Genomic DNA, 57,671 nt, shown 5'->3' on the forward strand with positions numbered 1-57,671 from the left:
CCAATTGCGCAATCCAACTCGCCTGCTTGGCGACGAATGCATCCAGGCTCAGACGTCCCGCTTCGATTTCGTCCAGAGCCTGCTCCCAAATCGCGGTCATGCCCGGATCTGCGATGGCCGCGGGTACCGCCTCAATCAGGGTATGGGCCGCGGCGGAGGCCATTAAGGCGCGTTTTTTCTTCAGCAAATAACCGCGATCGATCAAGCCCTTGATGATGCCGGCACGCGTGGCTTCGGTGCCGATGCCGGTGGTGTCCCGAAGCTTCTGTTTCAGACGCGGGTCGTTGACCAGCTTGGCCACGTTTTTCATCGCCTTGATCAGATCGCCCTCGGTCAGCGGTTTGGGAGCTGTGGTGCGCATAGACTTGAGTTCGACGTCGTTTACTGCGCACTGCGTACCCTGTTGCAAGACGGGTAAGACTTGGAATTTTTGACTGGGCTCATCGTCCTCGGTGTTGTCGTAGAGCAAGCCTTTCCAGCTTTGGACCAGGATCTGTTTGCCAACCGCGGTCAATCGTTCTTTGCCACACTCCAGTTCGACCTGGGTTCGATCAAATTCATGGTGCGGCAGAAATTGCGCGAGGTAGTGGTTACGAATCTGTTCGTAGACTTGGCGTTCTTGCTCGGACATCCGCGCCAGGTTTGCCGGCTCGGTGGTGGGGATGATGCCGTGGTGCGCGGTGGCCTTGGCATCGTTCCAGGCGCGGGAACGTAATGACCGATCAAGTTTTTCAAATGCGGGCTGTAGTGCGGAATCCGTTTTGAGCAGGGCATCGAATACCGTGGGTACCTCGTCGAACATACTCGCTGGCAAATAGCGGCAATCGCTGCGCGGGTAGGTGGTGGCTTTGTGGGTTTCATACAGGGCTTGGGCGATGTTCAGGGTTTCCTGGACCCCTAGCCCCAATTTGCGCGAGCAGACTTCTTGCAGTGTGCTCAGGTCGAAGGGCAGAGGCGGCGGTTCTCGGAAATGCTCAGTCTGCAACGAGAGTACTGTGGCGGTCTTACCGTCAGTGATTGTTTGGCCAGCATGACGGGCAAGCGCCTGCTGCAGGCAACGACAGGCCTCATCTCGTCCTGAACTGGGTGGTAACCACGACGCGATGAATGATTGCCCCATGAAGGACAGGTGCACCTCCACGTCCCAGTAGGGCACCGAGACGAAGCTGGCAATCGCACGATCCCGATCGACCACCAGACGTAAGGTGGGTGTCTGGACGCGTCCCACTGACAGCACACCGTCGTAGCCCGCTCGTCGACCGAGCAGGGTAAACAAACGACTGAGGTTCATGCCGATCAGCCAGTCGGCCCGGCTGCGGGCGAGGGCTGAGTGGTAGAGCGGGAAGGTCTCCTGACCAGACTTCAGCGAGGACAGCGCTTTGAGAATCGACACCTCGTTGAGTGCGGACAACCAGAGGCGCTCAACGGGACCTCGATAGTTGCAAAGTTCCAGTAACTCGCGGGCAATCATCTCACCTTCGCGATCGGCGTCGGTCGCGATGACGACAGCAGAGGCTTCACTGAGCAGGCGCTTGATGACTTTGAACTGTGCCGCAGTTTTGTGTTTGACCTCGACCTTCCACTGCGCGGGAATGATCGGTAGATGATCCAACGACCAGTTCTTGTACTGAATGCCATAGGCTTCAGGCGGTGCTGTCTCCAGTAGGTGGCCGATACACCAGGTGACGGTTGTCTCTGTGCCGATCAGGCAACCATCACCACGCCGAGTGGCCCCGAGTACCGTGGCGATGTCCCGACCCTGGGAAGGTTTTTCGCAGAGGAAGAGGCGCATAGAACTGCTCCTGATTGAATTCGGAGCAGCGTTGTTGGAAACAGCAGTGGCGAGATATGAGAAACCTGAATGGCAGGTCCCTCATATTAGTCGGTGAGGGCAGGCTTGAATGGGCCGAGGCTGCTAACCCGTTGCGACGGCAGTGTGGATCTTCACGAGCAGCGCGAAGTAACACGCCAGCAACTTCGCGCAAAGGCGCAATTTTTATGCCTGAAAGTCTGTCAGTCCGTAGGTGGCTGCCCTCTGCGCTTTCTGGGTTTCGACGCAGGTGAACTGGCCTGTTCTGTACTTTTCTCGACGTGTGTCGCAGATGCCGCGGGTTCACTGGATCGTTCCCGCATGACCACGCTGTGCACCCGGTGAGGAAGGATGCCGACTCGACGGGCCTCGATCTTGAAGGTGACCCGCGCATTGTCTTCGCTGTCCTCCCACTCATCGCGTACGGTGCGGCCTTCGACCAGCACACGCATGCCTTTCTGGTACAGCGTGCTCCAGTGTTCAGCCTCGCGGTGCCAGAGCTCAACCGGCGCCCAATAGCCGCCTCGATCTTCATAGCCGCCCTCGCGTGGCACGGGGTTGTCGAAGTACACATTCAGCCGTAGCAAACGCCGTGGCTCGTCATTGCCTGAGGCGAATTCCTGGAACTCTGGCGCACTGCCGATGTTGCCTTCGCCGACGAAAAAAGTACTCATCGTGATACCTCCACTGCGGTTGTGAACTGGCGCAGCAGCCGTTCGGCACTGTCCATTTTGATCGCGCAGGTCGTGGCCTGGCGGTAGAGCGAATGCACCACACTCATCTGTAGGTTCAGTGCGATGCGATTGCATTCGAAACGGCGCAATCCCTCGCGCACGACCTGCGGCAAGGCTTTGTTGCAGACCTGGCGTTCCCAGACCGAGACTCCCATACGGGCAAAGTCACGGGTGCGCCAACGCAAAAAGGTGCTGCCAGCGCTGGTGTTCTGCAGCACCAATCGGATATCCAGCAGTGAGTAAGGGGGCTGTCCGGCTTGCTGTACAACAGCCTCCATCAAGTCACATAACTGCGCCTCGATTTCCCTCGCCATCTGCGCCAGTTGCACCAACTCCCCCTTACCCTTAAAAGGTTTTAAAAGGCCTTTTAGGGAGGCTGCGTGTTCGAGCTGCCGATAGGCATCCTGTTTCAACGCTTCGAAGGGCATTGGTTGAGCTGAGGTCAGGGGATTCATGCTTCGTCCTCCGGCTCATCCACTGTCGCAGATGGCTCTCCCGCTTCCTCTGCCAACGCGTCAGCGTCATCCTCTGCCACAGCACCACGACGAATGATTGGCGGTGCAAACTGGGAGCGGCGATGACCCTCAAGAATGTCCATCGGGGGAACACCCATTTTCTCAATGGCCGCAATGGCACGGGCGTTGTTCGCCGCCATGTCATCACGCGTGACGCCGGCATGCCGATAGCGCTGCGCCTGGCCGAACAGGCTGCGCAGCAGATGGGCACCGTCGTCGATCCAGGCTTCCATGTCGATACGGCCGATCAGGGCGGTGTGATGGGCCAATAGGGTCCGACGTACCAGGGTGTCGTAGTCGGTCAGCAAGTAGACCGCAAGAAAACCCAGCTGGCTGCCGATGTACAACGGCAAGGTGACGGGGTGGATGTTGAGGTTGTCGCCCATGTCGATCTGGGTCGGCAGGTCCTGTCTGATCCGATCCAGTTGTTGGGTCAGTTCCAGCATTCCGGTCTTGGCTTGCGTCAGTTTTTCTTCGAGTTGCACGATGGCCCAGTCGGCATAGGGATCGTCCTGGGCCGCGGTTTGTTTGATCAGGTTGGTGACACTGATGTAGCCGGCCATGCCCATGATCGAGTGGACGCCTTCGCGTGCGGTTCGACCTTGCCAGATACGGGCGGCATGGTGGGTGTGCAGGGTCAGGGTGATGCTGCTGCGCAATGAACCCAGATTGAGTTGATAGTGATCGGCCACGGTGGTGTCCTCGCATCGGCTTGGACGGGAACGTTGCGACAGATGAGGGGTAAGGGCAGCCAAAAAGCTGAATGCGGCCTGTTCGGTTTGGTTTAAGAGGGCAAACTACGTAGACGGGTGCCCCTGCTTTTCCCTAAAAGTTTCATAGTTTGGTCCGATGTGTTCGTAGAGTGGAACTCCATGGATTTGATGCCACTGGCATCAAATCTACTGACGTCCACCGCTTTTGCCACGCAGTTGGCGTAGATCATTCAGGCACGCTTGGGCGAGGGCGGATGCGGGTTCACCCTGTTTTCGAATGGGGTGCGAGGGGGTTGGTGCAGACGGTTTTGCAATGGGTGACGGTTCGGCCTGACCTGCCCAAGGACGAAAGTCACCTTTCAGCGCACGCTGGATCAGACCCATCAGATACGCCACTGGCTTGCGGATTCCACCAGCCGCACAGCGTGCCCCCGCTTCGTTGAGCACCGCCTGCCGATCCGCGGGTTTGAGCTTGTTCAGCGCCACGGCGACGGCCTGACGCTCGCTTGGGCTCAGATGCAGCGCAACGGGCCAGTGCAGGTTATCCACCGCTGGGTTCGCGCGCGGTACTGTACAAATACTTTCTTTTAATACGGTACAAGTGGCGTTCGGATTCCGAACGGTGCCGGAAACACTGGCGTTCAGACTCGGTTCGGAATCCGAACGAGGGGCTGCACGATTCCGAACGAGGGTAGCTTCCCCCCGTTCGGAATCGTGCAGAGTGGCATCTGTTGCCGGATCCAATCCTTGCTGCGCCCAAAGTTCGCCCCAACTGTCGAGCCGCGTTGGTAACCGATCCCGATCGATATTCGTGTCTTGGCGGATTTCTTCCACAATGTGCTGCGCGACAATGCGCACAGCCTTGGTAGCATGGCCGAGCGCATGTCCGACTAGCGCCAAGTAATCCTGATCGAGTTCCATGGCTTCGGCGGGGGTTAACGGCTCATCGTGCAGAACGTACAGCGAACCTTGATGACGTCCGCTGAGTTGATCGCGGCCGCGACTCACCAAGCTGAGCCAGCGCGTCAACCTGAGCATCGTCAACACCCGAGCAATGGTTTCACGGGAGGCTGACGCACCGTAGGGCACGCTTGACAGGTAAGGCTGCAAATCCTCATAGCGCGGTGTGACCAAGCCTTGACCGTGCAGCATGAGTCGAAACACCTGCCAGGCATTACGCTCCAACGGCGTCAACCGACTATCCAACAGCAGCCGACGTGGCACGACTTCGTGAGATTGGCCACTGAACAGAAAGCCACCTTGCAGGGCCGGGTTGGAGGGATGTTCAGTGGTGGGGCGTGCGGGCCAGCGTTCACTCAGCTGCTGGGTGCATTGCTGCAGGACACGCTGCCAGCGACTGGACGGGGCAGTGTTCATGTGTCGTTGCTGTACTGGTCAATCTGCTGCCACACGATGGTCAAGCTGATCTGTTGCTCTTCGGCCAGCATCATCATGGCGTCGAGCTGATCCTCGGTACCGTCTTGGGCGCGTAGCTGGCACCAACGCTGCCAGAGCGCGTGTTCCTGCGCTTCACTCAAATGCTGAGGGCGGCCCTTACGGGTTTCTATCTTGAGCAGACGTCGACGCAGGGCGGTTTCAGAATGTGCCAAGCCAAAGCACTGGTACATGATGGTGCTGCTGGCACCGAGCTTGAGCGCTCGGTTGATCAACCGTTCGTTCTGCTCGTCACGTTCGGCTCGCTCGATCAACCGGTGCAGCACCGGCGAGTCAATCTTGACCTCAACCCAGGGTACAGTGGCATGGGCCAGGCGTGACAGCGTAGTGGGTGGTAAGGATTGCAACAGGTAGATGTCGTCCTCACCCAGTCCGAGTGCTTTGCAGCGCTGCAGGTTTCCCTGGCGCAACTCGTGTAGCACTTGGGTCAGCATGGCTTGGTTGAGCACATTGAAGGACAGATTCATAGCAGCTCCTTCGGTGAGTTGCCTTCCTGGTTAAGCGTTAAGTCGATCAGGCGGCGGGCCAGGCGGATCAGGCGATACAGTTTGATCAGCAGACTGTCGGGCAATCGCTCCAGTCCCACGTCCACGGCGGGAAGATTTGTTAGCGGGAGTTGATAGATCCCTAGCAACAATTGGCCGAACAGCGCTGACGGCAGTTGCTTACGATCTTCCCAGTTGACTTCGTCTTGGGCGCGCAACAGGGCCAGGAGCAGCAGGTGAACGCCGGCCGCGCGAGGCGTGGCAAGATCAACCCGTTCGATGTCTAGAGCGAAGCCCAAGCCAAGCGGCTGAGCGATGATGCTCTTGGGATGTCCAGCATAGGCAGCCATTTCCCGCGCCAGTGTGGCAATGGCGGATCGCAGTTGTTCGGGGCTATCCAGTGATGGTGCAATGGACCAGATGTCGTCGAACGCATAGATGTCGACCGAAGATGCTGCGTCAGGGGCGGTCTCGCGGTCGATCTGTTCACGAATCTGTTGAACGCGAGACGGAGGGCTGACTGCTGATACGGCATTCGTTTGGGGCGGTGTGAGCAGCTCCTCTCGCGCAGTTTCGGTCTGGAACTTGGTCTCAGTCGATTTGGGATGAGGATCGGAGGAGAGAGGTTCTGCCGCGGCTTCGTTAACGTTCGGCAGATGGCTGTTCTCTGAGGGTGTGGTCACGACGATGCCCGGCGTCGAGATGACTCGCTGAGTGTCGCTCAATTCCAAGGCCAACATACGGTAGGACTGTCCGAGCAAGTGGCTCATGCGTTCGAGCAGTTCATCCTGGAGCTGCTCAAGATCGAAGGACTCGGGTTCGGCATCGAAGTAACCCAGTGTATTGAGCCAAAAATCGGCGAACGCGATGGGAGCGGTTGGATAGCGGTTCCAGGTTCGTTCTGCCTGGCTGCGTAGGCCGATTAGGCGTTCGATCTGGGGCTTACCCAATCCGGCATACAGGGTTTGTGGAATGGCGGGCAGTAGGTGTTCAAGGGTGTCGAGCATCCGGCTGATGTGCGACTGCGAAATCGGATAGCCTCCAGCGACAAGACGTCGAACGAGCTCACGTTGTGAGAGCACAGCTCCCTCTGCTTCGAGCATGGTTTTGAGTTTGGCTACCGCCAGAGCCCGTTCGATGAAAGTGAGTTGGCCGTGCAGATCGCTTTCGGCCAGATGGCCGAGTAGGGCGGTGACTTCATTGCTCCAAGGTCGGAACAGGCAATGAATGCGAAAGAAGCGCTCGTCGCGGGTTTCCTGCCACAGTTCGCCGAGAATCGCCAAGCGCGTATTACCGCCGTTGCGGATGATGAAATAGGTTTCACCCGGACGGCGGGTAATCGGCGGCGGTTGGTCCAGCCCGCGTTCACGGATCGAGGCCTTGATATCCTCATAAAGCGGATTACGGATGAAGCGCGGGTTGTGTTCGTAGGGTCGCAACTGCTCCAGCGTGACCAACATAGGCGTATCAGTGAGTGGATCGGACAGCCGCTCTAGTTCCGGCCCCCGAGGGAAATGGTCCTGGTGCAGCTTGTCGGTGATCTGCTCCTGACTGAGCTTCTTCATTGGAACAACCTCAGTTAACGCCGGTTGCGCAAATGGTCACCGACCTCGAACTTGACGATCTCGGCAGTGCCCGAACCTTCGAAATGTTGAGACAGTTCTGCGAGGAACCACCCCATGGCCGAGCGCCCGCCCTGCAGGCGAAAGACCACGGTGCAGTACTCCTCGCAAGGTGAGTGGTGGGGTCGAATGGACGGTGGAACGATGATGGGCAGTTGATCCAACATCAGAAGACTCCTTGCCAAACACGGTTGGCCTCAAGGTCGAACAAACCCAATGACTGGGTGAGAAATGCCGGCTCGGCGATTTGTCTCATTGAGCCTCCGAGCACCTGCTCACCCTAGAGATCGCTTCGCGCCATTCCGGAAACAATTCAATGGCCAACGCCTGCATGGTTTCCAGCGCTGAGGGCGAGCGTTGTTGACGGGATCGGCGCGTTTCGATTCGGTGGACGGGGAGTCCAAGTGAGGCAGCATTGAGATAAGCCACTCGGTCTGGAACTACGGTATCTAGAACCGAAATGTTGGTGGACTCGGCGAAAGCCTCGCGCAGGCCACGGATGATCATCCGTGCGTCCACCCGAATTGCGTTCACTTGGTTCAGTAGCAGACGCAAGGGGGGCGGTGGAATGCTCAGGTGGCGGAATGGTTCGAGTTCACTCAGCAGCTTCAAAGTGCCGCGGCGCAGTTCGCGGGCGGCGAGCATTTCCGGTGTAATGGGGGAGAGGGCGATATCGCAGGCGAGGATGGCCATCTCCAGCAGCACGCTACGTGCCCCTTGGGTGTCGATCAACAGCAGGTCATAACGGGGGCGGAAATCGTCGAGCAAATTGCGCAGCCGTAATCGCCCATCAGGGGCGTGCAGTAGCAAAGTGCTCAGTTTGCCTTGGTCATCGTTGGAAAGGATCAGGTCGAGACCGACGACCTCCGTCGTGGAAATTATCTGCGCAGGATCTGTCTGGTTGAGCGCAATAAGCTCGTACGCACCAGCAACAGCTTTCTGGCTCAACGCGTAATAGCTGGAGAGGGTGGGTTGGCTATCCAGATCGAGCAGCAGGACGCGTAGGCCCGCATCCGCCAACAGACCGCCGAGATTGGCCGCTACTGGGGTTTTGCCTACCCCACCTTTGGTGGAAACCACCGATACCACACGCATGACATCAGTCCTGCTGGCCTAAGCGCTCAACAACCCACTGCTCGATTTCCAGCGAGTCCCAGCCGACCGCGCGCAGTCCAATGCGTTTGGCTTGCGGGAATTTCCCTTCCTTCATCAGGTTGTAGATGTGCGCACGCTTGAAGCCGGTTTTCCGCTCTACCTCTTCACGACGCATGATGTGACGTTCGGCCGGTGGTTGAGGGCTGTCAGCGCGCGAGACGGATGAGCTGGACATGCTGGTCACTCCTGGCGCCGCTTGGCGCGTGGTGGGAAGTGACTTGAATTGAACAGCAGAAAAGCCATGGAGTCATTGCATTGCAATCGTTGGGATTGCATTGCAATTCTTAACCTTGTTTGCTTTTCTTGATGCTGCGATTTGCAGCAGCGAATTTTTCATCCAGTGTTCGTTTGCTCAGACCCGGAATATCGCAATAGCGTGCGATAACAGCATCGACGATCGCAGACTGGCTCTTGAACACGGATAGAGGTTTGCCAGCAGGCGATTGGTCCAGAAAAAGGCTGAGCAAAGCACCGATGATGTTCTGATAGGTGAGTTCGCTACGTTCGCTGAGTTGTCCATGCGTTTTGACCATTGCTTTGAGTTTATCTCGTTCAAGTCCGATGGCCTGGAGATCTGCCATAATATCTTTGAGGTGATACTGTAACGTGTTCAATTCCCGTAAGAGAGTATCCCGATCCGCTTGTAGAGCAAGGAAGTTCCCTAGGCTGACTTTTTCATAAGCTTCTCCGCCTGATTCAAACAAAAAGCCAGGCTTCTGATCTGAATAATAAATCTCCATCCAGTGGCGTAAATCGGAGTGGCGTATCGTTAGCTGACATGGCTCCACGTAACTTCCAATGGGAACCGAAATACCAAGGCAGCCGTAAGGTAGTTCTCCGTTACGTATCGCGTCGTAGATTTTTTCTATAGCAGCATGCAAGAATGGCCATTGTGGAAATAGGTAGGCAAGCTCCTCGGGACGAGACCATGCAGCTTCGACTATTTGTGCCTCGTAACGAATGAGGTTACACCAACGCAGCGCTGCGTCGATTGGACGATAGAAGGTTTTGGCTTGTGGATTAAAACATGGAAAAGACATAATAACGACGGACCTCCATTCCTATTGGGTAGGCCTCTCGCTAAATACCTTTATACGAGCCTAACTAATGATAGTGGCTCTTTGCTCATGTTTTTAGCTCAATGAGGTCATTCCATTTTTGACTATTACTCGAAGTCATTGCTCTGATTTTGAATGAACCTCCCTCTATGCTGAGGATTCTTTTTTTAATTCGTCAGCTAGAGTCTTCCTCGACGTGCGAGAGCAGTTGTCGTGACGATAATAAATTTTATGGGTAGATGAGGCGTCACTCAGCGAGGCTTGTACAAACCTTCCCGGCCGGCATATTTGCGAGGATAACTTCTCTAAGCTCTTGAGAGTCAAGCATTCCGGAATAAATTTTATTGCCGATAGCTATGCTAGGGACAGCACGAATATCAATTCTAGAAGCGTATTTTAGCTCGTTATCGTGACGTAGTGAGTGGAGAGGGGATTTCGGGATTTCTTCCAAAGGCTCGATTGGCAGTCCGACTGAAGCCGCGACATCTTTGATTACTGTAAGGTCACCTATATCACGGTCTTGCTGAAAAAACGCTCGCAGCATTGCGTCAGCATATTCATTCCCAACGCCTTGGTCTTTAGCATATTGAAGAACTAAAAATGCGTCACGGGTATAAGGTTGGGGTGACACGCTTGGAAGCTTGATAGCGATATCCAACTTCTCTGCCGCAGGATACACACCATGTTTCCAGACAGATGGGAGATATTCATCTTCTGGTCGTAAGGTGGGTGCTGGATAAGCGCGGAGTTCAAAGGGCATCATCTCTATATTGACATCCAGTCCGCTTGCTGCCTCTTCCAAGACCTTTTTTCCGAGCAGGCAATAAGGACATACAAAGTCGATCCAGACTTTTATTTTGAGGGTTTCATTTTTGCGCAGAGTGTCATCAATTAGCTTCATATATCACCTGTATGAAATTCGCCGTCAAGACGCTAGAATATCGATAATCGAGGCATATTTATTGGGAGTGAAGACAACGGCACGCACGACGTATACGTGCCGCTGGTCTGCCTGGTTGGGTAATAACTTAGCCAAACTCACTGTCTTTGATGTCAGCAACCGGACCAAGGATCGAGGGATCAAACTCAACCAAGGAATCACCATTCGCAAAGCGATTTGGGAAGTCTGGGTTCGCTAGGGCGCCTTTGCCCAATGCGATGATATTTGCCCCGTCGTTAATTACATCTTGTATGTGATCTACTTGATGCAAACTGCCGTTGGTGATGATCACTTGGTTAGGGGCATAGCGACGAGCCAGCTTTACAAAGCTATCGCTACCTTGCGCAAAAGCAGGTTTCCATGCTTCAAACTCAGTAACGTGGATGAAGTCCACGCCGGCATCTGCCAGAGACCCGAATACCATTTCCGCCCCGGCTTCGCCTTCGGCCCACTTGTGGAAGAAGTCGTTCACCTTACCCTGAGAAATACGAACACCGACGGTAGCGTTACCAGCCGCTTTCCGTACTGCGCTATAAACCTCCAGGATGAGACGAATACGGTTCTTCACCTCACCGCCCCATTTGTCAGTCCTTTGATTGGAGACATCGGTAAGGAACTGGTCAAGTAAGTAACCGTTGGCACCGTGGATCTCAATACCATCAAAGCCAGAAATTTCGACAGCGCGTAGGGCTGATTTTGCAAAGCCATCGATTGCATCAGCGATATCTTCCTCGGTCATTGCCGAGGGTGTGGGGTATTGGCCGGTGCCGTAGTAGAAGCCCATTTGCTCACCCCTGGGGCGTACAGCTGATGGACCAGCGGTGATTTGCGAAAATCGGTTGCCCTGACTGAGAGCGCCGGCGTGCATCAACTGCGCGAAAATCTTGCCGTCATGCTTGTGAACAGCGCTCGTCACGGCTCGCCATGCCTCAGCCTGCTCTAGATCAGTAATCCCCGGCTGGAACAAGTAACCTTGCGAGAACTTTTGATCGGTGTAGATACCCTCGGTCACAGTGAGACCGAAACCACCTTTAGCAAAGCGCTCGTAGTAGTCAACTTGGCGCTGGGAGGCTAGGCCTTTTTCGCTCGCACTGATGCGAGTCATAGGTGCTACCGCAAATCGGTTCTTCAGGCTCACCTGGCCAATATCGAAAGGAGTTAAAATCTGGTCGCTGCTGATAGTCATCTCATGTTCCCGTCAGTTAGGATAGAAAGCTGGGTTGCTGACGAAGGTATCCTCCTTGCGGGGCTAGCAGAAGCCGTGCCGTCCGATAAGGCGGCTTATCGTTATAGGATATGAAGATGCAAGTCGCCGAAGTGGAAGCATTTGTCGCCATCGCGGCCAGTGACAGCTTGTCGGGAGCGGCACGTAGACTTAGCGTCCTGCCGATGACGATCTCTAGACGGCTCGCGTCGCTGGAAGAACAATTGGGAGTAAGGCTCGTCCACAGAACAACCAGGTCTGTGTCACTGACTCCCGAGGGGGAGTTATACCTGCCCTATGCGAAGGCTATGCTCGAAGCAGATGAAGCCGCGAGGGCTGCGATACTCACATTTGCTGGGGCCGCCAGTGGCGTCCTAAAAGTAACGGCTCCAACTGTGTTCGGCCAGACGGTTATCTTGCCTATGATTCCGGCCCTCCTTGAAGAAAACCCGTCTCTAAAAGTAGATCTGATCCTGTCGGACAGCATCATAGATATCGTCGGATTGGGTATCGACGTGGCCATCCGAATTGCCACACTCCGAGACTCCGCTTTGATCGCTCGCCACCTAGCTCCTAACCCTCGCGTCATCTGTGCAAGCCCTTCCTATCTGCGGCGTAGAGGAGTACCAAATACCCTGGAAAAACTCAGGATGCATGATTGCATCGGCCTGCATTCAATGCCGTACTGGCCACTCATAAAAGGTGGTGAGCGATTTTCAGTCAAGGCCGACGCACCGTTTAGCGCCAACAGCGTGGAAGCAGTAAGGGCGGCTGGAAAGTTGGGCTTAGGTGTGGTGATGCTCTCTTACTGGGATGTTCGGTCAGACCTAGCCGACGGAAGCCTGCAGGAGATCAAGCTAACTGACGCATTGCCTGAACACCTCACCATTACTGCCTTGCTCCCAACGCGACAACAGGTGCCATACCGAGTTAAAGCGTTCCTCGATAAGCTAGGCCAGATTTTAATTGCACCAGAGGGTGGCTGCGCAGTTGAATTAGATCCAGGTCATGCACCTTGAGACCGGCCTGCTTTCAGAAAAGCGGCCCATTTGCGCACAAGGTAATTGTGCTCATCCATCACAGAGTTCCAGACGCTGATGTGACTTACTCGCTCAGCATATGAACCTCCTTCCCTAATTTCGCCGGGTTCGATGAGTGGCTCCCCATCACTGCCTAGAAGTCGTTCCGAGGCGGGTTGACCCTCGTACCAATAATTCCATTCCGCAACTGATAGATGATCACGGGCACGGAGTGGGTTGGAAATGTAAAAACCCTGGCGCGCCATCATCGCTCCGGGCCAGCCTGCCAGCCACCAGTTGAGATAAGCGTAGGCTGCGTCTTTGACGGCTCCGTCCACAGCTCGTGACAGGGATAGTCCTCCGAACCAGCCCCTATACCCTTCTTTGGGGACTGCTTGCCGATACTGAATCCCTTCACGATGAAGCTGCATGAGTGCCGGCGACCAGACGCTCTCAATGTATACATCAGGGCCCAGCATGAGTTTGCCTGCCTCACGATCATCAGACCAAAACGCAGCAAAGTGCCCTTGTCGCTGGAGTTTAACGAGGACATTGGCCAGATCATCGATCTCATCCAACCTCAAATTTCCAATGACATCGAAACAAGCGAGCCCCTTGGCTTGAACTGCTAGGGCTGCATCGAGCGCGCCGATGGCAGCGTCATTTTGCAACGCAACATGACCACACCAATGAGGATCTACAAGCCATGACCAGCTTTCATTTTCCGCCGAAAAACCAGGTGGCAGCAGGTCTGGCCGGTAAGCAAAACTGTCTGCGTTATGCGTTAAGGGCAACATACTGATCAGATGAGTTGGACGGTTGGCCAAGCTACCATCGTGCTGAACGTAGAGTCGGTCACAAGGCAGGCTACCTCCAGACAGTGGATGGTCAGGATGGAGTCTGCCTCGCTTGGGCAGATCATTTATTTCATCCCAAAGCGCAATACGGCGTACATCGATGGGCTGAATCGCGCCAGCAGGCCACACGAAATCCATGCTATGAAACCACTGATCATAAAGGTCATAGCTTTCAGGATTCATTAGGGCAATGCGCTGCACTGTCTGCACGTCGTGAACCTGGTATTCGATCCGAATGCCTAGTTCCTGCTCGGCTCGCAATCGAATTGACTCAAGCAGCGTTACCGAAGTCCCGAGCACGCGCAATGTTACCGGGCCACTCATGCTGCACGCCCCAGACTGTGCAAGAACGTGTCAAAAGATCTGCGTAATATCCGAATATCAAGGTCACGCACAATGATCACCAATCGTGAACGTCGCTGTCCATTTGGCCAGCTAGTGAGGTGTACCGGTGGGTGAAGGCAGTGCTGGACGCCATGAATGACTATTGGTTGCTCTGTATCGATCACATTCAAAATCCCTTTGACTCGGAGAATGCGCTCGCCATGGCATCTTAGCAGCATCGATAGCCAAATCCCGAAGGCCAACCAGTCGAGCGGTTTTTCGTACTCAAGCGCGCACACTTGCGCATTACCGTGTTGAGGTTGTTTCGTGGGGGCAAAGAGCTGCCACCCAGCGACTTCTTCATCCGGCACCATGCTCCTTAGTCCTTCCCCCAAAAGCTGCTCATCACCCTCCAGCACAGAGCTGGTGAGCGCCACTGACGCTGTTGGGTTGAGCGTTTTCAAATGGGCAAATACTTTGTCAAGTGACTCAGGAGTAACAAGATCCGCCTTACTCACTAGAAGGCGATCGGCTGCGGTGACCTGCCCGATCCATTCAGGATGAAGGCGCTCTTGTAGCGAAGCATGCTGAGCGTCAACGACTGTTACGAGCAGGCCAAGATGGTAACGACCCCGAAGCTGTGGATCACGCTGCAAGGTAGACAGGATCGGGGCCGGATCCGCCAAGCCGGTGGTTTCCAGGAGCACTCGACGGAACGCCGGAATTTCGCCACGATTACGCTTTCCATGCAGATCAATGAGAGCCTGTTTCAAGTCCCCGCGCACCGAGCAGCAGACACATCCACTTGGCAGCAATATGGTGTTGGGGGCAATTTCCTGTACAAGCAGATTATCGATACCTACTTCACCGAATTCGTTGATCAGTAGGGCCGTCTGCCCCATGTCTTCATTTGCCAGAACCCGTTGTAGGAGGGTGGTCTTGCCACTCCCCAGAAAACCGGTCAAGACATTGATCTGCAAGCTCATAGCATTTCCTCAAGATGATCTAGAATCCTAGGGTCCAGAGGATCGAGCTTATGGCTCACGAGCTCTTCAGCCACCTGCCAAAGCTGATCAAGTCCTGAAGCTAATCCCTGTTTCCCTGTAGCCCCTTGGATGAGATAAGAGGAGCCTTGAAAATCGCTGACCTTGAGCCTGAGCGGAGCAATCACCCGATTGATCGAAGCTATTCTACGCAAACGTTCACGTCGGCCGGGGATGCTTTTCTCTAATGGATCGCTCCAGTGAGCATCCTCTCCTATCAGGCCACAAAGTCCACACATGTTTCACCTCAAGGCATTACGTCGCCTGAATTGGGATTAAGGGTCTGACCTACAAACAGGTTACCACCGGGCTCTGAGGCTAGTAACACCACGATGGGCGCTACCTCTTCAGCTCTGCCAAATCTACCGAGGGGAAGCTCTTTGGCTTTCGCTGCTTTCCACTCTTGGCTGATACCTTCTACAAGTGGTGTTTCAATGGGCCCAGGGGCGACTGAGTTGACCAGAACATTATCTTTGCTTACCTCCAGCGCAAGGGACTTTGTGAACCCGATGACGCCGGCTTTAGCGGCGGCATAGTGAGTGAGCTGAGCGCCTCCCTTGATACCCAGCTGTGACGAGACGTTGATGATGCGCCCCCACTTCTGATCCACCATGTGTGGCAACGCGCGCTGGCTGGCAACAAAAACACTGGTCAGATCAACGCGGAGCATGTCGTCCCACATTTCCTGGGTGATGTCCACGCAAGGAGCCTGCGTCAGCATGCCTGCATTGTTTACTAGGATATCGATGCCACCAAGCGCGTTTACGCAAGCATCGACACCTGCTTGAGCTCCCTCTCTGCTGCCCACATCGGCGATGCATTCGATCACCAAAGCGCCTTGATCGCGGCACTTGTTCGACACAAGAGACAGGCGCTCTGCATCGCGGTCACATAACACGAGCTTCGCGCCGGCGTCTGCATACGCATAAGCAATGGCGGCGCCGATACCACTTCCAGCACCTGTGATAACAGCTCGGCGGTTTTGCAATGGCTTCATTTTTGTTGTCCTCAATGCCGCACCCCAGGACATGCGGCACATTTAATTTTATTCAGGCCAACGCACAGTCAGACCACCGTCGATGATGATGCTTTGCCCGGTGATGTAGCTGGAGTCAGGGCCTGTCAAATAGCACACTAAATCCGCAACTTCGCTTGCACGGCCTACCCGGCCCAGTGGAATGCTTTTACCTGCTTTCGCCAGCCCATCTGCTCCCAGAGAGTTTTTCGCATCAAGCGACTGAGGGGTTTCAATCAAACCAGGAATGACCGCGTTGCAACGAATCCCCTTGGCGGCAAGTTCTACTGCCAGCGAGCGACAAAGCCCAGGTACACCCGCCTTCGCAGCTGCGTAATGCGAGTGGTCTTGCCACCCATATACACCACCGGCAATTGACGAGATTGCGACCAATGCACCGCCTTCACCGATATAGCGGCTCGCGCTACGGAAGGTACGCATCACGCCTGTGAGGTCGACATCGAGCATCTCATTCCATTGTTCATCCGACATCTCTAGTAGTGACGCTTTACGCAGGAGACCCGCGTTTGCCACGGCATAGTCGAGTCGCCCGAAGCGCTCCACAGCGGCGGCGGCGATGGCGTCCAGTGAGGCGCTGTCAGTGACATCCATAGGGATCATCAAGCACTCACTGCCTGCCTCTTCGACGAGTCGCTGAGTATGAAGTGGATCATGAGGAGCACTTGCTAAGTATCCACCTACCACACGTACGCCCTTCTTCGCATACGCAAGGGCAACGGCTTCGCCAATGCCGCTGGCGGCTCCCGTGATCAAAGCTACAGGTTTAGACATGATTCCAGCTCCTTCTTATTTTACGGAATGAGGTTCTACGTGTCGGGCTGCCAGCATCACTAAGCCGGACAAGAAACAGGGCAGCGCGCCGAACCAAAGCGCTGCGCTATGCCACTGACCACCTGTCGTTAACACGCTGGTAATCCCTAGGCCGGCGACGATGGCGCCAATTGGGCCCATGGCATGAACAATTGCTCCGCCTGTTGCGCGGATGCTGGTGGGGAAGCTTTCGCCCATAAAGAACAACATTGCTGAATAGGGGCCAGTGAGGAAGAACAGTCCCAGGCTGTACAACGCAACAACGGTCGTCAGCTCACTAGGTGCCTGGAGCATGGCGTAAAACGCCAGCCCTCCACACATCCACCCAAATGCAACAGTGTTTCGGCGACCAAATCGGTCACCCAGCCAACCGTGAAACAGATAGCCGATGAAACCAACTAGGTTGGACAGAACCAGGATCCACAATGAATTCTGGAACGAAAGCTGGTGGACGCTCACGATTACTGATGTCCCCAAAACGCTGAAGACTTGAATGGCAGACCAGTTGAGAAGAATCGCCAGGCTCAACACCAGCGTTGGACGGAGTGCTGCACCCCGGAAGGCTGCCGCAACTCCGGCTTTGGAGTGCTCGTCATAATCGACGTGGTATTCCAGAGCCAAGCTGCGCGCCCCAGATTCATCTCCAGCTTTACGCAGTTGGTGAATGCGCTGATGAACCTGGAACTGTGGGCTTTCTTTCAGCTTGCGAGCGAGGATCGCTACCACGAGTGCGGGTATTGCTGCAAAGATGAAGCAACCTTGCCAACCAATATGCGGAAGCAGCAGAGCGGTCAGGCCCGCAGCAATGAGTGCACCAACCGGCCAGCCACTCTGCACCAGGCTGTACACAAAACCCCGGCGCTTGATTATCTTCGGATCAGTAGACGCGGCATAAACCTCGGTAAGGTACGTCGCGTTGACCCCTTCCTCGGCGTAGCCCAGACCGGCAACTGAACGAACTGCAATCAGCGGCGCTTTGCCCATACCCGCACAGACCGCAGTCAGCGCCGAGCAAATTGCGGTGCCGCCAATGGTCAAGATGATTCCCCCGCGGCGTCCGATTCGGTCTACCAGCGGGCCAACGATAAAAGCGATGACTGCACCGCCTACAGCTACATAAGTGGCGATTTGCGCCTGCTCAGCCTCACTCCATGTGAAATGACCACCCATGACTGGCAGCAGCGTGCCAAACAAGATGAAGTCATAGACAGCAAATACCCACGCGAAGAATGCGATCCATGTGGCGTAAGTAACATCCTTGGATTCAAGCTGTACGGGCTTCCAAGCACCGGACTCATTTACTTGCGTCGTTGATATTGTCTGTGTAGTGGTCATATTGGCATTTCTCTTGTTTTTGTAGAACTCGTGATGGAGGAGTTACCCGCAGCAAAACACTCAGCCGTTTCGAGGCTGACGACGAATAAAGTCATCGGCTATTTCGTCCATCGTGACGAACTTCACGCCTTCATGACTTTTCATGTGCTCAATGAGTCGCTCGAGCATCAGCAACACTTGAGGGCGACCCGAAACGTCCGGGTGAATGGTGATTGGAAACACCGCGTAGTCGTGTTCGCGGTATACCCAGTCAAACTGATCACGCCACATCTCTTCTAAATGGCGTGGATTTACGAAGCCGTGGCTATTAGGCGACTTCTTGATGAACATCATCGGAGGTAGATCGTCGAGGTACCAGTTGGCCGGAATTTCAACCAAATCGGTCTCTTCACCGCGCACCAGCGGCTTCATCCAGGTATCTGGGTGTTGGCTATAGTCAATCTTGTTCCAGCTGTCCTTCACACGAACGTAGTAAGGGTGAAAATCGTTGTGCATCAAACTGTGGTCGTACTTGATACCTTTCTTCAGAAGAAGTTCGTTTGTAACGTTGCTGAATTCCCACCATGGCGCCACGTAGCCAGTGGGTCGCTTGCCAGCCAGCTTGGTGATAATTTCAATCGATTTATCCAGAACTATTTCTTCTTGTTCTGGAGTCATCGCAATAGGGTTCTCATGGCTATATCCGTGCACCCCGATTTCGTGACCGGCCTGAACAACCGCCCTCATCTGCTTGGGAAAGGTTTCTACGGAATGTCCTGGAATGAACCAAGTAGTACGCAGGTCGTACTTTTCGAACAGTTTTAAAAGCCTTGGTGAACCCACTTCACCAGCGAAAAGACCACGGGAAATATCGTCAGGGGAGTCCTCGCCACCATACGAGCCCAGCCACCCTGCGACCGCATCTACGTCAACGCCGATTGATACAAATATTTCCTTCGCCATGATTCATACCTCTTTGTTATTCAATTGAATGCAGGTGTAAGAGCCCCGCATCCCATGCGTATTTATTCAGTGACTCGAATGTATGACTCGACGGTTAAAGCGGCTCGGAGCAGCTCTTCGTCATTTCCGCTGAAGCTCGAAAGAAGCAGGCTGGTAGGCATCCCGGCATCACCGATCCCGCTGGGCAGCGCAACGCCAGGCATGTCCAACATGCTTCCCGGCATCGTTAGCCGTAGCGTCGCCAGGTTGGTGGCAGCAAAGATGCTGGCATCTTCTTCAAGAGGCGTAAGTAGGGGGGCAACATGCGCGACGGTAGGAGTGATCAAGAAGGCGCCGTCCAATTCGCTCGTAATTTGCTTTTTCAGCGCCTCAGCGGCCTGGTACAAGCGCACCTGCTTGCTGGCAGGAAATGTTCGGGCGGTCTCAAGCCTCTTTCGAACCCTTGGATCAAGTTGCTCTGCCGCTGGGCTATCTAGGAGCTCTTGATGGAGTGCGAAGGCCTCAGCACTTCCAAGCCACCCCACCTGCTCTATGAGTTCCAGCGCTTGATGGAACGCGAGAACCGGCGTTTCTTCGATTACTGCTCCTGCCAGAGCCAGCTTCTCAACTGCGGTAAGAAGGTTAGATTTCACTGCTGGCTGAATACGTGTGTCATTGAGCACCTTGATGTCCACACGGAGCCTAAGCCCTGCTACTGGAAGGCCTGTAGTCTCGAAGGACAGCCCTCGTCGATCGCCCAGCAAAAGGTTATCGACCGCAATAGCGTCGCGAACGCTGTGAGTGATAGGCCCCAATGAGTCAAGCGTGCGTGCAAGGGGCATGACCCCAGCAAACGAGTAACGGCGCGAGCTGCTTCGATAGCCAACCAAGCCATTGAAAGCTGCCGGCACTCGTATTGATCCCGCTGTATCGGTGCTCATGGCGATAGGTACGATGCCTCGCGCCACAGCGATAGCAGATCCTGATGAGGATCCACCAGGTACGCGCACTTCATCTTTCGACGCGGCATTGACCGGCGTGCCAAAGTGGGGATTGAGTCCCAGGCCTGAGTATGCCAATTCGCTCAGGTTGGTTTTCCCTATGCTCACAAGACCTGCGCGGCTAAGTGCCACAGCCAGCGCGCAGTCGTGTGAAGCAGGGGGGGTATGTAAAAGTACTTTCGCGCCTGCGGTAGTCACATATCCGGCCAGGTCGTATAGATCTTTCCAAGCTACCGGGACGCCGTCGAATCGAGACAAGGGCTGCCCGGCTTTCCAGCGTGCCTGTGCAGCTGCAGCTTCACGCTGCGCTCGATCCTCACAAAATGTGATGAATGCAGCAGGCGCGTCTGCGCTGAGTTTCAACGCATCTTTAAGGGCCGTGACAGGGTCGGACGTTCCGTCGGCAAATTTCTGAGCCAAGGAAAAGGCATCGGCAAGCATGGTAGACCTCTAAAATGTATATTTTATTAATACATACATTACCAAAAGCATCGACCGTGCCAAGTCGCGTATTCGCTCAACACATAATGCGGCAGATGGCTCAGCGCCGGGAGGTTGGTAGAGGGACACAGCATCCTGTCAGGCCATGGCTTGAAAATTGTATTTTTAATAAAATGATCCATTTTGGGGTTTTTGGTAACACGCTCGCCCTAAAACTGATCAATGAGGTGTTACCGATCGCGATCACATCTCGCTTATCGTGTGAGAAACTCACCCACCCCCCGTTTCTTGAGAACAGTCTTGATGCCTGCAGCACTACCGACCGAAGATCGACCGGCCTCACGCTACGAAACCATCCGCAACGCGCTGCGTGAAGCGATTCTTAGCGGGCAAGCGACTGCTGGACTTGTATTGGTAGAAGCACCTCTAGCCGAACTCTTCGGTACTAGCCGCGTACCGGTGCGCCAGGCACTCAATCTCTTGCATGAGGAGGGCTTGATCCGTCGCTTTGAAGGCCGTGGATTTCTCATTGATCCTGATGGTCGGAGCAAAGCCCCAATACGCGTCCCGCTGACACGTGAGTTGCTCGGACTAGAACCTCAGGAAGATTTGATCGATTATCGACCTCTAGGTGAGCGCATTTACGATCACTTGGCGGAAACGGTTATTCGCTTTATGGTCTTTGGGCACTACCGAATAGATGAGCAAAGCGCATCTGAAGAATTGAACGTCAGCAGAAACGTGGTCAGGGAAGCTCTGATGCGTCTCAGGGATAAAGGCTTGGTAGAAAAGGAGCCTTACTCTCAATGGTTGGCAGGGCCGTTAACTGCAGAGGCAGTCAAACAGGACTATGAGCTGCGCATGCTTCTTGAGCCTGATGCACTTCGCCAAGGTGTAGAGCATGTCCCACGCGGCGACCTTGAAAATATGTTGGGGCGAATAATCAGGGCGCAAGAAGCTGGGCGAGGTGTCCAACGAGTAGACATAGAACAGCTCGAACAGGATCTGCACGTCACTTGCCTAGCAGGGTTGAGTAACGCTCGAATGGCTGCAGTCATTCGCCAGTGTCAGATTCCGTTGAATGTCGGACGTGTTCTGCACGAGTCTCTGAACACAAGCAACGATGAGGCCATGCTGGTAGAGCACAGGCTAGTTTTTGAGGCACTGCTTTACGGAACAGTTGACTCAGCCTGCTCCTGCCTTCGAGACCACATATCCAAAGCCCGCGAGCGAACCTTGCAGCGCCTGAAGGTGCTATCCGTACTTCCGGAGCCTGAAGTGCCTCGCTACTTGGAAAGACTTGCTTGAAGGGCGCCTTTATCATCGGATGCAACTCGCCAATTTTCAGTTAACTGCATTTTTTCAATCCCTGATATGACCGTTTATGAGGTCAAGCCGGTGGATTACTTTTACGTATCTTTCAGCGTCGTGCGGAATGCTGTTGGGGTGCCAAAAATGCATCGTGGAAATAATTTCGAAATGCGTGCATCGCCGGGCTGAATTCACGTTCGCGATGCCACGCCAGTCCGACGCTCATCGGTGTCACCTGTTCGGTGATGGTCAGTGTTTCTATGCGTTTGCCTTCCAGTGACCAGGGACGGTGCACTAGATCAGAGAGGATCGCTACGCCGCTGCCATTGGCGACCATGCTGCGCACCGCCTCGACGGAACTGGTGCGCACCTTGACGTTCGGTTGTTGATGTGCGTGTTCCCAGTAACGCATCGCACTTTGTTCGGCCTCGTCGACTGTCAGCAGGATGTAGGGCTCTTTCACCACGTCAGCGAGGCTTACGGCTGAGCGTTCGCACAGGGGGTGGTGGCTGGGCAGCCACAACCGCCGCTCGGAGCTGAAGAGAGTTTCCGAAACGATGTCCGGGAGCGTGAGGTTTGCGGTCAGCACCACTGCCATGTCGAAGCGACCTTCGAGCAGACCTTCTTCGATGGCCGTCCGTTCTTGTTCGTGGACTTCGATGGTCACATCCGGATGCCAATGCTCCAGCCGCTGCAAATGGTGCGGCAGGAAGTAACCAATCACCGTGTAGCTCGCCGCCAACCGCAACACGCCGCTAGCGCGGATGTCCGGCAACGGGCTGTTCAACGCGTCATCGACGCTGCGCAAAATCACATAGGCCCGATTCAGAAAGTGCCGCCCGGCGTCTGTCAGGCTCATGCCCTGGGCCGAGCGTTGGAACAGCAGCGCGCCAATGATGCCTTCCAGTTCCTTGATCGCCGTAGTCACGGCCGACTGGGAAATATTCAGATGAATCGCAGCTTGAGAGATTTGCCCGACTTCGGCCGTGGCGACGAAATAGCGGATCTGGCGCAGGGTTAGGGACATGAGCACTCCGGGCGATTAGGTATCTGTTTTTCAGAAGATGGCCTATCTGATAATAGATCTTCCCAAGGGGTTCGCGGTAATCTAGCTTGACCTGCATGAAGTCACAAGCGTCGGGAGCAAGCGTCATGCAGGCAGTAGATTTTAACTCGGACATGGGTGAAGGCTTTGGCCCATGGACCATCGGTGATGGCGTTGACAATGAACTGATGAGTTTTATCAGCTCGGCCAATATCGCCACCGGTTTCCATGCCGGCGATCCCGGCACTATGCGTCGCACGGTCGAGCAGGCCAAGCGCCTGGGCGTCGCCATCGGCGCCCATCCGGGATTCCGCGACCTGGTCGGTTTCGGCCGCCGGCACATCAATGCACCGGCGCAGGAGTTGGTGGACGACATGCTTTATCAACTCGGCGCCTTGCGTGAACTCGCCAGGGTCCAGGGCGTGGCCTTGCAACACATCAAACCCCACGGCGCGCTCTATATGCACCTGGCTCGGGACGAAGAAGCGGCGCGCTTGCTGGTGGAAAACCTGCAGCGCCTGGAGCCTGAGCTGCTGCTGTATTGCATGCCTGATTCGGTAATTTGGCGGGTTGCTACGGAACTCGGCCAACCAGTGATCCGCGAGTTTTACGCCGACCGCGAATACGACCTCAGCGGCTCCATCGTCTTTACCCGCAACGTGCGTGCCTACGATCCAGCGCAGGTCGCGGCGCGGGTCCTGCGGGCCTGTCAGGAAGGCGTGGTGCGCACCGTCGAGGGCGAAGACCTGGCGATCGCATTCGATTCCATCTGTTTGCACAGCGACACACCGGGCGCGCTGGCGTTGGTCGAAGCCACCCGCAATGCGCTCGATGGCGCCGGAATCAAGGTTCGCGCGCCGCGCTGATATTAGACGAAAACGCCTGGCACGCAGACGCCAGGTTTGCACACCGATTCATTTTTGCCTGCCTTTCTACAACTATTCCAAGAGGAACAGACATGGCCGAACACACTGTAATCACCCCGTTGCCGGGGACCTTCTACCGCAAAGCCACCCCTGAATCGGCGAACTTCGTCGAGGTCGGCGCGCAGGTCAGCGCCGACACGGTGATTGGCTTGATCGAGGTTATGAAGCAGTTTTCCGAACTGACCGCCGGGACGGCCGGTCGCCTCAGCGCATTCCTGGCGGAAGACGGTGATCCGGTGGAACCGGGTCAAGTCGTCGCAACACTCGACGACGAGTGAGGGCGCGATCATGACGCAAGCCATTCAAAAATTGCTGGTCGCCAACCGTGGCGAGATCGCTGTGCGGATTATCCGTGCTGCCAAAGCACTGGGGATTCCCACGGTTGCCGCGTGCAGCGAAGCGGACGTCGATTCCCGGGCGGCGCGCATGGCCGACGAGGTGCACCTTCTCGGTCCGGCCCGCGCTGACAAGAGTTACCTGAACGTCGAGGCATTGCTCGGCGCCCTGAAAGCCACGGGCGCCAACGCGGTCCATCCGGGTTATGGCTTTCTCTCGGAAAACGCCGACTTCGCCGAGGCGGTGCTGGCGGCCGGGGCCATTTTCGTCGGCCCGAGCCCGGAGACGATCCGGCGCATGGGCGACAAGGCCGAAGCCCGGCGCACCGCGCAGGAAGCGGGCGTGCCCGTGGTGCCCGGTTCGCCCGGTGAACTGTTCGATGTCGAATCGGCGCTCAAGGCCGCCGAAGCCGTTGGCTTTCCACTGTTGATCAAAGCCTCGGCCGGCGGTGGCGGGCGGGGTATTCGCCTGGCGGAAAACGCCGAACAACTGGCTGAAGAGTTCCCCCGATCCCAGCGCGAAGCCCAGGCTGCGTTCGGCAACGGCGCGGTGTACCTGGAGCGCTTCATCAGCCGCGCACGGCACATCGAAGTTCAAGTGTTGGGCGACGGTCAGCACGCGGTGCACTTGTTTGAGCGTGAGTGTTCGTTGCAACGTCGTCGGCAGAAGATTTTCGAGGAAGCGCCATCGCCGGCCCTCAACCCGCAGCAACGCGAGACGCTCTGCACCAGCGCCGTGCGCCTCACCGAGTCCCTGGGCTACAAGGGCGCCGGCACACTGGAATACCTATATGATGACGTGACCGGCGAGTTCTTTTTTATCGAGATGAACACGCGGATTCAGGTCGAGCATCCGGTCAGTGAACTGATAACCGGCATCGACCTAGTTCAGGCGATGTTGCGCATTGCCGGTGGCGAGCCGCTGGGCTTCAAGCAAAGCGACATCCAGCTCAATGGTGCCGCCCTGCAAATGCGCCTGAACGCCGAAGACCCGGAGCGGGATTTCTTCCCCAGCCCCGGTCTGGTCGAATCGTTGATCTGGCCGCAAGGCGAGGGCGTTCGGGTCGACACCCATCTCTATCAAGGCTACCGCGTGCCGCCGTACTATGACTCGCTGCTGGCCAAGCTGATTGTCCATGGTCGTGATCGTGCCGAGGCCTTGACTCGCGCACGGCTGGCAGTGAAGCACACCACGCTCTCCGGCATGGCCACCACCTTGTCGCTGCACGGCGAATTGCTGGAACAACCGTGGTTGCACAGCGCCGACTTCCACACCGGCACCCTGGAAACCTGGTTGGCCGAGCGTGGCCGTGGAGGTCAAGCATGAGCACTCCAATCCGCTACAGCTTCGGCGCCGATGAACATTTGTTTGCCGAAGTCAGCGACAGCATGTCCCTTGAAGCCTTCTTCAAAGGCATGGCGGTTACCCGCGCAGTCGAACGTCTGGCGCTCGATGGTGTGCTCGATGTGTGTTTGGCCAACGCGTCATTTCAGATCCGTTTTGACCCGGATCGCATCGCCCCACACAGCTTGCTCGAAGCGGTAAAAATCGCCGAGGCCGGGGCCGTCGCCGAGCGCACGTTGCAGACGCGGATCATCGAGATTCCGGTGCTCTATAACGACCCCTGGACCCACGAAATCTTGATGCGTTTTCGCGACCGTCATCAAGACCCGAGCGCCACGGACCTGGAATACGCCGCGCGAATTAACGGCCTGGCAGACGTCGATGCGTTCATCGCCGCCCACAGTGGTGCGCCGTGGTTTGTCTCTATGGTCGGCTTCGTCGCGGGTCTGCCGTTCATGTTCCAGATGGTCGAGCGCGAGCGTCAGTTGCAGGTGCCCAAATACCTGCGACCGCGCACCGACACGCCGAAGTTGACCCTGGGGCATGGCGGTTGCTTCGGCTGCATCTACTCGGTGCGCGGTGCCGGCGGCTACCAGATGTTCGGCGTCACGCCGGCACCGATCTACGACCCGCAGCAGAACCTGGCGTACCTCAAGGAGCACATGGTGTTTTTCCGTCCGGGCGACATCGTGCAATTCAAACCGATGGACCGTGAGGCCTATGACCAGGCGGTGGCCGACGTGGAAGCCGGGCGCTTCGATCTGCGGATCCGGCCGGTAGAATTTTCCCTGGATGCCTTTCTGGCCGATCCCGTCGGCTATCCCAAGTCGCTACAGGAGGTGTTGGCATGATCAAGATCCTCAAACCCGGCCTCGCGACTTCGGTGCAGGACCTGGGCCGCGAAGGTTATTACCACTTGGGCATTCCACCTTCCGGTGCGCTCGATCAATACGCCTTGAGCGCGGCCAATCAACTGGTTGGTAACCCGGCTGGTTCGGCGGCGCTGGAATGCACGTTGCTTGGACCGGAGCTGGAGTTTCAGCAGGATGCACTGGTGGCGGTCTGCGGCGCGCTCATGTCGGCACGGGTCGATGGCGTGGAAATGCACCACGACACCGCGTTCGCGGTGAAGGCCGGGCAAGTGTTGCGCTTTGACTTTCCGAAGGCCGGTGCCCGAGCTTATTTGGCGGTGGCCGGTGGCATTGATGTGCCGATCGTACTTGGCAGTCGCTCGACCTATGCGCTCGGCGCGCTGGGCGGTTTTCAGGGGCGTCGGTTGATCGCGGGCGACGAATTGCCGATCGGTATCGCCAGGGGCAAGAGCCGCGCAGGGGCCAGTTTGCCCATGGCATTGCGCCAGGCGCTGGGTGGCGAAATCACCCTGCGGGTGGTGCCCGGTCTGTACTACCACCGCTTGACCGAATCGGCGGCGAAAAGCTTTTTCGCCGAGCCGTGGACGGTCGGCTCTGAAGCCGACCGTATCGGCTATCGCTTCAAGGGCGGCAGCGCGCTGAATTTTAAGCCGCGAGAGCAACCGTTCGGCGCCGGTTCCGATCCATCGAACATCGTCGACAGTTGCTACCCGATCGGCTCGATTCAGGTCCCGGCCGGGCTCGAACCGATTGTGTTGCACCGCGACGCCGTGTCCGGTGGCGGCTACGCGATGATTGGCACGGTGATCAGCGCCGACCTCGACCTGATCGGCCAGATGCAACCCAACCAGAAGGCCCGCTTTGTCGCGGTGACCCTCGAAGAGGCGCTGGAAGCGCGACGTTCCTATAAGAAAAAACTCAGCTGCCTGAGCAAGCTGTTCCCTTCCTGATTCTGCCCGCCGCATCGCGCGGGTAATGCTAAACGGCAAGCCAACGTCGCACTTCAGTGCGGTGACGGCTGCCCGCGCTTCAACCTTTGACTGGTTTTGGAGTTCACGCATATGGCTGCTTTATCGCAATCGAGTCAAACCGGGCAAGACCCGGCCAATCACCCCGTTCCCGCCGACGCACGCATGGGGCGGCTGTCCCTGACCATGGCCTGGTGGGCGGTCTGCAGTGCAATGTTCTACATCGTGGTCGGCGCATCGCTGGCGTTGTCGTACGGCGCCCGCAATGCCCTGATCGGCATGGTGCTGTCGGTGATCAGCTACGGCCTGGTCAACTCGGTGCTCAGTCGCTTCGCCATCCGCAGCGGTTTGTCGGTGGCGTTGTTTTCACGGTTGCTGTTCGGCAGCACCGGGGCGTGCCTGGCGACTTTGATCTTCTTCTCGACGGCCATCTATTACGCAGTATTCGAAGGCTCGGTGATCGCCGTGGCGCTCAATCACCTGTATCCGCAGCTGGTCTTCCCGCTGGCCGCGTTGCTGGTGGTGCTGTACAGCGTGCCGATGATCCTGGGCAGCGTGCAGCACTGGCTGGACAAGCTCAACGGCGTGTTGCTGCCGGTGTACCTGGGTGGCTTGCTGGTGGCGGTGGGGCTGTCGATCAGTCGTTATGGCTACCAGCCGCAATGGCTGGATTTCGGCCCGGCAACCCCTAGTGCCTTCGGTTGGTGGGATTGCTTTGTTGCGTACATGGGCATCTGGGTGTTGATGCTGTTCACCTTCGACTACGCCCGTTTCGGCAAGCCTAAAGACGCCGAGTATCACGGCCGCTGGAACTTCGGCATGCCGTTCTACGCGGTGACGTTTCTACTTAACGGCGCGGCGGGCATCTACCTGGTCAGCAGCATTCCCCACGAAGGCGCGCTGAACGAAGTCTCGGTGGTGATGGCAATTTTACAGTTGATGGGCTTGTGGGGGTTGCTGTTTGTCTGGGCCACGCAAACCCGGATCAACACGGCCAATTACTATCTGGCGACGATGAACATGCAGGCATTCTTTGCCCGCTTTGGCATCCGCGGTTCGTACTTGATGTGGGCGCTGACGGTTGGGGTGATCGTGTACGGCCTGATGCTCGCGGACGTGTTTACTTACTTACTTAAAGCGTTGGCCTATCAGGGGATTTTCGTGGTGGCCTGGGTGGGTGTGGCGTTGGCGCAGATTCTTTACGGACGCAGTGAAGTGGCGGCGCTCGAACGGGTGAAAGCGTTCAATTCGGCGGGCTTGAGCGCCTGGTTTGGCGCCACCGCATTGGGACTGGCACTGATGTTCTCCGGCCCTGGCCTGAGCAGCTTTTCCGCACCCTCGACTGTGATCGTTGCATTTGCATTGCAGGCAGGCTTGTCCCATCGAAGCCGGTTACGGTTGAAGTCGGCAGAGTAGGATTTTGCAGTAATACCTTCCAGACCAACCGGCTCCAACAATGGAAGGCGGGCATTGGAAGGCTGATCCGACCTCAAGCCAAATGACTCTATAACCCTTTACTCATGTCGCAGCGTTCGCTGCGGCCCGGGCTGCTGTTCCCAACAATAATCAGAAAATCGGGAGTATCACTGTGCGCACAACCACCCCTCGTGCTATCCGTTCCATTGCTCTAATTCCGCTGCTCGGCGCTTTTGCGGCACCGGCCATGGCGGTTCAGGTGACCGACAACCTTGACCTCGGCGGCGCGGTCCGTGCGCGCTGGGATTATGACCCGGATCGTGACATCCAGAAGTTCAACTTCGACACCGCGTTTCTCAGCGCCAAGTTTAATTCTGACACCTGGATCGGAGCGGCCAAATATCGCTTCTATGGGCGGGCCTATCCTTATCAGTACACAAAGAATGTCGGTGACATCCAGTTCGCCGAATCGGCGTGGATCGGCTACAAGTTCAACCCCGACCAGCAGGTCCAGGTCGGCCTGAATCAGGTGCCGTTCGGTTTGCAGCCATACTTCGGCAGCACCTTCTTCGAGACCCTCGGCAACGTCGTGGGCTTGGAAGACCTGTCAGAAATCGGTGCCAAGTACATTCAGCAAAGTGGCGACTGGAACATCCAGGCCGGCTACTACCTGCGCCCTGCATGGCAGGGTAAAGGCACCAGCAAGGGTGATACTTACTCCAGCGTGGTGTCTGAAGCCGACAGCTACGTCGCCGATGGCAGCAACAACCAGGAGCGCAATACGGTGGTGCTGCGGGTGGCCAAGGCGCTGGACCTGGGGCCGTGGAAATCCGAAGTCGGGATCTCCGGCCTGACCTCGACCCTGGAGAACCAGGACACCAACAACGACGGCCGGCGCAATGCCGTGGCCGTGCACTACATCGGCAAGAACGGTCCATGGGGCGTGCAACTGCAAGCGGCGCGGCAGCAGATGTCCCCGCGCAATCCCGGCACCGATGAACTGGTGACCCTCGGCGGCTTCGACGGCACCTTCAACGTCGCCAGTCGCGGCAACCTTTACGTGGCGGACGTGAGCTACGACGTTGGCGGCAAGTACCTGTTCGATCAGATCAGCGGCGTGAAGCTGTACGCCAACTACAGCGCCTTCGACAAATCCGACGACGACTTCAAGACCTCGCAGCGGATGATTTTCGGCACATCGTTCTCCGTCAGCAAACTGTGGATCGCCACGGAGTGGCTATACGGTAAGAACGATCCGTACATCGGTGGCAGCAGCTACACCCAGAGTCTGGGGGCAGGTGGCAGCAACCAGTGGGAAAACCAGTTGTACATGAACATTGGGTATTACTTCTAAACCCTGAAAAGATCGCAGCCTTCGGCAGCCTCAGGCGTACGCGTTCCAACGTAGGAACAGCCATAGGCTGCGATCGTTTTGTTTTACCTTGCCCCTTATCAATGTGCCCGTAACGTTTATTGAGTCTCATACCATGCCCCCTTTTCCATTCTTGCGTCGTGACCGTTTTGCCCTTCAGCAGTTAATAGCTGCTATCAGGAGCGGGAAGGTACCTCAGGTCAACGGTTGCAAAGAGGCCCCATCAATCCTTGATGCCTGGGAGTTTCTCGAATCATCAAATCGTGAGTACCAATCGCGCATTAGCCAACTTGAATACGAGCTTGAAGCTGCTCGTGAATTACTTCGCGAGTCAACAGCTTCTGCCTTAGCCCATGAAATCAGATTCGACTTAGTGAATCGGGCTGCTAGTGAGGGCCTTTGGGACATGGATGTTGTTGCTGGCGACCCCGTTAATCCGAAGAACAGCTTTTGGTGGTCGTCGCAATTTCGAAACCTTTTGGGGTTTAGTGACGAACGTGATTTCCCAAATGTCTTGGCCAGTTGGGCGGATCGCATTCATCCACAGGACAAGCAGGGTACACTCGACGCCTTTGCTCGTCATCTCAACGACAAGTCCGGGAACACGCCATATAAGATAAGGTACCGGCTCGCAATGAAGAACGGTTCCTATCGATGGTTCCACGCTCAAGGTGAAACACTTCGTGACGAGCGAGGAACTCCGATCCGAGTAGCTGGCTCGCTAAGGGATATTCATGATCAGTTGGAACGTGATCAGGAACACGACGTCATCATCACCAGGTTTGAACTTGCTAGAGAAATGCTCTCCGATGGATTGTGGGATATGGAAGTGATCGCCGGAGATCCTGTGAATACACAAAACCCCTTCTGGTGGTCGCCTCAGTTCCGAAGACTGCTCGGCTTTGAAACTGTTGAAGAGTTTCCAGATGTTTTGGATAGCTGGGTTTCTAGGCTGCATCCGGATGATAAAGACCGAAGCCTCAACGCTTTCGTTGCTCACTTGAATGATAAGTCAGGAAAGACTCCATTCGACATCGAGTATCGGTTGAAGATGAAAAGTGGCGATTATCGTTGGTTCAGGGGTCGCGGTCAGACCCGGCGCGATCCGCTTGGCTCTCCACTTCACGTGGTTGGCGCTCTCGTGGACGTCCATCTGCAGCACGAGCAGAAAGAGTTGAGAGACGCAGAGGTTAGGCATCAGCGGACTTTGGAAACCAACATCGCCCAGTTGTCGCAAATTGTAGGTACGATACAGGGCATCGCAAGTCAGACAAATCTCCTGGCCCTAAATGCGGCTATTGAGGCTGCGCGCGCAGGAGAGGCTGGGCGCGGTTTCGCTGTCGTGGCTGACGAGGTTCGTAAACTCGCAACGCGTACTACGGAGGCTACCGAACAAGCCGCTGGGATGGTAGCTCGCTGAGCACCGATGTTTCTCGCCTTTCCGGCCGCTGCGGGCGAGATGCCCAGTGTTTTCGGCCTTGGTGCCTGCTGTTAAATCTGCAGGTGGCATCCCGCGATGCATACACCCGAACAATCAACGTCTAGTGGCCTGAGCGGTTAATTCAGATCTCAAACGTCAAATACAACCTTAAGCATCAAAACTGGTTGGTCGGGATGCAGCGGCTTCACGAAAGTTGATCAGACTCTGCTGCAAACACAGCAGAAAACCGGCCTCAAAAGCTTCCAGAGAGTCCCCTAGACGATGACGTTTTCGGTTCTGCGCCAGTGCCCACCATAGCGGTAGTGATGAATCGTCAAGCCAGCTCTCCGCACAACGAACGCCGTCCTCAATCATCGGACCAAATTCATCACCCCATGGGATTCGGATACCGGGACAGTCTTCAGCGGAAGGGACAGAGAAATATTCGCAGATCTGTTGATGAACGCGTTGAGCCGGGATACGGGTCAGATATCGGAACGCCTTGTCGAACAACACTGCCGCAGCATCCAACAGACGCAAGCAGACACGCGAAAAGTTCCTTGCCAACAGTGATATCGGCCCCTGGGGGGCAGGCTGGAGCCGATATTGTAACCTAACGTTGCGAATCTTCCTGGTTTCTTATCAGGCGAGGCGCTGGTTCATGCCTCATGGTTTTAGCTCGGGCGTGGGCGCCGTGATAATGTTTAGACACTCCGCAATGCGTGAAGCAGCGGAAATCCAGCTGTAGGGCTGGAAAATCGTGAGGCTGAAAGGGAACGTCATGCCGGTCAGTTGATAAATGACGTTAATAGGGCTGTTGGTATCGGTGTTAGCCAGGGCGATGGAGCTGGACAAGCCCTGGGTCCATAACAAGTAGCCCATGTATCCGGAGGCGATGAGGTAGCCAAAATGAACCTTGGGCAGCCGCTTTGCGACCTGTCGTGCGATCAGTGCGCCGGCTACTAGTCCCAAGCCCCAGGGTTGAAGATCTTCTTGGTGACGACATGACTGTGATAGTTCGCCCAGCCTCGTAGAACCGGGTTGAGCAAACCTATCAAGTTAGCCTGCCGTATTGTTTTGTTGGTCTTGATCAACTCTCGCAGCTTGGCAAGTAGAGCCCCGATGGTCGTCTCACACCAACTTGCCGTTCCACAAGCCTATATAATTGTGCGCGTGCTCACCAGCAAGGCTGGGGCTGAAGTCATAGACCACGGCTTTGAACGCCGAGAGCGGCATGTTGCAGTAGGCAAAGACACAAGCTCTCAGCGTTTTCTGCTTGCCAGGTGCCAGCATCTGCACCGGCGTTCATCGGCGTGGATGACCTGCTGAGCCAGCACCGCTTCACGGCAGACGCCAAACGATCTACACATCAAAGTTGGATCTGGTTCAACTGGGCTTTGATAAAACGCTGGCCAAAAGCACGGGGCACCCCTCTTATGATCGTGCCGACCAGCTCAAACTCTGCCTCTACGGCTAGTTTCGCCGGATTCGCTCATCGCAGCGTCTCAAAGCCGAGTGCCTGCGCAACATCGAAGTGATGTGATTGATTAACCGGCTTAAGCCCGACGTCAAGAACATCGCCGACTTTCGTAAAAACAATAAACTCGCCTTTGAGGCGACGTGCCGGGCCTTCGTCCGGTTTTACCGCAGTGCAAGTGGTGATAGCTCAAACAGCGCGACAAGGGCGATCGGATCTAACAGGCAGATGCAACGACTGTGCTACCTGCCCACTCAAATCTCAATCACTGGCGCTCAGCGCAGCTACGTCTCACACCATGCCAATGAGGAAGCGTTGAGCGAATGGAGCAATAGTGCTGGCCCATCCGCAGATAATGGCCAACCGAAGATCCAACGTTGAGCACCCCTTCGGCAACCTGAATGGGTGTTTGGCGACTCTCGCTTCCTGTTGCGTCAACTGGAGGGAGCGAGAGCGGAAATCGCCTTGGCAGTGAATGCCTACAACCTAAAACGTGCAATTAGTGTAATCGGGGCCCGCCAATTGATGGCGCTAATAGACTGAAGGGCGTTTTCGTTTGTCGTCCGCACAAAAACAAACGCCCCGCACTAGTAGGGGCGTTTGTTGTGCTGGTCTCCAGTGCGTTTTCACACAGTCTGTTCAAGGGATTTTTTTCATTACATGGCTGCCAGCATGACCAGCTGGCTAAGCTTACGAGCTGGTGCTAATAAATGAGATATATTGGATCAGACAGCTAATCCGATAATTACAATTTGCACTAGTATTTGAAGTTTTTATGTCAAATCGATCAAAATTGGTCAGATCGACCATAAAATAAAGCGAAGCGCTATATTTGTTAAGTTTGAGACACGTCCTAATCTAGCATTCAAGCGCCAGGTTCCAAAGGGTACAGTGCGGAGGAATCGCTTCTGTCCAGCATCTTCCCTGCATCGTAGTGAGTCTTTGGAACGTTGGGGTAAGCTACTAGCAGCGGGTCGGCTAAGGCGATCGAAGCGGACGAAATGCTCCCTCAAGATAAGCCCAAAATCAGATAGGTTAGCATTCAAAAACAGTAGGTGGAGTTAATAATGCAATACGTAAGTAGCCGCAATTCTGCTACCAAGGCTGACTTTGAAACGGTTGTACTATCTGGAGTCGCTGAGGATGGTGGATTGTATATGCCAAGTGCTCCACCGGAGTTTAGTGCTCAGGAGATAGCGAATTGGTCGATGCTCACCTATGACGAACTGGCTTTTCGAGTTATAAAGCCATTCGTTGGTCAGACGATCCCAGAAGAGGATCTAAAGCAGCTTCTTAAAGATGCTTATAGTGAATTCGATCATCGCACTATTGCGCCCTTACAACAGGTCGATAGGAATGAATGGGTACTTGAGTTGTTTCACGGGCCGACTCGCTCTTCGAAAGATTTTTCAGCCCAGTTGCAAGTCCGTTTTGTGGAGTACTTCCTTGCAAAACGGAAGCGCCGGGCACTGATTGTAGGGGCGACGAATGGAGACACTGGACTTGCCGCCATTGAAGCTTTTAAGAATAGCCAAAGTTCGGTTGTTGTTGCATTTTTTCCAGAATCGGGTTCTCCAGATGAGCAGATTATGCGATTGCATGCGTCAGACCATCCTAACCTTTATCGCTTCGCAGTAAATGGGAGCTTTGATGACTGTCAAATGATTGTCTCGAAACTGTTTAGAAATTGGCAGTCAAATTACACGGCAGTTAGCTTTAATTCGAGTAATTGGGTTAATGTCATGGCGCAGTTGGTTTTCTACTTCTATGCCACACTTCAACTCAGTGGGGGGCAAAGAACTATTGGGTTCAGTGTTCCGGCATCAAGCTTTTCTGAAGTTTATGCAGGGTACATTGCGCAGAAAATGGGGTTGCCGATCACTCAAATGATTGTTGCTACCAATCGTAATGATGCTTTGCATCAATTGTTTTTGAAAAATCATTATTCCAGAATCAAGTCTGATAGGAGTTTATCTCCTGCAATGGATCTTTCGGTTTTTTCAAATCTGGAACGATTACTATGGGAGCTCTATGGTAAGGATTCCGTTGCTGTGAGTAAGCTGATGGAGGAGTTTGAGGAAAACGGAGAAATGGTCATAGACAATAAGCTATGGCTGCAAGCACGAATGATTATTGACTCTTACTCCGTAAGCGATGAAGAAACCTTAGCGGAGATAAAGAGCATGCATCACGATACTGGCTATATAATTGACCCGCACACGGCGACGGGGGTGCTCGCCGCTAGACTCTATAGACGCAGCATGGTGGCTCCGATGGTCACTCTCGGGGAGGTTTCACCAATAAAGTCGGCTATACTACTTGCTAAGCTTGGCATCGTACCTATACCGAAGGTAACGCCTGTACAGAGTAGCTGCTCACTAAGATTGTATCGAATAAACCCAGACGACGTTGGCACTATAAATCAAGTGCTCAGCAGCATCTGAAAAATAACAAAGTAGATAAGCGGGTGAATAAGTGAAACGAGTTCTTGACTCACTCGATGAACGCATAATCGCAGAGCTGACTCTGAACGGCAGGGCTACCCATGCAGAGCTTGCTATAAAAGTTAACCTATCGAGAAATGCTGTACGCCAACGCATTGAAAGGCTGGAGCGCGACGGCGCGATACAAGGATATACCTTACGTAGACCGGAGGGGCAGACACCATCTTCACTCATAAACGCTGTCATGTTTGTCTATCGCTATGACCGCATGCGTGGGACAGAAGTACTGGAAGCATTGAGAAAAATGCCGGAAGTCCTTCAGTGTGAAGTCATGAGTGGTGAGTATGACTTGATGGTACGTGTCGGTGCTTCCAGCCCAGAGCGCGTACACAAAGTTTGGAACGAAATTTCTGCGATGCCAGGCGTGGAAAACACAATAACTTCTTTCGTTCTGCTGAACGTTATCTAAGGATGTGAATACCCTAAAGAGCCGATGGATCTGGCTCTTTGCGGCTGGCCATTTTGGCGACGGAACAGTCAAAACGCTCAAAAAATAATGCTTTTCGGCATATTTTACTGCCAGCACCTCCGTCCTAAGCTAGGGGCCATAGCTAACCTAACGGATCGGAGATAACAAGAAATGACGGAATACAAAATAGCACTGGTAGGTTTTGGTGGTGTTAACCGGGCTTTGGCTCAACTCATTTCAGAGCGCAATACGTCTTGGAAAGAGAGTCTGGGTTTTACCCTGAAAATTGTCGGTGTCACTGACCTTTTCCTCGGCTCTGTAATCAATCGCGACGGGTTGGACGCTGGTGCGCTGGTGAGCTTGCCAGCAACTAAAGGAGCACTAGCGCAAATCCCAGGTGGTACCGTCGAAGCGTTTAACGAAACGGTCATCAAAAATTCGGGTGCAGACATCATTGCGGAAGCGACTTTTACCAACCCTATCGATGGTGAGCCTGCGACCACCTTCTGTCGCTGGGCACTGGAGGGTGGCAAACATGTCGTAACCACTAACAAAGGGCCAATCGCCATTCATGCTGCCACAATCAAAGAGCTATCGCTTAAGAATAATATGGCCTTTGAGTATGAAGGATCAGTAATGAGCGGTACTCCTGTCATTCGGCTCGCTAAGCAGTCGTTGGCTGGAAGTGAAATCGTAGGCTTCGAAGGCATTCTCAACGGCACCTCTAATTACGTTCTGACGCGTATGGAAAGTGGGCTAGCATTTTCTGAAGCTGTAGCTGAAGCCCAAAAACTGGGATATGCCGAAGCGGATCCTACGGCAGATGTTGAAGGCTACGATGTTCGTTTGAAGGTGGTAATTCTCGCGAACGAACTGCTTGGTGCAAAACTAAGTATTAGTGACGTTAGCTGCGTCGGAATCTCCGGTCTGACTGCCAACGATATTGATGACGCACGTCAAAATAATTCGCACTGGAAACTTATTGGCTCTGCTAAACGCAACGCTGATGGCTCGGTTTCTGGCACCGTTGAGCCGAAGCTTTTGAGCAGCGAACATCCACTAGCTGGAATTTCTGGTGCCACTAACGCAATTTCGTTCAATACCGAGCTCTTGGGTGCAGTCACTGTCTCGGGGCCAGGCGCAGGAAGAATCGAAACAGCGTTTGCACTCCTTTCCGATATCATCAACATTCATACAGCTTACAAGAAATAGGAAGGACTAGAGATGGCTAATTCAAACCTTGCTATTGCAAATGTCTGTGACCAAATTGAAGTATTCAATCCTTTTGATGGAAGCATTATCGGTGCAGTAAAAGAGTTTCACGCAGCAGACGTAAAAATGCTTCTTGAACAGGCCAGAATCGGCGTGCAGATCTGTGCAGCCCTGCCTCGTTATCGTCGTTCGCAAATACTTGAGCTGGCTGCGAAAAATATTGAGCGAGATGCAAAATCGTTTGCCAAGTTGATTACTCAAGAAGCTGGCAAGACAGTTAAACAGGCAGAAAAAGAAGTCAAAAGATGCGTCAACACTCTCAGGCTCTCTGCTGACGAGGCTAGGCGCAACGCTGGTGAGGTGCTGCCTTTTGACGCATACGAAGGTTCCGAATCCCGTCAAGGCTGGTTTTCCAGGGAACCGTTGGGATTGATTGTCGCAATTACACCCTACAACGATCCGCTGAACCTGGTCGCACATAAGCTGGGCCCCGCAATCGCGGGTGGGAATGCCGTGATTCTAAAACCGTCTGAGCTTGCCCCATTATCTGCGATCAAGTTGGTGGATTACTTGTTTGAGGCCGGGCTGCCACAATCGGTGGTCACAGTAGCAACAGGTGGCGCTGAACTGGGGAAAGCACTGGTTGCCTCCCGTGAGGTTCGGATGATCTCTTTTACTGGCGGTTTCGTAACAGGCGAGCACATTGCGCGTGGTGCCGGTTTGAAGAAACTAGCAATGGATCTGGGCGGTAACGCGCCAGTGATCGTATTGGAGGATTGCGATCTTGAGGCAGCAGTCGAATCATGCGTCTCGGGTGCCTTCTGGGCTGCTGGACAAAACTGCATTGGCGCACAGAGGTTGCTGATCCAGGAGACCATTTATGAAGAGTTTCGCGAACGTTTCGTTGCGTTATCTTCGAAACTGGTAGTTGGCAACCCAGCGTTGGAGAGTACAGATGTTGGCCCAATGATCAGTGCTCAAGCCGCGATGAACGCAGAAAAAGTAGTAGGTGAAGCTTTACAGCAGGGTGCAAAACTGTTGTGTGGACATCTTCGGGAAGGTGCCTGTTACGCTGCTACAGTGCTTGAAAATGTAAGTCACAATTCGCTACTGTGGTGTAACGAAGTTTTTGCTCCGGTAGTAGTTTTGGAGCCTGTTACAGGTTTAGATGAAGCCATCGCATTTGCAAATGAGCCAGACTACAGTTTGCATGCAGGAATTTTCACCAACGACCTGAACAAAGCCTTGTCCGCTGCTCGCCGAATTGAGGCGGGTGGAATCATGATTAACGACTCATCCGACTATCGATTTGATGCAATGCCTTTTGGTGGTTTCAAATATGGAAGCTTAGGGCGAGAGGGTGTCCGCTTCGCATATGAAGATATGACGCAACCAAAGGTGATTTGTATAAATAAGCTTAATTGAGCGGGTAAATATAATCTGGTTAGGTCTTTAGCATTGGATATGGTTTGGTCACCCCGTCCAGTGCTTTTTTTATGATCCAAGGAGCAGTTGGTTCTCTTGATGTTGTTATTGCTATAAATATTGAAGCGCCATGGAGCTCACGGATTAGAGTCGTGCTCGGCACTCATGTGTCTGGGCACAAGAAAGCATAAGACTGCCAAGCTGAATTCTAACAAATACAACTATCGTAAGGCGAAGCTATGAAAACTGTAGAAATTGAAGGTGGCGACGAACTTCGACGTGGGCTGAGCAACCGTCATATACAGTTAATATCGATAGGCGGCGCTATCGGGACAGGACTGTTTATGGGTTCCGGAAAGACTATTGGTGTTTCAGGGACTTCGATCATACTGACGTATACGGTTATCGGTTTTTTTCTATTTTTTGTGATGAGAGCTATGGGGGAGTTGCTACTCTCAAATCTAAAATACAACTCGTTCACTGATTTTTGTAGCGACTACATTGGCCCATGGGCAGGTTATTTTATTGGTTGGTCGTATTGGTTGACCTGGGTGGTCGTCGCTATTGCAGACTGCACCGTTATCGGCGGTTACCTTCGCTTTTGGTATCCTGAACTCCCAACCTGGATACCAGCGCTCGGTGTATTAGCCGTCCTACTGTCAATCAATTTGGTTGCAGTTCGACTTTTTGGCGAAATGGAGTTTTGGTTTGCGCTGATTAAAGTTGTCGCAATCGGTGCGTTAATCGTAACCGGCTTTATCATGGTCAGTATATCTTTCGTATCACCCGTCGGTGTTACCGCATCGCTCTCTCACTTGTTAGAAGAAGGTGCTGTATTCCCTCATGGGATAACTGGATTTTTTGCAGGTTTTCAAATTGCAGTATTTTCATTCGCTGGTATTGAGTTGATCGGAACCACTGCTGCAGAAACAAAAAATCCGAAGGTCACCCTGCCTCGTGCGATCAACTCGGTACCCGCGCGAGTCTTGTTCTTCTATGTGCTTTCTCTCACTTGCATTATATCAGTCTCGTCCTGGGGGGAAATTGCCGCAGATAAAAGTCCATTTGTTCAGCTGTTTATACTTGCTGGTCTTCCAGCAGCTGCTGGGATCATAAATCTGGTTGTGATCACGTCAGCTATGTCAGCGGCAAATAGCGGTGTTTTCGCCACAAGCCGTATGCTCTTTAGTCTGTCAGCTAACGGGCGAGGTGCAAAGTTATTCCAGAAGCTTTCCAAGTCTTCAGTGCCTGTCTTCGGTTTGATTTTTTCCTGCCTGTGTATGCTCATCGGTTTAGGCTTATTGTTCATCATCCCTGAAGTGATGACCGCATTCACTATCCTTACTACAATTTCCGCGATCTTGTTTATTTTTGTATGGTCTATGATCGTAGTTGCGTACCTCATCTACCGTAAGCGTAATCCTGAGTTGCACAAAAGCTCTGATTTTAAGATGCCCTGCGGAATTGTCATGAGTTGGTTGTGCCTGTTGTTCTTCGTCTTCATCCTAATCTTATTAGCGCTTGAACCAGATACGGCTCAGGCTCTATCTATAATGCCAATTTGGTTCTTGCTTTTAGCGGGTCTTTACTCTCGAAATCGGCGCAAGTCCGCTAGCTTAAGTGTCGGCTCTGAAGCGATTAATGGGTAAGTTCCTAAGGTTTGCTTGTTTTGAATAGCTTGGTTTGTCGTTTTGATGTATGCGTCCGGCCAAGTCATCTACCCAGCCCCGCAAGGCCAGGACATGGTGTGCACTTAAAATTAAGTGGACACCAGTTCTAGCCTTTTAAGCGGGTATTTCATGCATTCCACAACGCCGTTTCTACTCCAAGTTCTTCAAAGCCCAGGTCATTCAAGAGTGTGTTGAGCCCGGAGCTTCAATTGCCAGCATCGCGCTCAGCCATAGCCTCAACGCAAACTTCGTACACAAATGGATTCGTAGGAAAGTGCAGAAAAGCACGGCGCTGCTACCTGCATTCATTCAGTTACCCATGCAGCTGGCCGTAGCAAATTCGCACGCAGCATCATCAAATATCTGCGTTGAAATCCAGTACCCGCGCGGCGCCGGCAAAGTGAACTGGCCAACCGAAAGTGCTGTTGCCTGCGCGACCTTTCTTCATAAGCGCTCCATGAACCCAACATTTTTTTTTCAGCTTCTTAAGCGGGAACGGATCAAGCGAAAAATCTATAGCACGCGAAAAGATGCTCGTAGCGATATGTTCGTTTACATTGAGATGTTCTACAACGTAAAACGCCGCCATGATTTTAACAATCAGCTTTCACCGATAGAGTTTTAAAAGCTTTACACAATGAGCTTGCAAGGTGTTTAGAGAGTCCGGGGCGATTCATTCTGCATTACTAGGCGAAGATCCGCATGCGTTCGATCATGCGTTTCTTCAATTCGTTAGCTGCAGCGGTAAGAGGACGGCCATGACGCACCATCATGCGCGCCTTTGTAGACTGTAGTAGGTGATTTTCGATAGGTATTGCGATGAGTTCGCCATTAGATATCTCTGTTTGAACGGAAAACTTACCTAATAACGTGAACTCATTACTTTTCTTCACGAACTGTTTAAGTACCGCCAAAGAGTTTGTGGTGAGTCCTGTTTTCAATTTTATATTTTCCGAATATTCCAACATTTGAACCAGTTGCCGAAGGCCGTACGAAGACGGCATTGTAGCCAGTCTGTGATTGACAAGGTCTTTCGCCTTTAGTGGGCGGTTGAGGCTGGCCAATTCATGTGTAGGATGTACAACGACTGATAACGGTCGCGGCGCGGTTGCACAATATTCGATGTCGGGATGAGCCGGAGGATTGTAAGCAAGCCCGATATGAGCGCGTCCATCGATTACATCACTCACAACGCTGTTAACGGGAAGAATATCGACCCACACGTCCAAGCGTGGGTAATCGGTAGAAAAATCACTCACCACATCGCCTATAAGGCTCTCGATGTAACCCTCACTCGCAGCGATTCTCACACCGCCGTGCTCGAGACCCTGCAATGCTTGGATCTTCATCTCGAATTGCTCTTGCTCGCCTTGGCAGGCCTGCCAGTACTCCAGCAAGTGCTGCGCCGCGTCAGTCGGAACGACACCTCGTGCCACGCGTTCGAACAATGCTGCTCCGACCTCACTCTCCAGGAGCTTGATCTGCCGCGTGATGACGGACGCTGCGGTGTTCAAGCTGTCCGCTGCGCCACGAATCGATCCCTGTGTCAGGACTTCATAGAAATAACGCAAACGTCGCTGATTGATCTCACGCATTTTCAACCTCGTGTTGCCTTCTGGGCAACGGTCTCGGCTCGCAGTTGCTCTTGCTGGTAAGGGCATTGGGAAACATGATGGAAGCATCCCGAGCACGATCGGGCACAACAACAATTAGTATTTTCCGGCAGTCGATCATTGCTGGAGAACATACGGGAATAGCTTCATGACAATTCTCTCCGATGCCAAAATAGCGGTAGGCAATATACCCTCTGAACAGCTTTACCGTAAGGTTAGCTGGCGAATCATCCCTCTTTTGATGGCTTGCTACTTCTTTGCATGCCTAGACAGACAAAATATTAGTTTTGCTAAGCTTCAAATGCAAGTTGATCTATCCATCTCGGATGCTGTTTACGGTCTGGGGGCGGGAATATTTTTTATCGGTTACGTACTGTTTGAGATTCCTAGCAATTTACTGTTACCCAGAGTTGGCGCAAGAAAAACAATTGCTCGAATACTCATACTGTGGGGGTTGACCTCTGCGGCAATGATGTTTGTAAACAGCATTGGAATGTTCTACTGCTTGCGTTTTTTGCTTGGCGTCTTCGAAGCAGGCTTTGCTCCTGGCATGATTTTCTATCTCACCTACTGGTATGGTGAGGCTCGTATGGCACGAGCCTTGGCACTTGTTCTCATGGCCGGCCCGATTTCAGGCGTACTCGGAGGGCCTTTGTCTGCTTTGCTGATGACTGCTTGCGATGGAATGATGGGCCTCAGCGGGTGGCAGTGGATGTTCTTCTATGAAGGTATTCCTTGCGTATTCTTGGGCTTCGTAGTTTGGAATGTACTTGCTGATCGCCCCGATACTGCCAAATGGCTTTCCCCAAGCGAGAAAGATTTGCTTGAAACTCATACTCGCCAGCCAGGGGCGAAGCATCACTCATTTAAACACGTACTTGGTGATCCACGAATCTATGTAATGGCAGGCGCCTACTTCTGTCTTATCTGTGGTATCTACACTGTCAACTTCTGGCTGCCAAGTATTTTGAAAGAAAATGGTGTCTCTAATACCATGCACATCGGTCTGCTGACCAGCATTCCTTACTTGGGCGCGATCGCGAGCATGTTCTTGGTCGGTAAAAGCTCCGATAAGCATCAAGAGCGGCGATGGCATAGCGCAGTGCCTGCCGTAGTAGCGGCAATTTGCTTGGGTGTGGCGACCTATTTATCTAGCAGCATCGTCGCGTCAGTACTCTTCATGATTGTTGCGACGATGATGATGTACGCAGCATACACAGTATTCTGGTCTATCCCGTCCAAATACCTAAAAGGGGATGTGGCGGCTGGTGGAATCGCACTGGTTAATACCATCGGTTTGTTGGGCGGCTTTTTCAGCCCGACGATTATAGGGTGGGCAACTTCAGTGACTGGAAGCCTTCATGCTGGGCTTTACGTGATGGTCGGACTGTTAGCTGTTGGAGCACTTTTGCTCTCTCTGATTAAGCTCCCATCCCTAAGCAAGTGATTGCTTAGTGGCAGCGCACCACTCTTGGTGTAAGTAAGGTGGCGCTCAATGCGATCGCTACTTTCACCTTATTGTATATACCGCTCAAAGATTTTATCTGTGGAGGTCACATGACTACTAGTGCAGCTGAGCCTAAGAAAGTTTTAGTGGCCGGGTTTCAACATGAGACGAATACCTTCGCGCCTTCTAAAGCTGCATTTCTGAATTTTGAGCGGGGAGAGGGTCACCCTGCGTTACCGCGCGGTGAAGAGTTTCTTGCGCTTCGTGATGTAAATATTCCTGCAGGAGGTTTCATCAAGTCCGCCGAGGAGCGAGGCTGGACGGTAATACCCGTAGTGTGGGCTGGAGCAAGCCCATCGGCTCATGTCACTGAGGATGCATTCGAGCGCATTGCAAACGAAATCTTAGAGGCTGTATCGCTCGGCGGATTTGATGCTGTGTACCTAGATTTGCATGGCGCAATGGTCACTGAGCATTTCGACGATGGGGAAGGGGAGCTTCTCGCCAGAATCCGCAAGGTAGTGGGCGCTTGTATTCCGGTCGTTGCATCTCTAGACCTCCATGCCAACGTCACCGAACAGATGCTTGAGTCCGCAAATGCGCTTGTTGCATTCAGAACCTATCCACACGTTGATATGGCCGAAACTGGTGAGCGATGCGCTGACCTTTTGGAAAAGCTTTTTTCCAAGGCTGAGTGCGATTTGACCGTGTGCCGCCTTCCTTTCCTGATTCCGATCAATAGTATGTGCACGCTGCTTGATCCGGCGAAATCTATGTACGAGCGGGTGGCACACTATGAGTCAGGACAGGTGCATTCAGTCTCCTTCGCGGCAGGTTTTCCTGCAGCGGACTTCTGTGAATGTGGGCCCGTTATCTGGGGGTATGGTAGGCAAGCATCGAGCGCTGTGGAGGCATTGTATGCCGAGATGCTCATGAATGAAGCTCACTGGCAGGTTCCGTTTATGGAGCCCGAGGAAGCAGTCCTGGAGGCTATGCGTATTCTTGACGTTGGAGGTGGGGACGGGCCTGTGGTCATTGCTGACACTCAGGACAATCCCGGGGCTGGTGCTGATTCAAATACAGCGGGGATGTTGCGTGCGCTGATAAGCGCAGGAGCAAAAAATGCAGCCATCGGTCTGATGTACGAGCCGGATATTGCGATGCAAGCCCACCAAGCAGGGGTGGGGGCCAAGCTGGAGTTGTCATTCGGAGGGAAAAGCGGAGTGCAAGGTGATGATGCCTTGACCGGATTGTTTGAGGTCGTATCACTCTCAGATGGCGCATGCCGCTACGATGGCCCGATGAAGCATGGAATGATCGCTCAATTAGGCCCTGTCGCGGCGCTGCGAATTGGCGAAATCACTGTCGTAGTGAGCTCTACAAAAGCTCAGATGCTGGAGCGAAACCTCTACAGGATTGCGGGTGTGCAGCCAGAATCAATGGATATTTTGGTCAACAAAAGCTCAGTGCATTTCCGGGCTGACTTCCAAGGGATCGCACGAGCGGTATTAGTGGCTAAGGCCCCTGGGCCAATGTTGGCGGATCCCGCTGACTTGCCTTGGAAAAATCTCAAGCCTGGAATGAGGCTGAAGCCATGCGGCCCTGAATTTGTGCCTAGTATCCTAAAAACTCGCCTCACTTGTGCGCTTGAGTGAGAGCCCATGCCAACAACGTGTTCGTGAGTTGGAAGGGCTAGGGGGCATTCGCGGTTATCCTGTTGTTATCGAGTCGTAGAGCTGGCTCAGGCGCTGAACCGTCGGGGCAATCTGGCATCGTTGATGCCTCCGTACCCCAGCACCAGAAGTTCATCATCGACGGTTGCATAAAGCTGGTAAGAGCCTCTCAGGGTTAGGCACAAATTCTGGTGCACGACGAATCATTTCCCGGACGATGCCTTTAGGAATAACGGTGACTGCGATGTGGAGGCCTGCTGTACATCGCCGACGAAGTCCAATCCGGCTTCGGGCGCACTGGCTCCCATCTTCGGGGCTTCCAGCGCAACGGCGTCGATCCCGATATCGTGACCATGGGTAATGGTCAGCCGATCGCCGCCGCGGTCATGCGCTCTGATGTCGTCGAAGAGTTCGGCCGTACCGCTCGCTACCTCAATACCTTCGGTAACAACCCAGTGTCCTGTGCTGCGGCTAATCGCGGGGAATGCGATGGCACAAAGCGTCACCGTTATCTCGTACGGCGGGGCGAGTAAGGATGCTCAGATCACGGCTGTCTACACGCCGTTCGAGAAGGAAGCCAGTACGGAAGTGATCGCCGGTGAGTGGAACGGTGAGATGGCCAAGGTGAAAGCCATGTAACCGAGCTTTTTTGTTCCAGCAGATGAGAAGCTGCCAAGTGACGATCCCGCCTCGGGGGGGCTGCAATGAGATCAACAGACTGTCCAGCTTCTAGGAGCTGTCTCGCGTGGGGCAGCATGGCTGTCGTGCAGCCGGGAGTGTTAGCATCGCTTCTGGGGGAGGTTGAATCGCAGAAGGTCGACACGATCATTGGCAGCGATACACTTGGATGTTTAGATACCAGCTGGCTTGGGTGAAGCTTTCTTCGATGGAGATGGCGATGTTTGATATTTCGGCTGTCGTAACGGTGTTAACGGTTTCTGCAGTAGGTGTGATGATTCCTGGCCCGAGTTTCGTTGCCGTTGTTCATAAGGCTGTGTCGGGCTGCCGTACTGATGCAATCGCATTCGTAATGGGCATCGTCGCGGTCAACCTGATTTGGGCCACTTGTGCGATTTTCGGCATCGGCATGGTGTTCAAGCTCTTCCCATGGCTCGCAGCGGCAGTAAAGATCGCCGGCGGCGCCTACCTGGTATGGTTTGGATTGAGGCTCATCATTGCTTCGCGTACCGCGGGTGCTAAACCACAGATGAAGCCTAAATCAACCGGCCTTCGTGCTGCCTTTTTTCAAGGTGCCGCCATGAATACCATGAACCCAAAATCTATAGCATTCTTCGCCGCTATATTTTCCTCAGCGGCACCTGCGCATGTATCGACGGCTACTTTTTTGGCGATGCTTGCGGCAGTCGGCGCCACGGCTCTGTGCTGGTACGGACTGGTCGCGCTCGTCCTGTCGCATGCGGCCATTGCCAAGGCCTACCAAAACGCCAAGAGAACTGTCGACCGCATTTGTGGTGTGCTTCTTATCGGACTTGGCGTACGCCAGATCACCCGTTGAGCGAAGGGCTCGAGCGCTGTGGTTCAGCGCATCGGTGAGTGCTGTTCCCTTGGCGCCGATTCAACCCGAGTCTGGGGCTTGGTTGGATCTACTGGTTACACCATTCCGTCAGTAGAACTCCCATCCACGGTAAAGCATTGATGTGGGAAGAGGTCGGGTAGGGGAGCAGAGAACCACCGCAGTATTGGCAATCTCCTGTGATTCAACCAGTCGACCTTATGACTACTTGGCGACGTACTCCTCCCAAACGACCAGCATCCCCAAGCTCTTTCGCCACACGTGCTTGGGGTTGAGAGATTTTACGTTCGGTCTTGGTAGCACCTGGGTGCAGACCGACAACACGCACGTCATGCTCGATCCCTTCTAAACTTGGAGGTGCAAGTCCTCTACTACCACTGCCCTGGGAGAGAGTTTGAGTCGTCCTGCCCAAAAAAGAATTCTTAGATTGCCAGACGCTCATTATAAGTACACAATCAAGTCCATCGTTGATTCGAAAATTTTTAAAAATTTAGAGCGTTCAATGAGTTAGAGGATGAGTCATGATCCCGTCCGCTGCGCCATATCCGCCTCGAGGCCCTTGAACTCCTCGAAGCAAACGAAGAAAGCGACCTTAGGGTCGCTTTTTTCGTTTCTGGAATTCTGTTTTTCCTTGAAGGCCTAATCGCTGGCAAGCCAGCACCCACAGGTTACGCGATTCCTGTGGGAGCTGGCTTGCCAGCGATAGGGTCCTCCAGTCATGCCTGTCGGCAGATGCGACTAATTATTTCTACATGCCATCCGTTCTTCTGGGAGACAAGCCCGGCCGCTGTCATGGCCGGGGCGTGCACCTACAGGAAAACGAAAAATGGGCATCGAACGCGACGCATCCGGCCTGACCCTGTTCTGCCTGCCTTATTCCGGCGCCAGCGCCACCTGCTACAGCCCGTGGAAGCACAAGTTGCCGTCCTGGCTGAGCGTGCGCCCACTGGAACTGCCCGGTCGCGGCATGCGCATGGACGAACCGCTGCACACCGATATGGCCGCCCTGGCCAAACTGCTCGCCGACGAAATCGCCGTCGAGCTGGACCGCCCCTACGCCCTGTTCGGCCATAGCCTCGGCGGCCTGCTGGCCTTCGAACTGGCTCATGTCCTGCGCGAACGTGGCCTGCCGGCGCCACTGGCGCTGTTCGCCTCCGCCACCGCCGGCCCGGCCCATCGCGATGTCAGCGAATACGCCATCGAAAAGACCGACGCCGAACTGATCGCCCGCCTGCGCGAACTCGGTGGCACCAGCGAAGGCGTGCTGGCCAACCAGGAGCTGCTGGAACTGATCCTGCCGATCCTGCGTGCCGACTTCCTCCTCTGCGGCAGCTTCGTCCACGGCCAGCGCCAGCCCCTCGACCTGCCGATCCACGTGTTCGGCGGCAAGCGCGACACGGTCAAGGTCGAGGAGCTGCTCGACTGGCAGGAAGACACCCGCACCGGTTTCTCCCTCGACATGTTCGAAGGCCATCACTTCTACCTGATCGACGAGCAGGCCCAACTGCTCCGCCAGATCCGTCGCTATGCCGAAGAACACCTGGCCCGCTGGCGCAACCGTGCCGCGCGCCAGCCCGCCAAGGCCGCCGGCTAAGTCAGCGACACACGCGCCTGCCCAGGTGGGCGCGTTTTCTTTTCGTCACCCGACCCCTTTTTTGCCAAGCCCGAATTCAAGCAGGAACTCCCCCATGGACGCGTTCGAACTCCCAGTCACCCTGGCCCAGTCCCTTCAACGCCGCGCCGCCCAGACGCCGGACCAGTTGGCCCTGCGCTTTCTGTCCGATGAAGCGGACCAGGGCACCGTACTGACCTACCGCGACCTGGACCTGCGCGCCCGTAGCATCGCCGCGGCCCTGCTGCGCCAGGCCAGCCTCGGCGACCGCGCGATCCTGCTGTTCCCCAGCGGCCCGGACTACGTCGCGGCGTTCTACGGCTGCCTGTACGCCGGCATCATCGCCGTGCCGGCCTATCCGCCGGAATCCAACCGTCGCCATCACCAGGAGCGCCTGCTGTCGATCATCGCCGACGCCGAGCCGGCCCTGGTGCTGACCGCCGCCGCCCTGCGCGACAGCCTGCTGCAAGTCGAGGAGCTGGCCGCCGAAGGCGCCCCGGCGCTGCTCTGCGTCGACACCCTGGACAATTCCGCCGCCGCCGACTGGCAGGCCCCCGAGCTGACCGGCGAGCACATCGCCTTCCTGCAATACACCTCCGGCTCCACCGCGCTGCCCAAGGGCGTGCAGGTCAGCCACGGCAACCTGGTGGCCAACGAAAAACTCATCCGCCACGGCTTCGGCATCGATATCAACCCCGACGACGTGATCGTCAGCTGGCTGCCGCTGTACCACGACATGGGCCTGATCGGCGGCCTGCTGCAACCGATCTTCAGCGGCGTGCCTTGCGTGCTGATGTCGCCGGCCTACTTCCTGACCCGGCCGCTGCGCTGGCTGGAAGCGATCAGCGAATACAAGGGCACCATCAGCGGCGGCCCGGACTTCGCCTACCAGCTGTGTGCCGCCCGGGTCAGCGATGCGGCCCTGGCCCGTCTCGACCTGAGTGGCTGGCGCGTGGCCTATTCCGGCTCCGAGCCGATCCGCCTCGACAGCCTCGACGCCTTCGCCGAGAAATTCGCCGGCTGCGGCTTCGATGCCAGCAGCTTCTTCGCCTCCTACGGCCTGGCCGAAGCGACCCTGTTCGTCGCCGGCGGCAAGCGCGGCCAGGGCATCCCGCACCTGCGCCTCGACGAGCAGGAACTGGCGCGCAACATCGCCACGCCAGGTCAGGGCAGCCCGGTGATGAGCTGCGGCACCAGCCAGCCGGAGCACGGCGTGCTGATCGCTGATCCACAGACCCTGGCCATGCTCGGCGAAAACCAGGTCGGCGAAGTCTGGGCCAGCGGCCCGAGCATCGCCCACGGTTACTGGCGCAACCCCGAGGCCACCGCCAAGACCTTCGTCCAGCACGACGGCCAGACCTGGCTGCGCACCGGCGACCTGGGCTTCATGCGCGACGGCGAGCTGTACATCACCGGGCGCCTGAAGGACATGCTCATCGTCCGCGGCCAGAACATTTATCCACAGGACATCGAGCAGACCGTCGAACGCGAAGTCGAGGTGGTGCGCAAAGGCCGGGTCGCTGCCTTTGCCGTGACCCAGGACGGCGTCGAAGGCATCGGTATCGCCGCCGAAATCGGCCGCAGCGTGCAGAAGAACGTGCCTGCCGACGAACTGATCAAGACCCTGCGCCAGACCGTCGCCGACGCTTATCAACAGGCCCCGGCCGTGGTCGTCCTGCTCAACCCCGGCGCCTTGCCCAAGACCTCCAGCGGCAAGCTGCAACGCTCGGCCTGCCGCACCCGCCTGGCCGACGGCAGCCTCGACAGCTACGCGGTGTTCCCGCAGGCCGGCACCGCCGCCAAAGCCAGCGCCGCGAGCCTGGGCCAGTCCAACCTGCACGAGCTGGTCGCCCGCACCTGGCGCGAACACCTGCAAGTCGACGATATCGCCGCCGATGACCATTTCTTCCTGCTCGGCGGCAACTCCATCCTCGCCACCCAGGTGGTCGCCAGCCTGCGCGACGCCCTGGGCATCGAGCTGAACCTGCGCCTGCTGTTCGAAGCGCCGACCCTGCAAGGCTTCGTCGCCGCCATCGAGGGCGCGCAGTCCGGCGCCGTGATCCAGGACGGCATCGCCCGCCTCAACGGTGACGAAGGCCTGCCGCAGTCCCTGGCCCAGAACCGCCTGTGGTTCACCTGGCAGCTCGACCCGCAGAGCAGCGCCTACAACATCCCCGCCGGCCTCAACCTGCGCGGCGAGCTGGACGAAGCAGCGCTGCGCAGCGCCTTCCAGCGTCTGGTCGAGCGCCACGAGTCCCTGCGCACCCGCTTCTACGAAGTGGACGGTGTAGCCCTGCAGCGCATCGATGCCGCCGGGCATTTCGAGATCACCCGTATCGACCTCAGCGACCTCGACGAGGACGAGCGCCGCAGCCGCGCCCAGGCCATCCGCGAGGAGCAGGCGCGCCTGCCGTTCGACCTGGAAAACGGCCCGCTGCTGCGGGTGCAGCTGGTCTGCCTGGACGAGCAGGAACACCAGTTGCTGGTGACCCTGCACCACATCATCGCCGACGGCTGGTCGCTGAACGTGCTGATCGACGAGTTCTCGCGCCTGTATGCCGCCGCCGTGCAAGAGCAGCCGCTGACCCTGGAAGCGCTGCCGGTGCGCTACGCCGACTACGGCCAGTGGCAGCGCGAATGGCTGGCCCGCGGTGAAGCCGAGCGCCAGCTGGCCTACTGGAAACAGCAACTGGGCGACGAACAGCCGAGCCTCGATCTCTCCACCGATCACCCTCGCTCGACCCGCCAGCAACACAGCGCCTCGCGCTACAGCCTGCGCTTGAGCGCGGAGCAGAGCAAAGCCCTGAAAGCCGCGGCCCAGGCCAGCCAGTCGACGCCGTTCATGTTCCTCCTGGCCGGCTTCCAGACCCTGCTGCACCGCTACAGCGGCCAGACCGACATTCGTATCGGCGTGCCCGGCGCCAACCGTCCGCGCCAGGAAACCCAGGGCCTGATCGGTTTCTTCATCAACACCCTGGTGCTGCGCGCCGAGCTGGATGCGCGCCTGCCGTTCGCCGAACTGCTTGGCCGTACCCGCCAGGCCGCTCTGGACGCCCAGGCCAACCAGGACCTGCCGTTCGATCAACTGGTCGAAGCCTTCCCGCAGGCCCGCGAGCAGGGCCTGTTCCAGGTCATGTTCAACCACCAGCAACGCGACCTCGGCGCCCTGCGCCGCCTGCCCGGCCTGCTCGCCGACGAGCTGCCGTGGCACAGCCGCGAGGCCAAGTTCGAACTGCAACTGCACAGCGAAGAAGACCGCAGCGGGCGCATCAACCTGTCCTTCGACTACGCCGACGAACTGTTCGAGCGCGCCACCATCCAGCGCCTGGCCGGACACTATGTGCGCCTGCTGAGCCAGGTCTGCGCCGCCACTGATATCGCCCTCGGCGACCTGCAACTGGCGGACGACGCCGAACAGGCGCGCCAGGCCGCCTGGAGCGTGGCCCCCTGCACCCCGGCCAGTCGCTGGCTGCCGGAGCTGCTCAACGAACAGGCCCAGCGCAGCCCCGAGCGCACCGCACTGGTGTGGGACGGCGGCAGCCTCGACTTCGCCGGCCTGCATGCCCAGGCCAACCGCCTGGCCAACTACCTGCGCGACAAGGGCGTCGGCCCGGACGTCAAGGTGGCCATCGCCGTGGAGCGTTCGCCGCAACTGCTGATCGGCCTGCTCGCCATCATCAAGGCCGGCGGCGCCTATGTACCGCTCGACCCGGACTACCCGAGCGAACGCCTGGCCTACATGCTGGCCGACAGCGGCGTCTCGCTGCTGCTGACCCAGAGCCATCTGCTCGGCGACATGCCCAGCGCCGAGGGCGTCAGCGCCATCGCCCTGGACAGCCTCAAGCTGGACAACTGGCCAAGCCACGCGCCGGGCCTGCACCTGCACGGCGACAACCTCGCCTACGTGATCTACACCTCCGGCTCCACCGGCCTGCCGAAAGGCGTGGGCAACACCCACGCGGCCCTGGCCGAGCGCCTGCAATGGATGCAGGCCACCTACCAGTTGAACGACAGCGACGTGCTGATGCAGAAGGCACCGATCAGCTTCGACGTTTCGGTATGGGAATGCTTCTGGCCGCTGATCACCGGTTGCCAGCTGGTGATCGCCGCCCCCGGCGAGCACCGCGATCCCCATCGCATTGCCCAACTGGTCCAGCAGCATGGCGTGACCACGCTGCACTTCGTGCCGCCGCTGCTGCAACTGTTCATCGACGAGCCGCTGACTGCCGGCTGCACCAGCCTGCGCCGGGTGTTCTCCGGTGGCGAGGCGCTGCCCGCCGAGCTGCGCAACCGCGTGCTGGCGCAACTGCCCAACGCGCAGCTGCACAACCGCTACGGCCCGACCGAAACCGCGATCAACGTCACCCACTGGCACTGCCAGGCCAGCGATGGCGTTCGTTCGCCGATCGGCCGGCCGCTGGGCAACGTGGTCTGCCGGGTCCTCGATGGCGAGCTGAATGCCCAGCCTGATGGCGTGCCGGGTGAGCTGTGCATCGGCGGCATCGGCCTGGCCCGTGGCTACCTCGGTCGTGCGGCGCTGACCGCCGAGCGCTTCGTTCCGGACGCCGCAGGCGAGCCGGGCGCGCGCCTGTACCGCACCGGCGACCGTGTGCGCTGGGCCGCCGATGGCGCCCTGGAGTACTTCGGCCGTCTCGACCATCAGGTCAAACTGCGCGGCTTCCGCGTCGAACCGCAGGAAATCGAAGCCCGTCTGCTGGCCCTGGACGGTGTCGGCCAGGCCGCGGTGCTGGTGCGCCAGACCGTCGCCGGCGCGCAACTGGTGGGCTACTACACCGCCGAGGCGAGCGAGGAGGGCGAGGCCGCGCAGAGCGCCCGCCTCAAGGCCGAGCTGGCCCTGGAGCTGCCGGAATACATGGTTCCGGCGCAGCTGGTGCGCATGGACGTCATGCCCCTTGGGCCGAGCGGCAAGCTCGACCGTCGTGCGCTGCCCGAGCCGCAGTGGCAGGCCCGCGAGCACGTCGAGCCGCAGACCGCACTGGAACGCCAGATCGCCGCGATCTGGCGCGAGGTGCTGGGCGTACCGCAAGTCGGCCTCAACGATGACTTCTTCGAGCTTGGCGGCCACTCGCTGCTGGCCACCCAGATCATTTCCCGGGTACGTCAGGCCTGTGATGTCGAGCTGGCCCTGCGCGTGCTATTCGATCACCGCGAGCTGGGTGCCTTCGCCGGCGAAATCGCGGCCTTGCAGGCAGCCGGTGCGCACAACAGCCAGCAGGCCATCGGCAAGGTCGATCGCAGCCAGCCGGTGGCGCTGTCCTACTCGCAGCAGCGCATGTGGTTCCTCTGGCAGATGGAGCCGGACAGCCCCGCCTACAACGTCGGCGGCATGGCGCGCCTGAGCGGCGCCTTCGATATCGGTTGCTTCGAAGCGGCCCTGCAAGCGCTGATCCTGCGCCACGAAACCCTGCGCACTACCTTCCCAAGCGTCGATGGCGTGGCTTGCCAGAAGGTCTCGGAAGAGACCGGCGTGGCCATGCAGTGGCTGGACATCTCGGCACTGCCCGCCGCCGAGCGCCAGGTCCGCCTGCAAGCCTTCGCCGACAGCGAAGCGCACCAGCCCTTCGACCTGGAAACCGGCCCGCTGCTGCGTGCCTGCCTGGTCAAGGCCGGCGAGCAGGAGCACTACTTCGTGCTGACCCTGCATCACATCGTCACCGAAGGCTGGGCGATGGACATCTTCGCCCGCGAACTGGGCCTGCTCTACGAGGCCTTCCTCGACGGCAAGCCATCGCCGCTGGAGCCGCTGGCGGTGCAGTACCTCGACTACAGCGTGTGGCAACGCCAGTGGCTGGAGTCCGGCGAGCGCCAGCGCCAGTTGGACTACTGGACCACGCAACTGGGCAAGGAGCACCCGCTGCTGGAGCTGCCCGGCGACCGTCCGCGCCCGCCGGTGCAAAGCCACCAGGGCGAGCTGTTCCGCTTCGACCTCGCCGATGACCTGGCCGGCCGCGTGCGCGCCTTCAATGCGAAGAACGGCCTGACCCTGTTCATGACCATGACCGCCGCCCTGGCGGTGCTGCTCTACCGCTACAGCGGCCAGACCGACCTGCGCATCGGCGCGCCGGTGGCCAACCGCATCCGTCCGGAAAGCGAAGGGCTGATCGGCGCGTTCCTCAACACCCAGGTGCTGCGCGTGCAGCTCGACGGGCAGATGAGCGTCGGCCAGTTGTTCGAGCAGGTGCGCCAGACCGTGATCGACGGCCAGTCGCACCAGGACCTGCCGTTCGACCATCTGGTCGAGGCCCTGCAACCACCGCGCAGCGCCGCCTACAACCCGCTGTTCCAGGTGATGTGCAACGTGCAGCGCTGGGAATTCCAGCAAAGCCGCGAGCTGGCCGGGATGACCGTCGAGTACATCGTCAACGACGCCCGCGCCACCAAGTTCGACCTCAACCTCGAAGTCACCGAACTGGACCACCGCCTGGGCTGCTGCCTGACCTACAGCACCGACCTGTTCGACGAGCCGCGCATCGCGCGCATGGCCGCGCACTGGCGCAACCTGCTGGACGCGCTGCTGGCCGATCCGCAACAGCGCCTGGGTGAACTGCCGCTGCTGGCCGCCGACGAGCGCCAGGGCCTGCTCGACAGCCTGGCCGCCGAGCCGGGCGAGCAGCGCCTCGACCAGTGCATCCACAGCCTGTTCAGCCAGCGGGTCAAGGCCAACCCCGAGGCGCCGGCGCTGACCTTCCGTGGCGAAACCCTCAGCTATGGCGAGCTGGACCAGCGTGCCAACCGCCTGGCCTGGCACCTGCGCGAGCAGGGTGTCGGCCCGCAGGTGCGGGTCGGCCTGGCCCTGGAGCGCGGGCTGGAAATGGTCATCGGCCTGCTGGCGATCCTCAAGGCCGGCGGCGCCTATGTGCCGCTGGACCCGGAATACCCGCTGGAGCGCCTGCAATACATGATCCGCGACAGCGGCGTGCGCCTGCTGCTCAGCGACGCCAGGCTGCTCGACGCCCTCGGCGAACTGCCCGACGGCGTGGCCCGTTGGAGCCTGGAGGACGACCTGCCGAAGCTGACCGCCTACCCGGACAGCGAACCGCCGTTCATCAGCCTGCCGCAGCACCAGGCCTACCTGATCTACACCTCCGGCTCCACCGGCCTGCCCAAGGGCGTGGTGGTCAGCCATGGCGAAATCGCCATGCACTGCCAGGCGGTGATCAAGCGCTTCGACATGCGCCCGGACGACTGCGAGCTGCACTTCTACTCGATCAACTTCGACGCCGCCACCGAGCGTCTGCTGGTGCCGCTGCTGACCGGCGCGCGCCTGGTGATCCGTGCCCAGGGCCAATGGGACGCCCAGGAAATCTGCGGCCTGATCCGCGACCAGGGCGTGACCATCCTCGGCTTCACCCCGAGCTACGGCAGCCAGCTGGCGCAATGGCTGGCCACCCAGGAGCAACGCCTGCCGGTACGCATGTGCATCACCGGCGGCGAGGCCCTGACCGGCGAGCACTTGCAACGCATCCGTGCGGCCTTCGCCCCGGAGCTGTTCTTCAACGCCTACGGCCCGACCGAAACCGTGGTCATGCCGCTGGCCTGCCTGTCGCCGGCCGAGCTGGAGGAAGGCCAGGCCAGCGTACCGATCGGCAGCGTGGTCGGGGCACGGGTCGCCTATATCCTCGACACCGACCTGGCCCTGGTTCCGCAAGGCGCCACCGGTGAGCTGTATGTCGGTGGGGCAGGGCTGGCGGTGGGTTACCACGAACGTCCGGGTCTGACCGCCGAGCGCTTCGTCGCCGACCCGTTCGCCAACGACGGCGGCCGCCTGTACCGCACCGGCGACCTGGTGCGCCAGCGCGCCGACGGCCTGGTCGAGTACATCGGCCGGGTCGACCATCAGGTGAAAATCCGCGGCTTCCGTATCGAACTGGGCGAGATCGAAACCCGCCTGCTCGACCATGCCGCCATCCGCGAAGCGGTGGTGCTGGCGCTGGACACGCCGGCGGGCAAGCAACTGGCCGGTTACCTGGTCAGCGATGTCGCCAGCCAGGACGAGGCACAGCAAGCGCAGCTGCGCGATGAGCTCAAGGCCGCGCTCAAGGCGCAACTGCCGGACTACATGGTGCCGACCCACCTGATCCTGCTGGAAGCCATGCCGCTCACCGCCAACGGCAAGCTCGACCGCCGTGCCTTGCCGGCGCCGGATCCGGAGCTGAACCGCCAGCAATACGTGGCGCCGACCAGCGAACTGGAACACAGCCTGGCGCGGATCTGGGGCGAGGTGCTGAACGTCGCCCAGGTCGGCCTCAACGACAACTTCTTCGAACTGGGCGGCGACTCGATCCTGTCGATCCAGGTGGTCAGCCGCGCCCGTGCGGCCGGCATCCACTTCACCCCGCGCGACCTGTTCCAGCACCAGACCGTGCAGGCCCTGGCCGCCGTTGCCACCACCCGCGAGGTGCTGCGCGCCGAACAAGGGCCGCTCACGGGGACTTCGGCACTGACGCCGATCCAGCACTGGTTCTTCGAAACCCCGATCGACAACCGCCAGCACTGGAACCAGGCGGTGCTGCTGGAGCCGACCCAGGTGCTCGATGCCGGGCAACTGGAGCAGGCCCTGAAGGCCGTGCAACAGCAGCATGACGCCCTGCGCCTCGGCTTCCACGAAGAGGAGGGCACCTGGCAGGCCGAATTCCGCGAAGGCGACGACAGCCTGCTGCGGGTCGCCCAGGTCAGCGATATGGCCCAATGCGCCGCGCTCTACGACGAAGCCCAGCGCAGCCTCGACCTGCAACAGGGCCCGCTGCTGCGCGCCTTGCTGGTCAGTGGCCCGCAGGGTGAGCAGCGCCTGCTGCTGGCGATCCATCACCTGGTGGTGGACGGCGTGTCCTGGCGCGTACTGCTGGAAGACCTGCAGAACGCCTACCGCCAACAGCCACTGCCGGCCAAGACCAGCGCCATGCGTGACTGGGCCGAGCGTCTAAGCAATTACGCCGCCAGCGAATCCCTGCGCGAAGAGCGCAACTGGTGGCAGGACCACCTCGGCACTGCCGCCATGCCGCTGCCGGGCGTCAATGCCGCCGGCGGTCAGCAGAACCGACATGCGCAAAGCCTGAGCGTGCGCCTGGATGCCCAGCGCACCCGCCAGTTGCTGCAACAGGCGCCAAGCGCCTACCGCACCCAGGTCAACGACCTGCTGCTGACTGCCCTGGCCCGGGTGCTGTGCCAGTGGACCGAGCAGTCCTCGGCGCTGGTCCAGCTCGAAGCCCACGGCCGCGAAAACCTGTTCGACGAGATCGACCTGACCCGTAGCGTCGGCTGGTTCACCAGCGCCTACCCGCTGCGCCTGACCCCGGCCGCCGACCTGTCCGGCTCGATCAAGGCGATCAAGGAACAACTGCGCAATGTGCCGCACAAGGGCCTCGGCTATGGTGTGCTGCGCTACCTCGGCGATGACGCTGCACGCAGCGCGATGCAGGCACTGCCGGTCGCCCCGGTGACCTTCAACTACCTCGGCCAGTTCGACCAGAGCTTCGCCAGCGACGCGCTGTTCCGTCCGCTGGAGGAGTCCGCCGGCACCGCCCATGACCCGCAGGCGCCGCTGCCCAACGAGCTGAGCATCGATGCCCAGGTGTATGCCGGCGAG

At 56.7% G+C, this 57,671-nt stretch carries 45 protein-coding genes and 7 pseudogenes (2 of these 52 only partly in view); 25 read left to right on the forward strand and 27 right to left on the reverse strand.

All coding sequences use genetic code 11. The features are described from left to right. From ACODSK_RS10470 to ACODSK_RS10530, 13 genes are all read right to left on the reverse strand, one after another. Nucleotides 1-1,792: the 5' portion of a DNA topoisomerase III gene (locus tag ACODSK_RS10470; protein ID WP_012723224.1), read on the reverse strand. Its footprint begins 176 nt before the window's first position; 1,792 of the gene's 1,968 nt are visible here — the first part of the coding sequence; the start codon lies at nt 1,790-1,792; its stop codon lies beyond the left edge, outside the window. Between the two features lie 221 nt (nt 1,793-2,013). Beyond that, nucleotides 2,014-2,484 carry a single-stranded DNA-binding protein gene (locus ACODSK_RS10475; protein ID WP_012723225.1) on the reverse strand — a complete coding sequence of 157 codons (471 nt, stop codon included), beginning with the start codon at nt 2,482-2,484 and terminating at the stop codon, nt 2,014-2,016. After that, nucleotides 2,481-2,999: a DUF3158 family protein gene (locus tag ACODSK_RS10480; protein WP_012723226.1), complete on the reverse strand. Its 519-nt coding sequence runs from the start codon at nt 2,997-2,999 to the stop codon at nt 2,481-2,483. Before ACODSK_RS10480 ends, ACODSK_RS10475 begins: the two co-directional genes overlap by 4 nt. Continuing rightward, a complete protein-coding gene (locus ACODSK_RS10485) occupies nt 2,996-3,751 on the reverse strand; it encodes a PFL_4669 family integrating conjugative element protein (RefSeq protein ID WP_012723227.1) in 756 nt (251 codons plus the stop codon). The genes ACODSK_RS10480 and ACODSK_RS10485 overlap by 4 nt, the downstream gene beginning before the upstream one ends. Before the next feature lie 207 nt (nt 3,752-3,958). Further along, entirely contained in the window at nt 3,959-5,149 is a 1,191-nt protein-coding gene (locus ACODSK_RS10490) for an STY4528 family pathogenicity island replication protein (protein WP_012723228.1), read from the reverse strand. Then, nucleotides 5,146-5,694 (reverse strand): DUF2857 domain-containing protein, encoded by a 549-nt coding sequence (locus tag ACODSK_RS10495; RefSeq protein WP_012723229.1) that lies wholly within the window; start codon nt 5,692-5,694, stop codon nt 5,146-5,148. The genes ACODSK_RS10490 and ACODSK_RS10495 overlap by 4 nt, the downstream gene beginning before the upstream one ends. After that, a complete protein-coding gene (locus ACODSK_RS10500) occupies nt 5,691-7,277 on the reverse strand; it encodes a ParB family protein (protein WP_012723230.1) in 1,587 nt (528 codons plus the stop codon). The genes ACODSK_RS10495 and ACODSK_RS10500 overlap by 4 nt, the downstream gene beginning before the upstream one ends. A 14-nt stretch (nt 7,278-7,291) precedes the next feature. Further along, nucleotides 7,292-7,501: a hypothetical protein gene (locus ACODSK_RS10505; RefSeq protein WP_043205085.1), complete on the reverse strand. Its 210-nt coding sequence runs from the start codon at nt 7,499-7,501 to the stop codon at nt 7,292-7,294. Nucleotides 7,502-7,586: 85 nt separating this feature from the next. Beyond that, complete coding sequence (locus tag ACODSK_RS10510; RefSeq protein WP_489015846.1) at nt 7,587-8,429, reverse strand: ParA family protein; 843 nt, start codon at nt 8,427-8,429, stop codon at nt 7,587-7,589. A 4-nt stretch (nt 8,430-8,433) separates the two neighbouring features. After that, nucleotides 8,434-8,664: an AlpA family transcriptional regulator gene (locus ACODSK_RS10515; protein WP_012723233.1), complete on the reverse strand. Its 231-nt coding sequence runs from the start codon at nt 8,662-8,664 to the stop codon at nt 8,434-8,436. Nucleotides 8,665-8,773: 109 nt separating this feature from the next. Continuing rightward, nucleotides 8,774-9,529, reverse strand: a complete 756-nt coding sequence (locus ACODSK_RS10520; protein ID WP_489015848.1) for a hypothetical protein — start codon at nt 9,527-9,529, stop codon at nt 8,774-8,776. A gap of 265 nt (nt 9,530-9,794) precedes the next feature. Next, on the reverse strand, nt 9,795-10,448 hold the full coding sequence (locus tag ACODSK_RS10525) for a DsbA family oxidoreductase (protein WP_012723235.1): 654 nt from the start codon (nt 10,446-10,448) through the stop codon (nt 9,795-9,797). A gap of 127 nt (nt 10,449-10,575) precedes the next feature. Beyond that, nucleotides 10,576-11,673, reverse strand: coding sequence for an oxidoreductase (locus tag ACODSK_RS10530; RefSeq protein WP_012723236.1), 1,098 nt, complete (start codon nt 11,671-11,673; stop codon nt 10,576-10,578). A gap of 116 nt (nt 11,674-11,789) precedes the next feature. Between ACODSK_RS10530 and ACODSK_RS10535 the strand changes: the two genes are divergently transcribed. Continuing rightward, nucleotides 11,790-12,710, forward strand: a complete 921-nt coding sequence (locus ACODSK_RS10535; protein WP_012723237.1) for a LysR family transcriptional regulator — start codon at nt 11,790-11,792, stop codon at nt 12,708-12,710. Here the strand turns inward: ACODSK_RS10535 and ACODSK_RS10540 are convergent. From ACODSK_RS10540 to ACODSK_RS10575, 8 genes are all read right to left on the reverse strand, one after another. Continuing rightward, entirely contained in the window at nt 12,698-13,891 is a 1,194-nt protein-coding gene (locus ACODSK_RS10540) for an ABC transporter substrate-binding protein (RefSeq protein WP_489015850.1), read from the reverse strand. The two genes, ACODSK_RS10535 and ACODSK_RS10540, sit on opposite strands and share 13 nt — an antisense overlap. Continuing rightward, on the reverse strand, nt 13,888-14,877 hold the full coding sequence (locus ACODSK_RS10545) for a CobW family GTP-binding protein (RefSeq protein WP_012723239.1): 990 nt from the start codon (nt 14,875-14,877) through the stop codon (nt 13,888-13,890). Before ACODSK_RS10545 ends, ACODSK_RS10540 begins: the two co-directional genes overlap by 4 nt. Next, the gene (locus tag ACODSK_RS10550; protein ID WP_012723240.1) at nt 14,874-15,173 is read right to left on the reverse strand and encodes a hypothetical protein; all 300 of its coding nucleotides are present in this window, start codon (nt 15,171-15,173) and stop codon (nt 14,874-14,876) included. The genes ACODSK_RS10545 and ACODSK_RS10550 overlap by 4 nt, the downstream gene beginning before the upstream one ends. Before the next feature lie 8 nt (nt 15,174-15,181). Continuing rightward, the gene (locus ACODSK_RS10555; protein ID WP_012723241.1) at nt 15,182-15,931 is read right to left on the reverse strand and encodes an SDR family NAD(P)-dependent oxidoreductase; all 750 of its coding nucleotides are present in this window, start codon (nt 15,929-15,931) and stop codon (nt 15,182-15,184) included. Nucleotides 15,932-15,979: 48 nt separating this feature from the next. After that, entirely contained in the window at nt 15,980-16,741 is a 762-nt protein-coding gene (locus tag ACODSK_RS10560) for an SDR family NAD(P)-dependent oxidoreductase (RefSeq protein WP_012723242.1), read from the reverse strand. 15 nt (nt 16,742-16,756) lie between these two features. Next, nucleotides 16,757-18,115 carry an MFS transporter gene (locus tag ACODSK_RS10565; protein ID WP_012723243.1) on the reverse strand — a complete coding sequence of 453 codons (1,359 nt, stop codon included), beginning with the start codon at nt 18,113-18,115 and terminating at the stop codon, nt 16,757-16,759. A gap of 60 nt (nt 18,116-18,175) precedes the next feature. After that, entirely contained in the window at nt 18,176-19,057 is an 882-nt protein-coding gene (locus ACODSK_RS10570; protein ID WP_012723244.1) for a polysaccharide deacetylase family protein, read from the reverse strand. Between the two features lie 62 nt (nt 19,058-19,119). Further along, on the reverse strand, nt 19,120-20,478 hold the full coding sequence (locus ACODSK_RS10575) for an amidase (protein ID WP_489015852.1): 1,359 nt from the start codon (nt 20,476-20,478) through the stop codon (nt 19,120-19,122). A gap of 303 nt (nt 20,479-20,781) precedes the next feature. Here ACODSK_RS10575 and ACODSK_RS10580 point away from each other — a divergent pair, with 303 nt between their 5' ends. Further along, entirely contained in the window at nt 20,782-21,786 is a 1,005-nt protein-coding gene (locus tag ACODSK_RS10580; RefSeq protein WP_012723246.1) for a GntR family transcriptional regulator, read from the forward strand. Between the two features lie 112 nt (nt 21,787-21,898). Here ACODSK_RS10580 and ACODSK_RS10585 read toward each other — a convergent pair whose 3' ends face one another. Beyond that, a complete protein-coding gene (locus ACODSK_RS10585; RefSeq protein ID WP_012723247.1) occupies nt 21,899-22,816 on the reverse strand; it encodes a LysR family transcriptional regulator in 918 nt (305 codons plus the stop codon). A 125-nt stretch (nt 22,817-22,941) separates the two neighbouring features. On the opposite strand from ACODSK_RS10585, the gene ACODSK_RS10590 reads away from it, so the two are divergent. The 9 genes and pseudogenes from ACODSK_RS10590 to ACODSK_RS10630 all read left to right on the forward strand — a co-directional run. After that, nucleotides 22,942-23,700, forward strand: a complete 759-nt coding sequence (locus tag ACODSK_RS10590) for a 5-oxoprolinase subunit PxpA (RefSeq protein WP_012723248.1) — start codon at nt 22,942-22,944, stop codon at nt 23,698-23,700. Between the two features lie 92 nt (nt 23,701-23,792). Beyond that, nucleotides 23,793-24,038: an acetyl-CoA carboxylase gene (locus ACODSK_RS10595; protein ID WP_012723249.1), complete on the forward strand. Its 246-nt coding sequence runs from the start codon at nt 23,793-23,795 to the stop codon at nt 24,036-24,038. A 10-nt stretch (nt 24,039-24,048) separates the two neighbouring features. Next, a complete protein-coding gene (locus tag ACODSK_RS10600; protein WP_012723250.1) occupies nt 24,049-25,422 on the forward strand; it encodes an acetyl-CoA carboxylase biotin carboxylase subunit in 1,374 nt (457 codons plus the stop codon). Then, a complete protein-coding gene (locus ACODSK_RS10605) occupies nt 25,419-26,291 on the forward strand; it encodes a 5-oxoprolinase subunit B family protein (protein ID WP_012723251.1) in 873 nt (290 codons plus the stop codon). Before ACODSK_RS10600 ends, ACODSK_RS10605 begins: the two co-directional genes overlap by 4 nt. Then, complete coding sequence (locus tag ACODSK_RS10610; protein WP_489015853.1) at nt 26,288-27,262, forward strand: 5-oxoprolinase subunit C family protein; 975 nt, start codon at nt 26,288-26,290, stop codon at nt 27,260-27,262. Before ACODSK_RS10605 ends, ACODSK_RS10610 begins: the two co-directional genes overlap by 4 nt. 111 nt (nt 27,263-27,373) lie before the next feature. Further along, nucleotides 27,374-28,696 (forward strand): purine-cytosine permease family protein, encoded by a 1,323-nt coding sequence (locus ACODSK_RS10615; RefSeq protein WP_012723253.1) that lies wholly within the window; start codon nt 27,374-27,376, stop codon nt 28,694-28,696. A gap of 172 nt (nt 28,697-28,868) precedes the next feature. After that, nucleotides 28,869-30,050 carry a hypothetical protein gene (locus tag ACODSK_RS10620; protein ID WP_012723254.1) on the forward strand — a complete coding sequence of 394 codons (1,182 nt, stop codon included), beginning with the start codon at nt 28,869-28,871 and terminating at the stop codon, nt 30,048-30,050. Between the two features lie 424 nt (nt 30,051-30,474). Beyond that, a pseudogene (locus tag ACODSK_RS10625) lies at nt 30,475-31,194 on the forward strand (PAS domain-containing protein); the annotation flags it as partial. Nucleotides 31,195-31,209: 15 nt separating this feature from the next. Continuing rightward, nucleotides 31,210-31,479, forward strand: a pseudogene (locus tag ACODSK_RS10630) (methyl-accepting chemotaxis protein); the annotation flags it as partial. Between the two features lie 177 nt (nt 31,480-31,656). Here ACODSK_RS10630 and ACODSK_RS10635 read toward each other — a convergent pair. The 4 genes and pseudogenes from ACODSK_RS10635 to ACODSK_RS10650 form a co-directional block, all read right to left on the reverse strand. Beyond that, nucleotides 31,657-32,028 (reverse strand): LasR-specific antiactivator QslA, encoded by a 372-nt coding sequence (locus ACODSK_RS10635; RefSeq protein ID WP_191625405.1) that lies wholly within the window; start codon nt 32,026-32,028, stop codon nt 31,657-31,659. A 126-nt stretch (nt 32,029-32,154) separates the two neighbouring features. Continuing rightward, nucleotides 32,155-32,460: a TIGR00366 family protein gene (locus ACODSK_RS10640; RefSeq protein WP_043205095.1), complete on the reverse strand. Its 306-nt coding sequence runs from the start codon at nt 32,458-32,460 to the stop codon at nt 32,155-32,157. Beyond that, nucleotides 32,451-32,612, reverse strand: coding sequence for a group II intron maturase-specific domain-containing protein (locus ACODSK_RS10645; protein ID WP_224794393.1), 162 nt, complete (start codon nt 32,610-32,612; stop codon nt 32,451-32,453). Before ACODSK_RS10645 ends, ACODSK_RS10640 begins: the two co-directional genes overlap by 10 nt. Before the next feature lie 10 nt (nt 32,613-32,622). Then, nucleotides 32,623-32,834: pseudogene (locus tag ACODSK_RS10650) on the reverse strand (IS66 family transposase); the annotation flags it as partial. Nucleotides 32,835-32,848: 14 nt separating this feature from the next. Here ACODSK_RS10650 and ACODSK_RS10655 point away from each other — a divergent pair. From ACODSK_RS10655 to ACODSK_RS10685, 7 genes and pseudogenes are all read left to right on the forward strand, one after another. Continuing rightward, nucleotides 32,849-33,508 (forward strand): annotated as a pseudogene (locus ACODSK_RS10655) (transposase); the annotation flags it as partial. Between the two features lie 524 nt (nt 33,509-34,032). After that, a complete protein-coding gene (gene thrC / locus ACODSK_RS10660) occupies nt 34,033-35,409 on the forward strand; it encodes a threonine synthase (protein WP_012723258.1) in 1,377 nt (458 codons plus the stop codon). A 31-nt stretch (nt 35,410-35,440) separates the two neighbouring features. Continuing rightward, nucleotides 35,441-35,878: an Lrp/AsnC family transcriptional regulator gene (locus ACODSK_RS10665; RefSeq protein WP_012723259.1), complete on the forward strand. Its 438-nt coding sequence runs from the start codon at nt 35,441-35,443 to the stop codon at nt 35,876-35,878. Between the two features lie 171 nt (nt 35,879-36,049). After that, nucleotides 36,050-37,090 carry a homoserine dehydrogenase gene (locus ACODSK_RS10670; RefSeq protein WP_012723260.1) on the forward strand — a complete coding sequence of 347 codons (1,041 nt, stop codon included), beginning with the start codon at nt 36,050-36,052 and terminating at the stop codon, nt 37,088-37,090. A 12-nt stretch (nt 37,091-37,102) separates the two neighbouring features. After that, a complete protein-coding gene (locus ACODSK_RS10675; protein ID WP_489015855.1) occupies nt 37,103-38,515 on the forward strand; it encodes an aldehyde dehydrogenase family protein in 1,413 nt (470 codons plus the stop codon). Nucleotides 38,516-38,754: 239 nt separating this feature from the next. Then, nucleotides 38,755-40,164, forward strand: a complete 1,410-nt coding sequence (locus ACODSK_RS10680) for an amino acid permease (RefSeq protein ID WP_012723262.1) — start codon at nt 38,755-38,757, stop codon at nt 40,162-40,164. 493 nt (nt 40,165-40,657) lie between these two features. Further along, nucleotides 40,658-40,810, forward strand: a pseudogene (locus tag ACODSK_RS10685) (IS3 family transposase); the annotation flags it as partial. 61 nt (nt 40,811-40,871) lie between these two features. On the opposite strand, the gene ACODSK_RS10690 reads toward ACODSK_RS10685, so the two are convergent. Continuing rightward, nucleotides 40,872-41,780 carry a LysR family transcriptional regulator gene (locus ACODSK_RS10690; RefSeq protein WP_043205098.1) on the reverse strand — a complete coding sequence of 303 codons (909 nt, stop codon included), beginning with the start codon at nt 41,778-41,780 and terminating at the stop codon, nt 40,872-40,874. 166 nt (nt 41,781-41,946) lie between these two features. Between ACODSK_RS10690 and ACODSK_RS10695 the strand changes: the two genes are divergently transcribed. The 7 genes and pseudogenes from ACODSK_RS10695 to ACODSK_RS10725 form a co-directional block, all read left to right on the forward strand. After that, nucleotides 41,947-43,245 carry an MFS transporter gene (locus ACODSK_RS10695; protein ID WP_012723264.1) on the forward strand — a complete coding sequence of 433 codons (1,299 nt, stop codon included), beginning with the start codon at nt 41,947-41,949 and terminating at the stop codon, nt 43,243-43,245. Nucleotides 43,246-43,355: 110 nt separating this feature from the next. Continuing rightward, nucleotides 43,356-44,900: a M81 family metallopeptidase gene (locus tag ACODSK_RS10700; RefSeq protein ID WP_052308643.1), complete on the forward strand. Its 1,545-nt coding sequence runs from the start codon at nt 43,356-43,358 to the stop codon at nt 44,898-44,900. Nucleotides 44,901-45,169: 269 nt separating this feature from the next. Next, a pseudogene (locus ACODSK_RS10705) lies at nt 45,170-45,388 on the forward strand (aminotransferase class III-fold pyridoxal phosphate-dependent enzyme); the annotation flags it as partial. 19 nt (nt 45,389-45,407) lie between these two features. Further along, on the forward strand, nt 45,408-45,557 hold the full coding sequence (locus ACODSK_RS10710) for a hypothetical protein (protein WP_158309469.1): 150 nt from the start codon (nt 45,408-45,410) through the stop codon (nt 45,555-45,557). Nucleotides 45,558-45,816: 259 nt separating this feature from the next. After that, nucleotides 45,817-46,434, forward strand: a complete 618-nt coding sequence (locus ACODSK_RS10715) for a LysE family translocator (RefSeq protein ID WP_489015856.1) — start codon at nt 45,817-45,819, stop codon at nt 46,432-46,434. Between the two features lie 844 nt (nt 46,435-47,278). Continuing rightward, nucleotides 47,279-48,046: a thioesterase II family protein gene (locus tag ACODSK_RS10720; protein WP_489015857.1), complete on the forward strand. Its 768-nt coding sequence runs from the start codon at nt 47,279-47,281 to the stop codon at nt 48,044-48,046. A gap of 94 nt (nt 48,047-48,140) precedes the next feature. Beyond that, nucleotides 48,141-57,671 (forward strand): annotated as a pseudogene (locus ACODSK_RS10725) (non-ribosomal peptide synthase/polyketide synthase); its annotated part runs 4,824 nt beyond the window's last position; the annotation flags it as partial.

It is taken from the genome of Pseudomonas sp. FG98, assembly GCF_057808595.1.

What these genes read in the sequence shown, in the direction of transcription:
- ACODSK_RS10615 (WP_012723253.1), top strand. Translation starts at nt 27,374, where the DNA reads ATGGCTGCTTTATCGCAATCGAGTCAAACCGGGCAAGACCCGGCCAAT.
- ACODSK_RS10695 (WP_012723264.1), top strand. Translation starts at nt 41,947, where the DNA reads ATGACAATTCTCTCCGATGCCAAAATAGCGGTAGGCAATATACCCTCT.
- ACODSK_RS10535 (WP_012723237.1), top strand. Translation starts at nt 11,790, where the DNA reads ATGCAAGTCGCCGAAGTGGAAGCATTTGTCGCCATCGCGGCCAGTGAC.
- ACODSK_RS10480 (WP_012723226.1), bottom strand. Translation starts at nt 2,999, where the DNA reads ATGAATCCCCTGACCTCAGCTCAACCAATGCCCTTCGAAGCGTTGAAA.
- ACODSK_RS10710 (WP_158309469.1), top strand. Translation starts at nt 45,408, where the DNA reads ATGGCACAAAGCGTCACCGTTATCTCGTACGGCGGGGCGAGTAAGGAT.
- ACODSK_RS10510 (WP_489015846.1), bottom strand. Translation starts at nt 8,429, where the DNA reads ATGCGTGTGGTATCGGTGGTTTCCACCAAAGGTGGGGTAGGCAAAACC.
- ACODSK_RS10565 (WP_012723243.1), bottom strand. Translation starts at nt 18,115, where the DNA reads ATGACCACTACACAGACAATATCAACGACGCAAGTAAATGAGTCCGGT.
- ACODSK_RS10600 (WP_012723250.1), top strand. Translation starts at nt 24,049, where the DNA reads ATGACGCAAGCCATTCAAAAATTGCTGGTCGCCAACCGTGGCGAGATC.
- ACODSK_RS10715 (WP_489015856.1), top strand. Translation starts at nt 45,817, where the DNA reads ATGTTTGATATTTCGGCTGTCGTAACGGTGTTAACGGTTTCTGCAGTA.
- ACODSK_RS10520 (WP_489015848.1), bottom strand. Translation starts at nt 9,529, where the DNA reads ATGTCTTTTCCATGTTTTAATCCACAAGCCAAAACCTTCTATCGTCCA.
- ACODSK_RS10530 (WP_012723236.1), bottom strand. Translation starts at nt 11,673, where the DNA reads ATGACTATCAGCAGCGACCAGATTTTAACTCCTTTCGATATTGGCCAG.
- ACODSK_RS10605 (WP_012723251.1), top strand. Translation starts at nt 25,419, where the DNA reads ATGAGCACTCCAATCCGCTACAGCTTCGGCGCCGATGAACATTTGTTT.
- ACODSK_RS10545 (WP_012723239.1), bottom strand. Translation starts at nt 14,877, where the DNA reads ATGAGCTTGCAGATCAATGTCTTGACCGGTTTTCTGGGGAGTGGCAAG.
- ACODSK_RS10585 (WP_012723247.1), bottom strand. Translation starts at nt 22,816, where the DNA reads ATGTCCCTAACCCTGCGCCAGATCCGCTATTTCGTCGCCACGGCCGAA.
- ACODSK_RS10610 (WP_489015853.1), top strand. Translation starts at nt 26,288, where the DNA reads ATGATCAAGATCCTCAAACCCGGCCTCGCGACTTCGGTGCAGGACCTG.
- ACODSK_RS10720 (WP_489015857.1), top strand. Translation starts at nt 47,279, where the DNA reads ATGGGCATCGAACGCGACGCATCCGGCCTGACCCTGTTCTGCCTGCCT.
- ACODSK_RS10575 (WP_489015852.1), bottom strand. Translation starts at nt 20,478, where the DNA reads ATGCTTGCCGATGCCTTTTCCTTGGCTCAGAAATTTGCCGACGGAACG.
- ACODSK_RS10505 (WP_043205085.1), bottom strand. Translation starts at nt 7,501, where the DNA reads ATGTTGGATCAACTGCCCATCATCGTTCCACCGTCCATTCGACCCCAC.
- ACODSK_RS10475 (WP_012723225.1), bottom strand. Translation starts at nt 2,484, where the DNA reads ATGAGTACTTTTTTCGTCGGCGAAGGCAACATCGGCAGTGCGCCAGAG.
- ACODSK_RS10595 (WP_012723249.1), top strand. Translation starts at nt 23,793, where the DNA reads ATGGCCGAACACACTGTAATCACCCCGTTGCCGGGGACCTTCTACCGC.
- ACODSK_RS10590 (WP_012723248.1), top strand. Translation starts at nt 22,942, where the DNA reads ATGCAGGCAGTAGATTTTAACTCGGACATGGGTGAAGGCTTTGGCCCA.
- ACODSK_RS10550 (WP_012723240.1), bottom strand. Translation starts at nt 15,173, where the DNA reads ATGTGTGGACTTTGTGGCCTGATAGGAGAGGATGCTCACTGGAGCGAT.
- ACODSK_RS10675 (WP_489015855.1), top strand. Translation starts at nt 37,103, where the DNA reads ATGGCTAATTCAAACCTTGCTATTGCAAATGTCTGTGACCAAATTGAA.
- ACODSK_RS10560 (WP_012723242.1), bottom strand. Translation starts at nt 16,741, where the DNA reads ATGTCTAAACCTGTAGCTTTGATCACGGGAGCCGCCAGCGGCATTGGC.
- ACODSK_RS10525 (WP_012723235.1), bottom strand. Translation starts at nt 10,448, where the DNA reads ATGAAGCTAATTGATGACACTCTGCGCAAAAATGAAACCCTCAAAATA.
- ACODSK_RS10700 (WP_052308643.1), top strand. Translation starts at nt 43,356, where the DNA reads ATGACTACTAGTGCAGCTGAGCCTAAGAAAGTTTTAGTGGCCGGGTTT.
- ACODSK_RS10500 (WP_012723230.1), bottom strand. Translation starts at nt 7,277, where the DNA reads ATGAAGAAGCTCAGTCAGGAGCAGATCACCGACAAGCTGCACCAGGAC.
- ACODSK_RS10555 (WP_012723241.1), bottom strand. Translation starts at nt 15,931, where the DNA reads ATGAAGCCATTGCAAAACCGCCGAGCTGTTATCACAGGTGCTGGAAGT.
- ACODSK_RS10495 (WP_012723229.1), bottom strand. Translation starts at nt 5,694, where the DNA reads ATGAATCTGTCCTTCAATGTGCTCAACCAAGCCATGCTGACCCAAGTG.
- ACODSK_RS10490 (WP_012723228.1), bottom strand. Translation starts at nt 5,149, where the DNA reads ATGAACACTGCCCCGTCCAGTCGCTGGCAGCGTGTCCTGCAGCAATGC.
- ACODSK_RS10580 (WP_012723246.1), top strand. Translation starts at nt 20,782, where the DNA reads ATGCCTGCAGCACTACCGACCGAAGATCGACCGGCCTCACGCTACGAA.
- thrC (WP_012723258.1), top strand. Translation starts at nt 34,033, where the DNA reads ATGCAATACGTAAGTAGCCGCAATTCTGCTACCAAGGCTGACTTTGAA.
- ACODSK_RS10570 (WP_012723244.1), bottom strand. Translation starts at nt 19,057, where the DNA reads ATGGCGAAGGAAATATTTGTATCAATCGGCGTTGACGTAGATGCGGTC.
- ACODSK_RS10670 (WP_012723260.1), top strand. Translation starts at nt 36,050, where the DNA reads ATGACGGAATACAAAATAGCACTGGTAGGTTTTGGTGGTGTTAACCGG.
- ACODSK_RS10515 (WP_012723233.1), bottom strand. Translation starts at nt 8,664, where the DNA reads ATGTCCAGCTCATCCGTCTCGCGCGCTGACAGCCCTCAACCACCGGCC.
- ACODSK_RS10690 (WP_043205098.1), bottom strand. Translation starts at nt 41,780, where the DNA reads ATGCGTGAGATCAATCAGCGACGTTTGCGTTATTTCTATGAAGTCCTG.
- ACODSK_RS10680 (WP_012723262.1), top strand. Translation starts at nt 38,755, where the DNA reads ATGAAAACTGTAGAAATTGAAGGTGGCGACGAACTTCGACGTGGGCTG.
- ACODSK_RS10540 (WP_489015850.1), bottom strand. Translation starts at nt 13,891, where the DNA reads ATGAGTGGCCCGGTAACATTGCGCGTGCTCGGGACTTCGGTAACGCTG.